This window comes from Variovorax sp. 10N412, assembly GCF_056394985.1.
In genome coordinates this window covers 56,657-112,622 of record NZ_JBFTIO010000011.1, presented here as the reverse complement: position 1 = coordinate 112,622, position 55,966 = coordinate 56,657, and the positions used below count along the sequence as shown (strand labels likewise).

The window sequence follows — 55,966 nt, the reverse complement described above, 5'->3', positions numbered from 1 at the left end:
AAGGCCATGGCGTCGATGGGTTGGTTGGCCTTGTCGGGCGCCATGGCCGCGGTGCGGTCGGCCAGCGCCTTCAGCGGGCGCAGGCCGCGCCGCACCAGCCACATGCCCGTGAGCGAGACCAGCGCGGTGCCCAGCACCACGGCGCCCAGCAGCGTCCACGCCAGGCGCCGCAGCAGCCGCGCCTCCTGCTCCATGTTCACGCCGAGCTGCACGGACAGCTGAAGGGTGTTGCCGCCCTGCGTCCAGGGCACCTCCAGGTCGCGCCGCATCCAGTGGGCGCCCGGCGCGGGGGCGGACTGGAAGAGCTCGCGGCCTGCGTGCGAGATGCGCAGCGACACGTCGTCCTGCATCGAGAAGAAGTCGTCCAGCTTGTGCCGCAGGAACACCAGGTCGCCGCCTTTTTCGGCCTCCTGCAGCAGGTGCTGTACCAGCACTGCCTTCTGGCCGATCTCGTCTTCCTGCTTCTGCCCGAAGCTCCAGGCCGTGACCATGTACACCGCCAGGCAGACCACGCTCAGGCCGAACAGGGTCTGCGCGGCGAACCAGAGCGACAGCCGGCGCTGCAGCGAGAGCCGTTGCGGCCGCGGGCTCATGCCCAGGAGCGGTCTTCCAGCACGTAGCCCATGCCGCGCACCGTGTGCAGCAGCTTCACGTCGAACGGGTCGTCCAGCTTGCTGCGCAGGCGGCGGATGGCGACCTCCACCACGTTGGTGTCGCTGTCGAAGTTCATGTCCCACACCTGCTCGGCGAGCGTGGTGCGCGACAGGATCTGGCCGCGCCGGCGCAACAGCACGACGAGCAGCGTGAACTCCTTGGCCGTGAGCTCCAGGCGTGTGCGGTTGCGTGCGCACTTGCGGCTGATGAGGTCGACCTCGAGGTCGGCCAGCCGGAGATGGGTCGATTCCTGCGGCTTGCCGCGCCGCAACAGCGCCTGCACGCGGGCCAGCAGCTCTGAAAAAGAGAAGGGCTTGACGAGATAGTCGTCCGCGCCTTGCTGCAGCCCCTGCACGCGGTCTTCGACCTTGTCGCGCGCGGTGAGGACCAGCACGGGAACGTTCTTCGTGCGGCGTATGGCCTGCAGCACGCCGAAGCCGTCGATGCCGGGAAGCATCACGTCGAGCAGGACGAGGGCGTAGTCCCCCTCTGTCGCAAGGTACTTTCCTTCGATGCCATCGCGGGCGATATCCACCACGTAGCCGTTCTCTTCGAGTCCCTTCTTGAGGTAGTCGCCGAGTTTGGGCTCATCTTCAATGACCAGAATTCGCATCGATAGATGGTAACGAAGCGCTTTCGCTACGCCAGTTACGATTTAGTAATCCTATTGACGGACAAACGCTCCCCCTGCCGTCATACATTGCGCCGGGCCTGCGGATTGCAGGGGCATTGGCGCAAGACGCGCCGAAGGCCGCCGATATACTTTTTGCCTCCATGCGCCGCTGGCTCCTCATCTTCCTGCTTGCTCTCTTGCCGCTGCAGCTCAGCTGGGCCGCGGCATCGGCGTACTGCCAGCACGAGCGCGACAAGCAGCCCGAGCACTGGGGCCACCACGACAGCGAAGGCCGCGACACCGACCGCAGCCACAGCGGCGAGGGTGCGCAGAAAAATTCGAGCACGCAGCCCAATGCCGTGGTCGGCGACTGCGCGGTCTGCCATGCAGGCTGGGCACAGCATGCCGACGCCTCCACCGAGCCGGCGCTGGCCGCGGCCCGCATCGCGCAGACGCCCCGCATGACGCCCGCCGAGCGCTTCGCCTCGCACATCCCCGACGTTCCCGTGCGGCCCGACTGGTCTCTCGCCCTCTGATTCGGCGAGAGAACCCACCCACCTTCTGATCTTCATCATCAGCTGAGCCTTTCTCGCCGAATTCGTCCGTCCGTTGTTTTGCAACCCAGGAGAATTCGATGCGCACGCTCTTCGTGCCGCTGGCCGTCTTGGCCATGGCGGCGCCCCCGGTTTTTTCGCAGGTCGTGCAGACCTCGGCCGGCTCCCCTTACTCGTCCTCCCGTGCGGCCACGCGCACGCTGGAGCCCTCCGGCCCGCTGAATCTGCAGGCCGCGCTCGCGATGGCGCTGCACGCCAACCCGGGCCTGTACGCCGCATCGCGCGAGCAGGACGCGACCGAGGCCGCCATCGTGCAGGCCGGCGCCTGGCCCAACCCCACGCTCGACGCGCAGGTGGAAGACCTGCGCCGCGACAACCGCACCACCACGCTGATGCTGAACCAGCCCCTCGAACTGGGCGGCAAGCGCGCGGCGCGGGTGACGGCGGCCGAGCGCGCGCGCGACCAGGCCGCGTCGGCGCTGGACGCGCGCCGCGCCGAGATTCGCGCGGCCACCGTCACTGCCTTCTTCGAGGTGCTGACCGCGCAGGAGCGGCTGCGCCTTGCGCAGGATTCGGTGGGCCTTGCGCAGTCGGGCACCCGCGCGGCCGCCAACCGCGTGGCCGCCGGCAAGGTCTCGCCGCTGGAAGAAACCAGGGCGCGCGTGGCCGAGGCGGGCATTCGCGTCGAGCTGCTGCAGGCCGAAGGCACGCTGCGCTCGGCGCGCCAGCAGCTGGCCGCGCTGTGGGGCAACGCGGCCCCGCGCTTCACGCAGGTGGACGGCGCGGTCGACCAGCTGCCGGCCATGGCGCCGGCACAGGACATGCAAAGCCTGCTGGCCGCCGCACCCGTGGTGCGGCAGGCGCGGCTCGAGGTCGAACGGCGCCGGGCGCTGTCCGAGCTGGAGCAGGCCAAACGCATGCCCGACGTGACCGTGTCGCTCGGTGCCAAGCGCGTGCCGTCTTCCGAAGGCGAGACGGGCGGCGGGCGGCGCAACCAGGTGGTGGTGGGGCTGTCGATTCCGCTGCCGATCTTCGACACCAACCGCGGCAACGTGGCCGAGGCGCTGAGCCGCGAGGAGAAGGCGCGCGACGAACTGGCCGCTGCCGAGCTGCAGCTGGGCACCGACGTGGCCCAGGCCACCGAGCGCCTGAACTCCGCGCGCGCCACCGCCCAGACGCTGCAGCGCGACGCGCTGCCCGGCGCCGAGACCGCCTACAAGGCCGCGACCAAGGGCTTCGAACTCGGCAAGTTCAGCTTCCTGGAGGCGCTGGACGCGCAACGCACGCTGTTCCAGGTGCGCGCGCAGTACCTGCTGGCGCTGGCCGACGCGCACCGCGCGGCCGGCGACCTCGACCGGCTGCTGGGCCGCCACGGCGACGACACCGCCCTTGCACTCCCTCTCGCGACGCCCGCCGCGCGCTGAACCCCACATTCCACACACCATGAACGCACAAGAACGCAAACCAGTGGCCGAGCGCATCGGCAAGAAGCAGTGGATCGCCATCGCAGTGGTCCTCGCCGTGGGGCTCGGCGCCGGCGCGATGATTCTGCGCACCTCGCCCGCCAAGCCCGAGGCGGCCGGCCACGCCGAAGCGGCCGGGCACGGCGACGGCGAGCACCACGAAGAGGGCGAGGCCCACGGCAAGGAGGCCGGCAAGCAAACGACCAAGGAGGCGGACAAGGACCACGACCACGGTCACGGTCACGGCGAGGCCGCAGGCCATGCCGACAAGGAGCACCACGCCGAGGGCAAGAAACCCGAGGGCGGCGCACCCGGCAAGGCTGCCGCCGCGCCTGGCAAGGAGGGCGGCGAGGACAAGGAACACAAGGAACACAAGGCACACGAGGAAGGCGAAGAAAAGATCGCCTTCACCGATGCGCAGGTCAAGGCCGCCGACATCGCCATCGCAAGCGCCGGCCCCGCGCGCATCAAGCTCGCGCTGCAGCTGCCCGGCGAGATCAAGTTCAACGAAGACCGCACGGCCCACGTGGTGCCGCGCGTGGCGGGCGTGGTCGAGGGCGTATCGGCCGACCTGGGGCAGGAGGTCAAGCGCGGCCAGGTGCTGGCCGTGCTGTCGAGCCCTTCGCTGTCGGAGCAGCGCAGCGCGCTGCAGACGGCGCAGCGCCGGCTGGCGCTGGCCCGCACCACCTACGAGCGCGAGAAGAAGCTGTGGGAAGAAAAGATATCCCCGCAGCAGGACTACCTGCAGGCCGAGCAGGCCATGCAGGAGGCCCGGATCGAGGTGGCCAACGCCAACCAGAAGCTGCTGGCGCTGGGCGCCACCCCGGGCTCGGCCGCGCTCGGTCGCTACGAGCTGCGCGCGCCCTTCGACGGCATGGTGGTCGAGAAGCACATTGCGCTGGGCGAGTCGGTGAAGGAAGACGTCAACGTGTTCACCATTTCCGACCTGTCGAGCGTGTGGGCCGAGATCAGCGTGGCCGCCGGCAACCTGAACCTGGTGCGCATCGGCGAGCCGGTGATCATTCGCGCCAGTGCCTTCGACCAGACGGCCGCCGGCAAGGTGTCCTACGTGGGCTCGCTCATCGGCGCGCAGACGCGCACCGCCACCGCGCGCGTCACGCTGACCAACCCGCAGCGCATCTGGCGCCCGGGCCTGTTCGTGAACGTCGAGCTCGTGGCCTCGGAGACCGACGCGCCCGTGACCGTGTCGGCCGAAGCGATTCAAACGGTGGAAGACAAGCCCACGGTGTTCCTGCGCGTGCCCGGCGGCTTCGTGCCGCAGCACGTGCAGACGGGCCGCAGCGACGGCAAGCGCGTCGAGATCGTCGGCGGCCTGACGCCCGGCGCTGCGTATGCCGCGAGCGGCAGCTTCGTCGTGAAGTCGCAGCAGGGCAAGAGCTCGGCCACGCACACGCACTGAGGACGCCGCATGTTCGAACGCATCATCGGTTTTTCCATTGCGCAGCGCTGGCTCGTGCTGCTCGCCGTGCTGGGCATGGCGGCGCTCGGCGTCTTCAGCTACCAGAAGCTGCCCATCGACGCGGTGCCCGACATCACCAACGTGCAGGTGCAGATCAACACTGCCACGCCCGGCTACTCTCCCCTGGAGACCGAGCAGCGCGTGACCTACCCGATCGAGACCGTCATGGCCGGGCTGCCCGGCCTGCAGCAGACGCGCTCGCTGTCGCGCTACGGCCTGTCGCAGGTGACGGTGATCTTCAAGGACGGCACCGACATCTACTTTGCGCGCCAGCTCGTGAACGAACGCATCCAGTCGGCGCGCGAGAGCATGCCCAGCGGCATCTCGCCGGTGATCGGGCCCATCTCGACCGGGCTGGGCGAGATCTACCTCTGGACCGTGGAGGCGGAAGAGGGCGCGAAGAAGGCCGACGGCCAGCCGTATTCGCCAACCGACCTGCGCGAGATCCAGGACTGGATCATCAAGCCGCAGCTGCGCAACGTGGCCGGCGTGACCGAGATCAACTCCATCGGCGGCTACGCCAAGGAGTTCCAGATCGCGCCCGACCCGGCCAAGCTGCTGGCCCACGGCCTGAGCATGACCGACCTGGTCACCGCGCTGGAGCGCAACAACGCCAACGTGGGCGCGGGCTACATCGAGAAGCGCGGCGAGCAGTACCTCATTCGCGCGCCGGGGCAGGTGAAGTCGGCCCAAGACATCGGCAACGTCATCCTGGGCAACGCGGGCGGCATTCCCCTGCGCGTGCAGGACGTGGCCGAGGTCGGCATCGGGCAGGAGCTGCGCACGGGCGCGGCCACCGACAACGGCCGCGAGGTGGTGCTGGGCACGGTGTTCATGCTCATCGGCGAGAACAGCCGCACGGTGTCGCAGGCGGTCGACAGGAAGATGCAGGAGGTCAACCGCACGCTGCCCGCGGGCGTGAAGGCGGTCACCGTGTACGACCGCACGGTGCTGGTCGACAAGGCCATCGCCACCGTGAAGAAGAACCTGTTCGAGGGCGCGGTGCTGGTCATTGCCGTGCTGTTCCTGTTCCTGGGCAACATCCGCGCGGCGCTGATCACCGCGCTGGTGATCCCGCTGTCGATGCTGTTCACCTTCACCGGCATGGTGAACCAGAAGGTCAGCGCCAACCTCATGAGCCTGGGGGCACTGGACTTCGGCATCATCGTCGACGGGGCGGTGGTGATCGTGGAAAACTGCGTGCGCAGGCTGGCCCATGCGCAGGCGAAGCACGGCCGGCCGCTCACGCGCAGCGAGCGCTTCCACGAGGTGTTCGCGGCCTCGCAGGAGGCGCGGCGCCCGCTGCTGTTCGGCCAGCTGATCATCATGATCGTGTACCTGCCGATCTTTGCGCTCACGGGCGTGGAGGGCAAGCTGTTCCACCCGATGGCCTTCACCGTGGTGATTGCGCTGCTGGGCGCGATGATCCTGTCGATCACCTTCATTCCCGCGGCCGTGGCGCTGTTCATCGGCAACAAGGTCGGCGAGAAGGAAAACCGCTTGATGGCGTGGGCCAAGCGCGGCTACGAGCCGCTGCTGGCGCGCGTGATGCAAGCCAAGGCGCTGGTCATCACCGTGGCCGCGGTGGCCGTGGTGCTGTCGGGCCTGCTGGCCACGCGCCTGGGCACGGAGTTCGTGCCCAGCCTCAGCGAGGGCGACTTCGCCATCCAGGCGCTGCGCATTCCGGGCACCAGCCTCACGCAGTCGGTCCAGATGCAGAAGCAGCTGGAAAGCACGCTGAAGGCGAAGTTTCCGGAAATCGAGCGCGTGTTCGCGCGCACCGGCACGGCCGAGATCGCATCCGACCCCATGCCGCCGAACATCTCCGACGGCTACATCATGCTCAAGCCCGAGATCGAGTGGCCCGCGGTCCACGGCGCGTCACGGCGCACGCGCGCCGAGCTTCTCGCCGCCGTGCAGGAAGAAGTGGAGAAGCTGCCGGGCAACAACTACGAGTTCTCGCAGCCCATCCAGCTGCGCTTCAACGAGCTGATCTCGGGCGTACGCAGCGACGTGGCCGTGAAGATCTTCGGCGACGACATGGACGTGCTGAACCAGACGGCGGCCGAGGTGTCGCAGGCGCTCGGCAAGATCCCCGGCGCGGCCGAGGTGAAGGTCGAGCAGACCACCGGCCTGCCGATGCTCACCGTGAACATCGACCGCCAGAAGACCGCACGCTACGGCCTGAACGTGGGTGACGTGCAGGACGCGATTTCCATCGCGGTGGGCGGGCGCGAGGCCGGCACGCTGTTCGACGGCGACCGGCGCTTCGACATCATCGTGCGGCTGCCCGAGCACCTGCGCACCGACCTCGAGGCCATCAAGCGGCTGCCCGTGGCCTTGCCCAAGGGCGCGGGGGCCGATGGCGCGCGCACCAGCTTCATTCCGCTGGGCGAGGTGGCCACGCTCGACATCGCGCCCGGCCCCAACCAGGTCAGCCGCGAGGACGGCAAGCGCCGCATCGTGGTGAGCGCCAATGTGCGCGGGCGCGACCTGGGCTCCTTCGTGGCCGAGGCCGAGGAAGCCATGCGCAACGTGAAGATCCCCGCCGGCTACTGGACGGTGTGGGGCGGCCAGTACGAGAACCTGGCGTCGGCCACCGAGCGGCTGCAGGTGGTGGTGCCGGTGTCGCTGCTGCTGGTGCTCACGCTGCTGTTCGCGATGTTCGGCAACCTCAAGGACGGCCTGCTGGTGTTCACGGGCATCCCGTTCGCGCTCACGGGCGGCATCGTGGCGCTGTGGCTGCGCGACATTCCGCTGTCCATTTCGGCGGCCGTGGGCTTCATCGCGCTGTCGGGCGTGGCGGTGCTCAACGGGCTGGTGATGATCTCGTTCATCCGCAACCTGCGCGACAACGGCCTGCCGCTGGACGCGGCCATCCGAGAAGGCGCGCTCACGCGGCTGCGCCCGGTGCTGATGACGGCGCTGGTCGCCTCGCTGGGCTTCGTGCCGATGGCCATCGCCACCGGCACGGGCGCCGAGGTGCAGCGGCCGCTCGCCACGGTGGTGATCGGCGGTATCCTTTCCTCGACCGCCCTCACGCTGCTGGTGCTGCCGCTGCTCTACCGCCTGGCGCACCGGCGCGACGAGGACGAGGTGCGGCAGGAGGCGGGAGAAACGCAGCACGGCACGCCGCTGGCACCCGCTACACCCCCAACACCCACCACGCAAGGTTCTCATGGCCCATGACCATTCCCAGGCCCACGGCCATTCGCATGGCGCGGGCGGCAACGAGAAGGCGCTGCGCTGGGCGCTGTTGCTGACCACCACCTACCTCGTGATCGAGGTGGCGGGCGGGTTGTGGTCCGGCAGCCTGGCGTTGCTCTCCGACGCGGCCCATATGTTCACCGACACGGCGGCGCTGGCCATTTCGCTGGCGGCCATCCGCATCGGCCGCCGGCCTGCCGACCGGCGGCGCACCTTCGGGTACTACCGCTTCGAGATCCTGGCGGCGATGCTCAATGCCGTGCTGCTGTTCGGGGTGGCGATGTATGTGCTGTACGAGGCCTGGCGACGGCTCTCGTCGCCGGCCGAGATCGCGTCGGGCACCATGCTCTGGGTGGCCGTGGGCGGGCTGGCCGTCAACTTCGCGGGCATGCGCATCCTGGCGGCGGGCAAGGACGACAGCCTCAACGTGAAGGGCGCTTACCTGGAGGTGTGGGCCGACATGCTGGGCTCGGTCGGCGTGATCGTGGGTGCGCTGGTGATCCGCTTCACGGGCTGGGCGTGGGTCGACTCGGTGGTCGCGGTGGCCATCGGGCTGTGGGTGCTGCCGCGCACCTGGCGGCTGCTGCGCGAGAGCCTGAACGTGCTGCTGGAAGGGGTGCCCGACGACGTGGACCTGCCCGCCGTCGAGCGCGCGCTGCTCGGCGGCGAGGGCGTGGCCAGCGTGCACGACCTGCACGTGTGGGCCCTGTCGAGCGGCAAGGTGAGCCTGAGCGTGCACGTGGTGTGCACGCCGGGCACGGCCGACCTGGCGCCGCTGACCTTGCGATTGCGCGCGCTGCTGGCGGAGCGCTTCGACATCCACCACTCCACCGTGCAGGTCGAGCGCGTTCCCTGCGAGCAGGCCGCCGAAAGCCACGGGTTCGGGCCGGCGCAGGCCTGAGCCCGCGGCAAGCCGCGTTCAGACGTCAGACCTGCCCGCGCGCCTTGAGCAGGGCCCAGCGCTCGGGCGCGATGGCGGCCTTCATGGCTTTGAGCGGATCGATCTCGCCGGTGTTGTCCGCGTGGGCGACGACGAAATCGTCGGTCGTGTTCAGCATGGCGTGCGCGGCGGGCGCATTGAAATGCGCCGCGAGGTTTTTCAGCACGCGCATTGCCGAGGCCGTGCTTTGCCGCAGCGCCATGAACTGGCCGTGCAGCAGGCAGGCTTCCTTCAGCGCCGCGTCGTCGAGCCAGCGCTCGTGCGCGTCGCCTTGCACCGCGCGAATTTCGTCGGGCGCCCAGAGGTGGTAGCTGACCTCTTCGCCGGTCTCCAGCACGCGGCGCCGGGTCGACTCTAGGCCCCACACCAGGAACGGAGGCCACGCGGCCTCGAAGTCTTCCTGCGTGTAGCAGATGAGCAGGCAGTAGATCTTTTCGTCCGAGGGGATCTGCGCGAGCGCGCGCGCAATCTCGTCCCGCAGCAAGGCCTCGACCTTGGCGGCCACGCTCGCGAGCGTCTCGCCCTTGCGCGGGCGGCGGTAGCTCAGGCGGCTTTCGCCGCTGGGGGTGCCGTCGTCGCCGAGGTACTCGAGCGTGATGGTGTCGAGTTGCGCGGCCTCGGTGTAGCGGTAGACGTCCTGGCAGAGCCAGGCCTTGCGGGTCTCGGCCCAGTTGGAGGTGACGGCGCGTTCGAGCCGGCCGTTCTTCCACACGTAGCGCGTGTCGAAGCCCTCGTGGCCGCGGCTGATGTGCTGCGAGTCCAGCAGGCCGTCGGCGGGGCGGTAGCGGTACTGGGTGACCGTGGCGAGCCGGGGCGCGCCTTCTTCGTACACGTCCAGGTCCAGGGCGGTGCGCCGGTCGGCTTCGTGCAGCCATGCGGTGACGCGGCCACGGCTTTGGCGCTGCAGCACCAGGCGGCCCTCGGCGTCGAAGCCGTAGTGCATGTGGCGCTCGGGGTCGGCCTGGTCGTCGGCCAGCCATCGGGGCGCGGGGCCGCCATATTTCTCGCGCATGAACGGGGTGGCCTCGCCCATCGACTCGGTGGCCCAGCGCCACGACACGGCCTGCGCCGCGCAATCCGCCAGCAGCCGGCTGGCGTTGGCAATGTCCGAATAGGTGCGGTAGACCCCCGCCAGCATCGTTCGATGCGCTTTCAGCGGTTTTGGCGGATGGCCGATTTGGGCCGGAAGGCCTTGCAGACCGTGTCGTCCGTCTCGAGGTATGGCCCGCCGATCAGGTCGATGCAGTAGGGCACCGCCGCGAAGATGCCGGGCACGAGCTGGGTGCCGTCGGCATCCTTCAGCCCCTCGAGCGTTTCCGCGATCGCCTTGGGCTGGCCGGGGAGGTTGAGGATCAGGCTCTGGCCGCGGATCACCGCCACCTGGCGCGAGAGGATCGCGGTCGGCACGAAGCGCAGGCTGATCTGGCGCATCTGCTCGCCGAAGCCGGGCATTTCCTTGTCGCCCACGGCCAGCGTGGCCTCGGGCGTCACGTCGCGCAGGGCCGGGCCGGTGCCGCCGGTGGTGAGCACCAGCGAGCAGCCGGCGTCGACCAGCTCGACCAGCGTGGCGCTGATGCGCGCGGCCTCGTCGGGAATCAGCCGGGGCTCGAATTCGATCGGGTTCTTCAGTGCGCGGCCTAGCCATTCCTTCAGCGCAGGCAGGCCCTTGTCCTCGTAGGTGCCGCTCGATGCGCGGTCGCTGACCGAGACGATGCCGATGCGGACGGCGTCGGGTGCGCTCATGGTGTTGCTCCTTCCGCCTCTGGGGGAAGGTGGGGATGGGGGCGGGCAGAGCGCCCGATGGTGGCGCCGCGTGCCCCCACTCCAACCCTCCCGCGGGAGGGGAGGGAGAAAGACAGCGAATTCATGCGTCCTCTTCCCGGTCCTGCGCGGCCGCCGCGGCGGCGTGATCGTCGCCGCCGTGCACGGCCAGTTGCTGGCGGACCAGCTGGAAGATCTCGCGGTAGGCCTTGCCCTGCCGGGGCGCTTCTCCGGCCGGGCCGGTCTTCATGTCCTTGCGGGCCTGGCGCACCAGGGCGCGCAGTTGCTGGGAGTCAGTGGCGGGATGGGTTTCGATCCAGCCGCCGAGGGCGTCGTCGTCGCCGATCAGGCGGTCGCGCCAGCGTTCGGCCTCGTGCAGCGCGGCGGCCTCGGCGGCCGGCACGGTGTTCTGCTCGGTCAGGGCGAGCTTGACGGCCTCCAGCGTGGGCTCGTCGAGCTTGCGCATGAGCTTGCCGATGAACTGCATCTGCCGGCGCTTGCCCTCGAAATTGGTGATGCGCTTGGCTTCGATGACGGCATCGACGAGCTTCTCGCCGAGCGGCAGCGCATCGAACAGGGCCGCGCGCAGGCCGAGCAGTTCCTCGCCGAGCTTTTGCAGTTCGTCGCTTTCGCGCTTGAGATCGGTGCGGCTGGATTCGTCGGTGCCCTTGAGCTCGCGCTTGAGCTCCAGGTCGAGTTCGCTGCCTTCGGCGACGAACTGGCCACGGACGAAATAGCCTTTTTTGGGTTTGCGGGACATGGGATGGATTCTGGGCCGCACCGTGCGGCGTTGCAACGCATGCAATGCGTGCAATGGGCAGTGGGAAGCTGGGGGGTAAACGTGAAACAGGGGGCGCAAGTATCATAGCCACCACATGACGACACCATCTTCGCGCGCCGATTCCGGCTTCGCCTACAGCCGCTCCTTCTTCGAAAACCTGGTCGACACAGCCTTGGCGCATGCCAAGAAGCTCGGTGCCACCGACGCCGGGGCCGAGGCCTCCGAGGGCTGCGGCCTGAGCGTGTCGGTTCGCAAGGGCGAGCTGGAAAACGTCGAGCGCAACCGCGACAAGTCGCTGGGCGTCACGGTCTATGTGGGTCACCGACGCGGCAACGCCAGCACCTCCGACTTCTCCGAAGCCGCCATCCAGCAGACCGTGCAGGCGGCCTACGACATTGCCCGGTTCACCGCCGAAGACCCGGTGAGCGGCCTGCCCGACGAGGCCGACATCGCCAAGGAACACCCCGAGCTCGACCTGTTCCACCCCTGGGACGTGACCAGCGAGCAGGCCGCCAAGCTGGCGCTGGAGTGCGAAGAAGCGGCGCTGTCGACCGACAAGCGCATCACCAACAGCGAAGGCGCGGGTGTGTCGGCCCAGCAGAGCCATTTCTTCAGCGCCCACACGCACGGCTTTCGTGGCGGCTATGCCAGCTCGCGGCACTCCATCTCGGTGGCGCCCATCGCCGGCAAGGGCGACGGCATGCAGCGCGACGCCTGGTACAGCTCCATGCGCGCGGCCGACGAGCTTGCCAGCCCGCAGGCGGTGGGCCGCTACGCCGCCGAGCGGGCGCTCAGCCGCCTGAAGTCGCGCAAGATCAAGACCACCGAATGCCCGGTGCTGTTCGAGTCGCCGCTGGCTGTGGGCCTTTTGGGCGGGCTGGTGCAGGCCGTGAGCGGCGGGGCGCTGTACCGCAAGAGCACCTTCCTGCTCGACTCGCTGGGCAAGCCGGTGCTGCCCAAGCACATCGACATCGCAGAAGACCCGCATGTGATGCGCGGCAAGGGCAGCTCGCCCTTCGACGACGAAGGCGTGATCACCCGGGCGCGCAAGGTGGTCGATGCAGGCCGCCTCGAAGGCTACTTTCTCTCGACCTATTCGGCCCGCAAGCTGGGCATGAAGACCACCGGCAACGCCGGCGGCTCGCACAACCTGACGCTGAGCTCGCGCCTGACGAAGCACGGCGACGACCTCGACGCCATGCTTGCCAAGCTGGGCACCGGCCTGTTCGTGATCGAGCTGATGGGCCAGGGCGTGAACTACGTGACCGGCGACTACTCGCGCGGCGCGAGCGGTTTCTGGGTCGAGAAGGGCCGCATCGCCTTCCCGGTGGAAGAAATCACCATCGCCGGCAACCTGAAGGACATGCTCATGGGCATCGAAGCCATCGGGGCGGACGCCTACACCTTCGGCGCCAAGACCACGGGCTCGATCCTGGTCAACCGGATGAAGATCGCCGGCAGCTGAGCCGGCCGATCTGACAAGGTTGCCGGGCTCGCGCTAAGGGGCTTCCGGCGCGCCCAGCAAGTGCTGCAGCATGCGCTGCGCATTGAGCGGCAGCTCTTGCGACGTGCGCACGCACGCCAGCAAGGTGCGCTCTGCCCAGGCGTCGGCCAGCGAGGCGCGTGCGATCTTCATCGTGCGGGCGCAACGCGCGGCCGCGGTTTGCGGCACGATGCCCACGCCGATGCCTTGCTCGACCATGCGGCACACCGCTTCGAAGTTGCGCACGCGCACGCGGTAGGACAGGTGCCGCCCCAGCGAGCGCGCATGCGTGGTGACCAGCTGCTGCAGCGCGCTGTCGGCGGGCAGACCGATGAATTCGCTGTCGACCACGTCGGCCAGCTTCACGCGCCGTCGCCCGGCCAGCGCATGGCCGCGCGGCATCACGAGCACGAGGTCGTCGCGCCGGAACGCATGGCATTCGAGGCCCTGCGTGTCGATGGCGTCCGAGACGATGCCGATGTCGCACAGCCCCGCGCGCAGGGCCTCGACGGTGTCGGGGCTGGGGCGTTCCTCGAGGTCGATCGACACGCGCGGATGCTGCGCCAGGAAGCGCGCGAGCACCTCGGGCAGGTGCTCGGTCAGCGCCGAGGTGCCGCACATGAAGCGCACATGGCCCTTGAGGCCCTGGCCGTACTCGCCGAGCTCGCCGCGCAGGCGCTCCATCTGCTGCAGCACGACGCGCGCGTGGTGCAGCAGCGTGCGGCCGGCCTCGGTGGGGCGCACGCCTTGTGCGTGGCGGGTGAGCAGCGGGGTGCCCAGCGCGTCTTCCATGCCGCGCACGCGCTGGCTGGCGGAGGCCAGCGTCATGTGCGAACGCCCGGCGCCGCCGGTGAGGCTGCCGGCGTCGGCGACGTTCAGGAAGAGCCGCAGGTCGGTGAGGTCGAATCGCATGGTTCGCCGCAGTGTGCACCAGCAGCCTCAGCCGCAGCCTGAGGCCGGCTCTGCGAACCCCGCATTTCCAGGCACGCCATTGCCCGGCAGACTCCACCGCGATGACGCATTCGAACGACCTGACGAGTTTCTGGGCCGCCGCCACGGCGGTGTTCCTGCTGGCGGGGGTGATCAAGGGCGTGATCGGACTGGGTCTGCCCACGGTGTCGATGGCGGTACTGGCGCTGTGGATGCCGCCGGTGCAGGCCGCGGCGCTGCTGATCGTGCCTTCGCTGGTCACCAACATCTGGCAGACCGGGCCGCGCGCCACCTTCATGCCGGTGCTGCGGCGCATCGGTGGCATGCAGGTGGGCGTCGTCATCGGCACGCTGGGCGGGGCGCTGTGGCTGGGGGCGCCGGCGGGCGCGTGGGCTTCGGTGGCGCTCGGCGTGGCGCTGGTCGTCTATGCGGGGTGGAGCCTGACCGGGCGCCAGCTCCACGTGAGCGACGCACAGGCGCGCTGGCTCGGGCCGCTGGTGGGCATGGCCACGGGTTTGGTGACGGCAGTGACCGGGGTGTTCGCGGTGCCGGCGGTGCCGTACCTGCAGGCGCTGGGGTTCCAGCGCGATGCGCTGATCCAGGCGATGGGCATCTCGTTCACCACCTCGACGGTGGTGCTGGCCATCGGGCTGGCGGGGAACGGCGGTTATCCGATGTCGGCGCTGGGTGCGTCGTTCGCGATGCTGGTGCCGGCCGTCGGCGGCATGGTGCTCGGAACGTGGCTGCGCAAACGGCTGCCGGTGGCCGTGTTCCGGCGCTGCTTCTTGATCGGGCTGGCGCTGCTGGGGCTGTACATGGCCGCGCGCGCCCTGGCGTGAGGGCGAAGCCTGCTCAGGCGCCGAGCAGCAGGGCGGCGCGCACGCGCTCGATGGTCTGGCGGTAGGGCAGGGCGAAGTCGCCGATGGCGTCGCCGGCTTCGAGCCAGCTGAACGTGAACACCAGGCCTTCTTCTTCGGGGCTGCCCGTGGCCGTGTGCACGAAGGTTTCGGGCACGTCGGCAAGATGGCCCTCGGTGCGCATCAGGAACAGGTGCCACAGCTGGGGGTGGCGGTGGGTGTTGCCCTCGACGCCGGCCTCGCATTCGCGCTCGAGCGTGCCCAGCGCTTGCAGCGGGCCGGCGTAGTCGAGGCCCGACTCCTCGAGCAGCTCGCGCCGCACGGCCACCTCGGGCGATTCGCCGGGCTCGATGGTGCCCTTGGGGAGCTGCATGTTGCCGTCCTCCGGATGGCGGAACACCAGCAGCCGGCCCCGCGCGTCGACCAGGCAGGCGCAGGCCTTGAGGATCGGGGCGGTGGGGCTGGCGGCAGTCATCAGGCGCCCGACAAGGCGGCCTTGACCGCTGCGCTGACCTGGCCCATGTCGGCCTTGCCGGCCAGGCGGGTCTTGACGACGCCCATCACCTTGCCCATGTCGCCGGGGCCGCTGGCGCCCAGCTCGGCCACGATGGCCTTCACCGCGGCCACCGTCTCATCGGCGCTCATGCGCTGGGGCAGGTAGACCTCGAGCACCTTGATCTCGGAGGCTTCCTTGTCTGCCAGGTCGGCGCGGCCGCCGGTGGTGAAGGCGGCGATCGAGTCCTTGCGCTGCTTGACCATCTTGTCGACGATGGCCACGACCATGGCGTCGTCGAGCTCCACGCGCTCGTCGACTTCCTTCTGCTTCAGGGCGGCCAGCAGCAGGCGGATGGTGCCCAGGCGCTCGGCGTCCTTGGCGCGCATGGCCGTCTTCATGTCTTCGGTGATCTGTTCTTTGAGTGTCATTCGCAACCTTTCGGAAAAAACAAAAGCCGCGGCAGGTTTCCCTGGCGCGGCTTGGGCAACGGGGCGCTGGCGGTGACTTTCGTCGGCGGCCAGCTGCCCTGGGCGTTGCTTAGTACAGCTTCTTGGGGAGCTGCATGCTGCGCACGCGCTTGTAGTGGCGCTTGACTGCAGCGGCCTTCTTGCGCTTGCGCTCGGCGGTCGGCTTTTCGTAGAACTCGCGGGCGCGCAGGTCGGTCAGCAGGCCGAGCTTTTCGATGGTGCGCTTGAAACGGCGAAGTGCGACGTCGAAGGGCTCGTTTTCTTTAACGCGGATGGTGGTCATTGATGAATCGTTGAACTGAAGTTGGCTCGGGGAGATCGAGGCCCAAAGCCGGGGTTCCTCAACTGAAAAATTTTGTGGCCGTTGAGGGAAGGCCAAAAGTTAGCCCGCGATTATAGCGCGGTTGCGCACGCATGGGCGCTCGCCCAGGCCCATTGAAAGTTGTATCCGCCCAACCAACCCGTGACATCCACTACTTCGCCGATGAAATACAGGCCCGGCTGCTTCGATTCCATCGTCTGGGACGACAAATCGCGGGTATCAACGCCGCCGGCCGTGACTTCGGCCTTTTTGTAGCCCTCGGTGCCGCTGGGCGTGATCTGCCAGCGGGCGATGCGCTCCGACAGCGCCGCCAGCGCCTTGTCGGCCGCTTCGTTGACGGGACGCTGCAGGGCCGGGTCCTGCCCGACCCAGGCGTCCGCCAGCCGGGAGGGCACCAGCGCTGCCAGTTCATTGGCAATGCGTTTCTTCGAGCGGAGCTTGGCCTCGCCCAGCGAAGCGGCCACGTCCACGCCCGGCGCAAAGTCCAGCGTCAGCGGCGTGCCGGGCTTCCAGTAGCTTGAAATCTGCAGCACCGCCGGACCCGACAGGCCGCGGTGGGTGAACAGCAGGTCTTCGAGGAAACCCATCTTCTCTTTCTTGGCGCCCGTCTCGATGCGCACCGGCAGCGCCAGTCCGGCCAGCTCTGCATACGGCGCCCAGGCGTCGCCGCCGAAGGTCAGCGGCACCAGCGCCGGCCGCGGCGTGACCAGCCGCAGGCCGAACTGCTCGGCGATGCGGTAGCCGAAGTCGCTCGCGCCGATCTGCGGGATCGACAGCCCGCCGGTGGCGACCACGATCTTCGATGCCTCGATGACCCCGCGATCGCTCTCGATCTGATAGCGCCCTGCGCCCGCTGAATCAGCGTGAGCGGCAGAAAACGTGATCTTCCCGACCTTGCACGGCTGCCAGCGCTCGACCCCGCCCGCCGCGCATTCGGCCAGCAGCATGTCGACGATCTGCTGCGAGGAGCCGTCGCAGAACAGCTGCCCCTTGTGCTTCTCGTGGAAGGCGATGCCGTGCTTTTGCACCAGTTCGATGAACTGCGCCGGCGCATAGCGCGACAGCGCCGAGCGGCAGAAATTCGGGTTGTCGCCGATGAAGTGGCGCTGCGGCGCGCGCACGTCGAGGTCGCGGTTGGTGAAGTTGGCCCGTCCGCCGCCGGAGATGCGGATCTTCTCGCCCACCTTCTCGCTGTGGTCCACCACCAGCACCTTCAGCCCGCGCTGGCCCGCCACGCCGGCGCAGAACAGCCCGGCGGCGCCGGCGCCGATCACGACGACGTCGAAGCGCGCGGCTGGAGAAGGCGCGGCGCTCAAGGCCCGTCGGCCGCCAGCAGCGGCGGCGGGTTGTATTTCAGGTGGCCCACGTAGCGCAGCGGCTGCGTGGCGGCAATCGAGGGCACGTCGCCCTCGCGCATGTGCAGCAGGTCGGCCGGGCTCACCCAGCGCGGGTCGGCGCTGGTGATCGGCAGGCCGGCCTGCTTGTAGGCTTCGAGCACGAACTGCGAGCAGAAGAACTGGTCGTTGCGGCTCGCGCCCAGTTGCACCATGGCCATGCCGCTCATGCAGTAGTTGCTGATTGCGCTCGGCACCAGCGGCAGCTCGCACAGGCGGCGGTTCAGCACGAAGGGGGCGTTCAGCAGCACGCCCACGGTGTTGTAGCGCACGCCCACCTTCGACATCGCCCAGGCACGCATGCGCGCGGCACCGGCTTCGTCGACGCCGGGTACGCGAAACGCCACCACCATCTGTTCTTCATCGACCACCTCGGCCAGCGACCGCGAACGCACGCCCGTGCCCACGGCTTCGACGATCTGGCCGTCGCCGAGGTACAGCACGGCGTGGCTCACCGGCGAGAAGGTGCCCAGGCGGATGCCGAAGGAGTTCACCGTGGCGATCGAGGTCAGCAGGATGTCGCCGGGCTCCAGCACGTCGGCGGCAATGAGTTCGCCGCCGTTGCCCGGCGCGATGACCGAGCTCTGCACCCGCAGGCGCAGGCCGTTGTCCTTGCCCGGCAGGTCGAGCCGGGTGGCGCAGGCCGAGAGCAGCAGGGCGGCGCCCGCCGCGGCGATGACCGCGGCGGTCTTGAGAACGGCGCGCATCAGCCCTTCCAGACGAACGGAAACTTCAGCTGCTTGAAGAAGCCGTTGGGCACGTAGTCGCCCAGCACGCCGTACTTCTCGGGCCAGAGCTTGGTGGTCTTCACGGCCGTGCCGAAGAGGTAGTCGAGGAAGGCGTAGTGCGCCGCATAGTTCTTGTCGAGCGCCTCGATGTCCTGGCTGTGGTGCCAGTGGTGGAAGTTGGGCGTCACGATCAGGTAGCGCAGCGGGCCCAGCCGCACGCTCACGTTGCAGTGGTTGAACACCGCCTGGAAGCCGACCACCACGATGTACGCGTCGATCACTTCCTTGCTGAAGCCCAGCACGTAGATGGGTGCCAGCACCAGCGTGCGCGTGATCAGTAGCTCCAGGATGTGCTGGCGCGAGCCGGCCATCCAGTCCATGCTCTTCACGCTGTGGTGCACCGCGTGCAGGCGCCACAGCACGGGCACCTCGTGGTACGCGCGGTGGGTCCAGTACTGCACCAGGTCGGCCACCAGGATGATCAGCAGAATGCCGGCCCAGAAAGGCAGGTTGCCCACCCAGCCGCGGATGCCGTCGTTGGCGGCCCAGCCGAAGAGCTTGTGCACCATCAGGTTGGTGGCCAGCAGCACGAAGCCCACGATCATGTGGTTCACCACGAAGTGGTGGAAGTCGGTTTGCCACTCCTCGCGGAACACCGGCTGGTCCTTGCGCAGGGCAAAGAGCTTCTCGATGAAGATGAAGATCAGCGACGAGCCCAGCAGGTCGAGGATGAACCAGTCCAGCCCGATGTACGGCGTGTTGTCCGCGAAGTCGTGCACCGGCACCTTGTGGCCGCCCAGCAGCGCCGAGGCCGCCACCAGCAGGAACGCGGCCGAAGACAGCCAGCGCGAGCGGTTGAAGATGATGTTCACCAGCGACAGTCCGCCGGAGATGACCAGCGCCGCCAGCAGGATGTAGCGCATCAGGTCGACGTTGTAGCTCTTGCGCAGCTCGGGCGTGGTGAGGTACTGAGGAAAGTGGAAGGCCAGCACGCCGAGGAAGCACAGGATGGCCAGGCTCAGCGCAATGGTGCCGGTGACCAGGCCCTGGCCGCGGCGCAGTTCGCCGTGGTTCTGGGTGAAATCGTTGAGTTTGTCGATGTCGAGCATGGAGCCCCCTCGGGGTTGCGTTGTGTTTGTTGTGCGGCGGATTTTAGGTCGCGCAGGTCCTTCCCGGGTGCTCCCGGACGCTTCCCCGGCGCAACGGACGCCGTGCGCACCTTGGGACACAATCGTCGAGCTTTGTATATTGGCAAACTAATTGCTTGGAGTGGTCGTGACCATCAAACGAAATTTCATTCGCGCCCTCGTGGCTGCCGTTGCCGCCTGCACCCTCGGGTCGGCCTTTGCCCAAACCCAGGAAAGCTCGCTCGCGCGGGTTCAGCGCACGCATGTGCTGCGCGTTGGCGCCATTGCCGGCGCCATTCCGTATTTCGCCAAGGACCCCGGCACCGGCAAGTGGGAAGGCTTCGGCCCCGACTTCAGCGAGAGCCTGGCCAAGAACCTGGGCGCCAAGGTCGAATACGTCGAGACCACCTGGGGCAATGCGGTGCTCGACCTCCAGTCCAACAAGATCGACGCCATGTTCGGCCTGGCCCCGTCGCCGCAGCGCGCCGCCATGGTCAACTTTGCCGACACGCTGTTCGAGAATACCTACACGGTGGTCTGCAAGAAGGGCGTGCCGCAAAAGAGCTGGGAGCAGCTGAACACGCCCGACACCAAGATCGTGGTGGACATCGGCTCCAGCCACGACCAGCTGGCCCAGCGCGTGCTGCCGAAGGCCGAGGTCACCCGCCTGGAGAACTCCGGCGCCGCCACCATGTCCCTGCAGGCCGGCCGCGCCGACTGCCAGGTGCTCGTGATCCTGCTGGCCGAGCCGCTGCTGGCCAAGCGTCCGGGCCTGGGCACGATGTACGTCCCGCAGCCGGTCTACACCGCGCCCGTGAGCATCGGCCTGCGCAAGGACACCGACCCCGGCCTGCAGAAGGCAGTGAACGCCTGGCTGGCCGAAGAGCGCACCAAGGGCGAAGTCCGCAGCGTCATCCTGAAGAACATGGAAAAGCTCGCGGGCGTGCCGGCCAGCGCCTTCCCGCCCGAAATCAAGTTCTGAAGGGGGCGTCATGGACCTCCAGGATCCCGCGAGCGAGCCCAGGGGCCGCTCCCGGCTCGGCACGGCCGTGCTGCTGGCGTGCGTGCTGGCCGGCATCTGGGCCGCGGTGCGCCATTTTTCCGGCGGCGCGTCGGGCACGGCCTACGACTGGGATTTCGGCGTGCTCTGGACCTACCGCAGGCTGTTGCTCATCGGCCTGGCCTACACGCTGGTCTTCACCGTCGTGTGCATCGTGCTGGGGCTCATCGTCGGCCTGGCGACGGGGCTCGGGCGCCTGTCGCGCAACCCCTGGGTGTCGGCGCCGATCCGCGCCTACATCGAGGTGTTCCGCTGCACGCCGGTGCTGGTGCAGCTCGTGTGGTTCTACTACGCGCTGCCGGTGCTCACCGGGCTGGAGATATCTGCGGTGGTCGCCGCCACGCTGTGCCTGTCGCTGTACGGCGGCGCCTTCTACTCCGAGATCGTGCGCGGCGGCATCATTTCCATCGACAGCGGCCAGGTCGAGGCGGCCCGCGCGCTCGGCATGACGCGCATGCAGCTCATGCGCCGCGTGGTGCTGCCGCAGGCGTTCAAGCGCATGGTGCCGCCGCTCATGAGCCAGTCGATCATGCAGCTGAAGAACACCTCGCTGCTGTCGGTGCTGGCCGTGCCCGACCTGCTCTATCAGGGCCAGGTGATCGCGCACGAAACCTACCGCCCGCTGGAGCTCTACACCTTCATCGCGGTCGCCTACTTTGCGGTGCTGCTGCCCGTCACCATCTGGGCCAAGCGCATGGAATTCGGCGCCGGGCCGAAGGAAGAAGTCTGAGATGCCCCAGCCCCTGATCGAGATCAGCAAGCTCAGGAAGGCGTTCGGGCAGAACGTCGTCCTGAAGGACATTTCGCTGCAGGTCGAGCGCGGCCAGGTGGTCGCGATCATCGGGCCCTCGGGCTCGGGCAAGTCGACGCTGCTGCGCTGCATCAACCTGCTGTCGGTGCCCCAGGGCGGGCGCATCACCGTGGGCGAGCAGACCATCGAGTTCAACGGCGTGCACACCACGCTGCCCAACGAGCGCGCGCTCGCACGCTTCCGGGCGTCGACGGGCATGGTGTTCCAGCATTTCAATCTCTTCCCGCACATGACGGTGCTGCGCAACGTGATGGAAGGTCCCGTCACCGTGCTGAAGACGCCCAAGGCGCAGGCCGAGGCCGAGGCGCGCGCGCTGCTCGCCAAGGTGGGCCTGCTCGATCGCGCGGACTACTTTCCCGACAAGCTCTCGGGCGGCCAGAAGCAGCGCGTGGCCATTGCGCGCGCGCTGGCCATGAAGCCCGCCGTGATGTTGTTCGACGAGGCGACGTCCGCCCTCGACCCGGAGCTGGTCGGCGAGGTGCTCGGCGTCATCAAGGGCCTGGCGAAGGACGGCATGACCATGATCCTGGTGACGCACGAGATCGGCTTCGCGCGCGAGGTGGCCGACCAGGTCGTCTTCATGCGCGACGGTGTGGTCGCGGAAAGCGGGCCTCCGGATGTGGTGATCGACAACCCGCGGCAAGCGGCCACGCAGGCTTTCCTGGGCCGCTTCAAGGGCGCGGCGGCATAGTGGCGCGTGTTGTGCGCGACGCAGCGCCCTTCCTCGGCGTGCTGATGCTCGACACGCGGTTCCCGCGGCCGCCGGCGACGTGGGCAACCCGGCGACTTTCGAGCGGCACGGCATGGCCGTGCGCTTGCTCACGATCGAGGGCGCGTCGCCCGAGCGCATCGTGAAAGAGGCAGACCCTTCACTGCTGCAACCCTTCATCGACGGCGCGCTGCGGCTGGCCGGGGAGGGCGCGGCGATGCTCACGACCAGCTGCGGTTTTCTCGCGGCGTACCAGCAGGCGCTGGCCCGTGCGGTGCACGTGCCTGTGGTCACGTCGAGCCTGCTGCAATGCCGGGAGTTCGCGCGGCCGGGCATCCTGACCTTCGACGCGGCGTCGATGAGCCGGGCCATCCTCGATGCGGCCGACGTGCCGCGGCACACGCCGGTGCAAGGCGTGCAGCCGGGCTGCGAGTTCCATCGGCGCATCCTGAACAACGAGACGCGGCTCGACCTCGCGCAAGCCGAACGCGACGTGGTCGATGCCGCGCGCCGTCTGGTGGCGCTTCATCCGACGGTCGAAGACATCGTGCTGGAGTGCACCAACATGCCGCCTTACCGCGACGCCATCGTGCGCGCCACGGGCCGCTGTGTGCACGACATCGAGACGCTGCTGGTGGCCCGGTGGGCTGGCAGCGTCGCCCGCCCTTGACCCCGGGCCCCTTGGCCCCCTGGGACGGATGTGCCGCTGCGTCAGTTCATCAGCTTGTCCAACGTGATGGGCAGCGTTCGAACCCGCTTTCCGCACGCGTTGAAAACAGCATTGGCGACCGCCGCCCCCACGCCGGTGATGCCGATCTCGCCTACGCCGTGGGCGCCCATGGGCGAGTGCGGGTCGGGTATGTCGGTCCACATCACGTCGATCTCGGGCACGTCCATATGCACTGGCACGTGGTAATCGGAAAGGCTGGCATTCATGATGCGGCCGTTGCGCTCGTCGAATTGCGTTTCCTCCATCAACGCCAGGCCCAGTCCCATGACGATGCCGCCACGGAACTGGCTGGCGGCCGTCTTGGCGTTGAGGATGCGTCCGCAGTCGAACGACCCTAGAAAGCGGCTGACCCGCGTCTCGCCGGTCACCTCGTTCACCCGCACCTCGCAGAACATGGCGCCGTGCGAGTGCATCGACCAATGCATGGTCTCGAGCGGCGGCGGGGCGGTGGCCTCCACGACCAGCTCGTCGCGCCCGGCGCGCGCCAGGATGGCCGCATAGCTTTCGAAACGAGCGGGATCGTCGACGTTGCAGATGCCGCCGTCGCGGCCGACCACGTCGTCGGGCTTCAGGCCGTGCAAGGGCGAGTCCTTGTCACAAAGCTTCAACAGCGCTGCGAAGAGTTCATGCTGCGCCGCCATGACCGCGCTGCCGATCGAGGCAGTCTGCTGCGAACCCCCTGCAAGCACGACCCCGGGAAAGCGCGAATCGCCGTGGCAGAACTTCACCTGGTCCATCGTCAGGCCGAGCCGCTCGGCGGTGACCTGCGTTTGCGCGGTGGCGGTGCCCATGCCCATTTCATGCGCCGCAACCTCGACCGACACCCGGCCGTCTTTCGCAAGCGTGATGCGCGCCGCGCCGCCCGGCATGCGGTAGTAAGGGTAGGTGGCGGTGGCGCAACCCATGCCGATCAGCCATTCCCCTTCGCGGCGTGTGCCCGGCGTCGCGTTTCGACGGGTCCAGCCGAAGCGCTCGGCGCCGGAGCGGTAGGCCTCGACGATGTGGCGCGACGAGAAGGGGGCGCCCGTGGTCGGGTCCTTCTGCGGCTCGTTGCGGATGCGAAGCTCGATCGGGTCCATCTGCATGGCATCGGCCAGTTCGTCGATGGCACTCTCCAGCGCGAAGGTGCCGACCGCTTCTCCGGGCGCGCGCATGAACGTGTTGGCCAGCATGTCGAGGGTCGCCACCTCGACGTCGAGCTTGAAGCTGCCGGCCGCGTAGGCGGAGCGCGCCGGCAGGATGAACGGCTCGGGCATGTTGTTGTGCTCGGTCATGGTCACCACGCCGGTGTGGATCAGCGCGTCGAAGCGCCCGTCCGCCTGCGCACCGATCGCGACACGCTGTTCGGTGTTCGTTCGCCCGCCGACCACGCGGTAGACGCCTTCACGCGTGAGCATGATGCGCACCGGACGCCCGGCGAGCTTCGACGCCGCCGCTGCAAGAACCTGGTGGCGCCACAGTGTCTTGCCGCCGAAGCCGCCGCCCACAAAGGGCGAAGTCACGTGCACCTGTTTCGCGTCGATCCCGAAGATTTCCGCCATGGACCAGGCCATGTGCGTGACCGCTTGCGAGGCGTCGTGGATGATGAGTTCATCTCCCTTCCAGGCCACGGTCGCCGCATGCAGCTCGATCGCGTTGTGGTTGTGGCGCGGCGTGGCGTACCTGACGTCGACACGGTGCGGGGCGGCTGCCAGCGCTGCTTCGGCGTCGCCGATCTCCAGCTTGAGCGGCTCGCCCTGGAACGTGCCGGGCTTCGTTCCCTTGGCCTTGGCAGCCGCGAGCGAGGTCGTGGCCGGCGCGGTTTCGTAGACGACGCGAATCAGCGACTTCGCGTGGTCGGCCTGCTCCTGCGTCTGCGCCAGCACCACGGCGATCGGCTGGCCGTTCCAGTGAATCTGGTCGTCCTGCAGGACGGGCAGGTCGTCGCCCCCGGCCGCCTTGTCCTTGGACATGAAGAGCGGCATGGGTTTCATGCGCGGTGCATTCTCGTGGCTCATCACCAGCACCACGCCGGGCGCTGCTTGCGCTGCCCCCGTGTCCAGCGTCGCGATCCGGCCCCGTGGCACCGTGCTGTAGACGAGCGCGGCGTAGACCATTCCCTCCATCGGAAACTCGGCCGCGAACCTGGCCTGCCCCTGCACCTTGAGCGGCCCGTCGAGGCGTGAGACCGGCGCGCCGATCAGGCCCTCCTTGCGCGCGATCAGCGGATCGGGCTTGCCCCCGGGCACCCATGCGTCGGGCGCGAGGGCGATGGCCTTTTTCATGACCGCCTGAGCGGCCTCTTGAATGACGCTCATGCTTGCATCTCCTTCAGTTCGCCGAGCACCGCGGCGATTGTCCGCCTTGCCAGCTCGATCTTGAATCCGTTGTCGCGCAGCGGCTGCGCAGCCGCCAGTTCCGCCTCTGCGGCGGCACGGAAGGCTTGCGCGGTGGCTGGTTTCCCCCGCAGCGCGTCTTCCGCCTTCCAGGCGCGCCAAGGCTTGTGCGCGACGCCACCGAGTGCTATGCGCACGTCCTTGACGGTGTCGCCGTCGAGCTCCAGCGCTGCCGCCACGGAAATCAGCGCGAAGGCATAGCTCGAGCGGTCGCGCACCTTCCGGTAGGTCGATCGCGCCCCGAAAGGCAGCGCAGGCAACTCGACAGCAGTGATGAGTTCGCCCGGCTCGAGCAGCGTCTCGATGTCGGGGCGGTCTTCGGGCAGGCGGTGGAGGTCCGTGAACGGCAGCGTGCGCTCGCCACGCGAGTTCCGCAGATGCACCACCGCGCCCAGCGAGGCGAGCGCCACGCACATGTCGGACGGATGCGTGGCGACACAGCTGGGCGAAGCACCCAGGATGGCGTGGAAGCGGTTGATGCCTTCGGCTGCGTCGCACCCCTGGCCGGGGTTGCGTTTGTTGCAGCGCGACCCGTCGTCGTCGTAGAAATACGCGCAGCGGGTGCGCTGCAGCATGTTGCCGCCGACGGTCGCCATGTTGCGGATCTGCGCTGACGCGCCGGCGGTGACGGCCCGTGCGAGCACCGGGTAACGCGCTCGCACGGCGCGGTGCGAGGCGAGTGCCGTGTTGCGGGTCGCGGCGCCGATCAGCAGGCTTCCGTCGGGCCGTTCTTCGATGTCGCAGGACAGGTCCGTCACATCCACCAGGGCGATCGGACGCTCGATGGTTTCGCGCATCAGGTCGACCAGGTTCGTGCCGCCGCCGAGGTACTTGGCGCCGGGTTGGCTGCCGAGCCGGAGTGCGTCGCCTGCGTCTTGCGCGCGGGCGTAGGTGAAGGGGTTCATGAGGGCACCCCCTCGAATGTCTCGGCGATGGCCGCGACGATGCCGTTGTAGGCGCCGCAGCGGCACACATTGCCGCTCATGCGTTCACGCAGCTCGTCGTGGCTGAGTGCGATCGTCTGCGTACAGAGGTCGGCGGTGACGTGGCTGGGAACGCCCTGCCTGAGTTCCTGCGCCATTCCCACGGCGGAACAGACCTGGCCAGGCGTGCAGTAGCCGCACTGGAAGCCGTCGTGCGCGATGAAGGCCTTTTGCAACGGGTGCAGGTCGCCTTGCGGGGCAAGACCTTCGATGGTGGTGACCGAACGGCCCTGGTATTGCACAGCCAGCGCCAGGCACGAGAGCACGCGTTCGCCGTCGACGAGCACGGTGCACGCGCCGCATGCGCCCTGGTTGCAGCCTTTCTTGGCACCGAACAGCTGGCGATGCTCGCGCAGGAAATCGAGCAACGAAACCCTGGGGTCGTCGGGCAACTCGGCCGGCGACCCGTTGATGGTGATTGTCATGAGCGCTCTCGTGGGGTGGGTTGTGTAATCAGGTGTCACTGCGCTGCATGGCGGCGCTACGACTTTCCCGAACCCTTTTCTTAGCACGGTGAAGTGCCCCGCGGCGTCAGCTTTTTTCTTCAACGCGTCCGGCTCGGCGCTGGCAGGGCCGGGCCGTGCTGGCGCGCTCCAGGGGCACCGCCCGCAACCCGCAACCCGCGGCCTCAGGCCCTCGGTGGCTCAGCGCTTGGGGGTGGAGCGCCGGCCGAGCAGCGCGGCGGCGCCCAATGCCACGGCCATCACGAGCAGCGACACCACGGTGGTCACCGTGCCCAGCGCATAGATCGAAGGCGTGGTCACGGTCGAGGTCAGGCCCTGCAGCTCCAGCGGGAGCGTGTTGACGTCGCCGATGGCCTGCGAGGTGCGGGCAATCTCGTCCCACGACAGGGTGAAGCCGAACATGCCGATGCCCACGATCGAGGGGCCGATCAGCGGCAGCACCACGAAGCGGAAGGTTTGCCACGGCGTGGCACCCAGGTCGCGCGCGGCTTCTTCGTAGGCCGGGTTGAAGCGGTTGAACACCGCGAACATGATGAGCAGCCCGAAGGGCAGCGTCCACGTGAGGTGGGCCCCCAGCGCGGAGCTGAACAGGCCGAGCGCGGTGCCGTAGCCTTCGAGCAGCGTGGTGGCGTCCATGGCGCTCAGCAGGGCCTTCACGCCGGTGTCGAGCAGCCGGAACTGCAGGCCGATGCCCAGCGAAATGATGATCGACGGCATGATCAGGCTCGCCACCGTCACGAAGAAGAGGGCGTTGCTGCCCGCCATCTTCTTGCGGAACGCCAGCCCTGCAAGCACCGACAGTACCACGGTGAAGGCCATCACCACCGCGCCCAGCGCCAGCGAGCGCCGGAAGGCCGCGCCGATGTCGACGGTGCCCAGGCCTTCGGCCAGCTTGTAGAACCAGTGCAACGACACGCCCCGCAGCGGGAACGTCAGGCCGCCCTCGGGGCCCTGGAAGCTGAGCACGAAGATGGTGATCATCGGGCCGTAGAGAAACAGCACGAAGAGTGCGAAGACCGTCGCGAGGGGCCAGAAGCCGGGGCTGCGTTGTTCGCCGATTTTCACCCTAGAGCTCCTTGCGAATGTCGACCAGCCGGGTCAGCCCCCAGATGATCATCAGCACCACTGCCAGCAGGATCATCGCGTTGGCCGCTGCCAGCGGAAACTGCAGGTAGGAGGTCTGCACCTGGATGATCTTGCCGATCGAGGCGATCTGCTGCCCCCCCATCACGCCGATGGTGACGAAGTCGCCCATGACGATGGTGATGACGAAGATGGAGCCGATCAGGATGCCGGTGCGCGACAGCGGCACCACCACGTTCCACAGCGTCTGCCAGCCCGACGCACCCGCGTCGCTGGCCGCCTCGAGCAGCGAACGGTCGATGCGCATCATGCTGTTGAAGATCGGCACGATCATGAACATCGTGTACAGGTGCACGAAAGCCAGCACCACCGAAAAATCGGAGAACAGCAGCCACTCCACCGGCTGGTCGACGAGGCCCACGCCCATCAGCGCCTGGTTGACAAGCCCGTTGCGGCCCAGCAGCGGCACCCACGAGATCATGCGGATCACGTTCGACGTCCAGAACGGCACCGTGCACAGCACGAACAGCACCGTCTGCATGGTCGACGAGCGCACATGGAACGCCAGGAAGTAGGCGACCGAAAACCCGATCAGCAGCGTGATGCCCCACACGAGCACGCAGAACTTGAACGTGCTCAGGTAGGTGTTGAGCGTGACGCACAGGTCGCCGTTGTCGGTGAGGTGCGAGCAGCCTTCGAACAGGCTCAGGTAGTTGCGCAGCGTGACCGCGGGAATCAACTCGTATTCGTTGAAATTCCACAGGCTGACCATCGCGACCAGCGCCAGCGGAATCAGGAAGAACAGCAGGAAGACCAGCGCGAACGGCGCCGCCTGCCACCACGCCTTGACAGTCAAAGCTCGCCCCCAGTCTTCGCGCACTTCGTGTCGCTACGCCAACGCCCTGCCGGGGCCGACACCTGCGGCCCGGCAAAGCCGCATCCGTGGTGTTTCGCTAACAGGCCCAGCCTCCTCACGCGGCGACGAACTCGTTCCACTTGCGCACCATGTACTCGTTCTCGTCCATGACCGCGTTCCAGCAGGCGATGCCGCCCATGCGCTGCTCGTAGCTGCCGCCGTCGCGCACCGAACCGGCCTTGGCGATCACGTCGCCCTGCGGGCTCTTGATGTCCTGCGCGGCGGCCTTGCCTTCCATCCAGTAGGCCCACTCGTAGGCTTCCATCTTGGTCTTGGCGGTGTCGAGCACGGCGCTGTAGTAGCCCTGGCGGTTGAGGTACGCGCCGGCCCAGCCGTCGAGGAACCAGTTGATGAACTCGTAGGCGCCGTCCAGCTTCTTGCCCGAGAGCGTGGCCGGCAGGCCGAAGCCCGAGGCCCAGGCGCGATAGCCTTCCTTGAGCGGCTGGAACGTGCAGTCGATGCCCTTGCTGCGCACGGCCGTGACGGCGGGCGACCACATCGACTGGATCACGACCTCGCCCGAGGCCATCAGGTTCACCGACTCGTTGAAGTCCTTCCACAGCGCGCGGAACTGGCCGGCCTTCTTGGCTTCGATCAGGGTCTTGATCGTCAGGTCGATCTCGGCCTTGGTCATGTTGCCCTTGTCGGCGTACTTGTGGATGCCCTTGGCCTCCACCACCATCGCGGCGTCCATGATGCCGATGGACGGAATGTTCAGGATCGCCGTCTTGCCCTTGAACTCGGGGTTCAGCAGCTCGGCCCACGAGGAGATCGGGCGCTTGATCAGGTCGGGGCGAATGCCCAGCGTGTCGGCGTTGTAGGTGGTCGGAATCAGCGACATGAACTGCGTGGCCGACTTGGCGAAGACCTTGCTCTTCTCGCCCTCCAGATAAATCACCTTGACCGGCGCCGTGCCCTGGCTGCCGACCTTCTTGCCGGCGACTTCGCCCTTGGTGAACAGCGAGGTGATCTTGTCGGCGTTCTTCACGCGCTTGGTGTCGATGCCCTTCAGGTTGCCGGTGGGCACGATCTTCTTGAGCGAGAAGAACTCGGTGTCGATCAGGTCGAAGCTGTTGGGCGCGGTCACGGCGCGCTTGGTCACGTCGTCGGTGGTCACGGCCACGTACTGGATCTCGATGCCGGTGTCGGCCTTGAATTTTTCGGCAATGGCCTTGTCCTGGTTCACCGCGGTGCCCAGGTAGCGCAGCACGACTTTTTCCTGCGCGTGCACGAAGGGCGCGATGCCCGTGGCCAGGATGCCGGCGGTGCCTTGCAGCAGCGTGCGGCGCTTGACGCCGGTGGACGAGTCGATGGGTTCGGTCATGGCTGAGTCTCCGTGAATGACAAGTGGAAAGGGACGCGGAAAAAAGGGGGGCTGGGTGGGGCAGCGGCCTGCCTACAGGGTCATGGCGATCGCGGCGTTGTCGTCGCGCAGGGCGCCGGTGGGGGTTGGCGCCGGCGCACGCTCGCCCGGCGGCTTGACGCCGGGGCCGAGCGTGCGGGCATCGACGTCGGCCCATGACAGGCGCACCGTCTCGCCCTGTGCGATCGGGCTCGCCAGGAAGGCGGCTTCGCCCAGCAGGACCGACACGTTCTGGCGTCCCGGCGCGGCCGCCTGCAGCGCCAGGCCGAGCAGCACATAGGTGCCCTGGTACTCGACGTCGGTCACCGTGGCGGCCAGGCCGCCGGTGGCGCCGCTGTCCGACGCGGCAATCCGCATGTGGTCGTTGCGCACGGCGATGGGGCCGGCGGGCGTGTCGAACACGTTGTGCCCGCCCATGAAGCGCGCCACGAACTCGCTGGCCGGGTGGTTGTAGATGGCGTGCGGCGCGCCGACCTGCTCGATCACCCCGTGGTTCATGACCACCATGGTGTCGGCCAGCGCCATCGCTTCTTCCTGCGAGTGCGTGACGTGCACGAAGGTCAGGCCCAGTTCCTTCTGCCAGCGCCGCAGTTCGGCGCGCATCTGGATGCGCAGGAAGGGGTCGAGCGCGGACAGCGGTTCGTCCAGCAGCAGCACGCGCGGCTCGGTGATGAGCGCCCGCGCCAGCGCCACGCGCTGTTGCTGGCCGCCCGAGAGCTCGCCGGGCTTGCGCTCGGCCAGGTGGCCCATGGCCACGCGTTCGAGCAGGTCGTGCGCACGCTTCTGGCGCTCGGCCTTGCCGACGCCTTTCATCTTGAGGCTGAAGGCCACGTTGTCGGTGGCCGACAGGTGGGGAAACAGGGCGAAGCTCTGGAACATCATGGCCGTGCCGCGCGCGGCGGCGGGCAGGTTGGTGATGTTCCGGTTGTCCAGAAGGATGTCGCCGCTGGTGACCGACTCGTGCCCCGCGATCATGCGAAGCGTGGTGCTCTTGCCGCAGCCCGAGGGGCCCAGCAGGCAGCAGTAGCTGCCGCTGGCGATGCGCAGGTCGATCTGGTCGACGGCGGCCGGCGTGCCGGCGGCATAGCGCTTGGTGAGCGCGACGATTTCGACGGCGGCGGGGACTGGCGTGGCGACGGCATTCATTGCCGAGGACCGAGCAGGATCCATGCCACGCCGCACCAAACCGGGGTGCAGGCCGGGGCCGCCAGGGGGCCGAACGGCGTACAGACCGGCGCGTGCAGGCTGCGCTAGTCCGGCCCGGCGGGCTGCCGCCGCGGGATCAGGTGCCGAACTTGTCCGCGTCCACCGGCAACTGCGCCGCGGCCAGGCCGCGCAGCACGTCGCCCACCACGATCACGGCGGGGCTCGCGAGGCCGGCTTCGGCGATGCCGCTCTGCAGCTTGTCCAGCGTGGTCGCGATGTGCCGCTGGTGCGGCAGGCTCGCGTGCTGGATGACGGCCACCGGCGTGTCGCCCGGCAGGCCTTGCAGCAGTTCGCGCTCGATGTGCCCGGCACCCGCCACGCCCATGTAGATCACCAGCGTCAGGCGCGCGTTGTACGCCGTGGCGGCCAGTGCGCGCCAGTCGGTCGGGTCTTCGGCCGCGCCCGCACCGGTCTTGGCGTGGCCGGTGACGAACACCACGCCCTGCGCATGGTCGCGGTGCGTGAGCGGCACCCCCAGCGAGGTCACGGCGGCCAGGCCCGCGGTGATGCCGTTGACCACGGCGCATTCGATCCCGGCTTCGCGCAGGTGCGCCACCTCTTCGCCGCCGCGCCCGAAGATGAAGGGGTCACCGCCCTTGAGCCGCACCACGGTCTCGCCTTCGTGCACCGCGGTGATCATCAGCCGCTCGATGAAGGCCTGCGGCGTGCTCTTGCAGCCGCCGCGCTTGCCCACGTGCACGATGCGCGCGCCGGGGCGGGCACAGGCCAGGATCTCGTCGTTCACGAGGTCGTCCACCAGCAGCACCGTGGCGGCCTGGATCGCCTTCACCGCCTTGACCGTCAGCAGCTCCGGGTCGCCCGGGCCGGCGCCCACCAGCGTGCAGCGCCCGGCGATGAGGGAAGAAGGGGTGGGGGTGGCGTTGTTGTTCATGCGTGGGATGCCAGTTGCGTGATGTGCCTGACCTGCGTCGCGATCGCCGCCGGCACGGGAAGCTCGCCGGCCAGCACGCGTCGCGTGTATTCGGCCGTGGTGGACACGTCGATTTCCGTCGGCAGGCCCGGCACTTCGCTGGTGGTGCCCGGCTGCTGGGCCTGCAGCTCGGTGCGCACGCCGCGCACGAAGCCGTCGATCTGCGCGGTGCGGCGGGGGTCGGACACCACCTCGCCTTCGAGGCCGCGCGAGAGCAGGGCGGTCTGGCCCGTGAGCTCGAAGGTCTCGCCCATGGTGCGCGCGTATTCGGGGTGCGTGTAGCTGGCGACCACCACGCAGGGGCCGGCGCCGGGCTGCATGAGCTTGACCACGCTGTGGCCCGGGTTGCGCAGGCCGACCACGCGGCGCACGTCGAGCAGGCGCTTGAGCGCGGGGTTGAGCAGTTCGGTGGGGGCGAAGGCGGCCTCGCCGTTGGCGATGGGGCGAACGGCCGTCAGCGGTGCAATGTCCATCGCCGCGAGCACGTTCGACGCCAGCACGCGCGAGGTTTCGCTCGCGCTGCCGTGCACCAGCACCGGCAGGCCTTCGCGGGCCAGCAGCAGCGCCAGCAGGGGCGTGAGCACGGGCAGCTTGCGCGCGCCGTTGTAGCTGGGCAGCACGACCAGCGGACGGTCGCCGGCCGGAATGCGGTGGAGCCTGGCGTGCGTTGCGTCCAGAAAGCCGGCCATTTCTTCGGGCGTTTCGCCCTTGATGCGCATGGCCAGGCAGAAGCCGCCGATTTCGAGGTCGGTGACGCTGCCGTCCAGCACCTGGCCGAACAGGTCGGTGGCCTGTTCGCGCGTGAGCGGCCTGGCGCCTCGCGCGCCGCGGCCGATTTCCTTGATGTATTGACTGATTCCCATGGGTGGGGCGATTGTCCTGCAAGGCTTATGCCGGAATGTGAGTTGGCTTATGCACCGGTCTTTCTCCTTCCCCCGCTGGGGGAAGGCCGGGATGGGGGCTCGCGGCTTTCGAGGCTGCGCGGCGTTGAATGCCGCTTGCCCCCACCCCAGCCCGCCCCCAGAGGGGGAGGGAGCCAGGCGCGGAGTCATGGCGCCACCGCCACCGCCTCGACCGCCGTCGCCCGCACCATCCGCTTGAGCTCCGGAATGCACGACCCGCAGTTCGTGCCGCACTTCAGCGCCCCCTGCAGCTTGGCCAGCCGTTCGTCCGCCGTGCCGCTGCAACGCCCCAGTTCGGTCTGGATCGCCACGTCCGCCACGTTGAAACAGGTGCACACCGTCTTGCCGCGCGACTGCACCGCCACCGGCGCGCGTGCGCCCGGCGACAGCAGCAGGCGGCCGTAGGTCTGCGCCGGCAGCTCCTCGCGCAGCAGCGTGGCGATCCAGGCCTCGGCGCTGGTGTCGCCGCCCAGCAGGAAGGCGTCGAGGCCCGCGCTGCCGTCAGGGCGGCGCACCAGCCGCGCCGAGCGGCGCTGGCCGCGGCGGCGGTCGGCGTAGCGCAGGGTGTCGGCGGTCAGCAGGCCGAGCAGGGCTTCGATCTGCTCGACCAGCGCCTCGTCGGGCGCGTCGTGCGCTGCGGCGCGAAACAGCAGGCCGCTGCGTTCCTGGCCCTGTGTGCTCCCCGCGAACGGCACGCAGGTCGCGAACGGAAACATCGCCATCAAGGGCTGCAGCGCGCGGTGCGCGGTCAGCGCTTCGTCGGCGGGCAGCCAGGCCATGGCCAGCAGCGACCAGGGCAGCTCGGCCTTCAGGATCTTCACCGGCGTGTGCTTCAGCTCGGGCTGCTTCGAAGTGGGGCAGAAGGCCGGCGTGGTCAGCGCATTGATCCCCGCGAGCCGCTCGCCGGTCGACGAGCAGCCGCTCAGGTATTCCTCGCCCCAGTGCATCGCGACGAAGGCCTGGCTCATGCCGACCTCGGCGCTGGCGCGCGCCGGCAGGACGATCGCGCCGCGCTTCGACGCGAGGTGCACCAGGTCGCCTTCCTGGATCTGCCGGCGCGCCATGTCCTGCGCATGCATCTGCACCATCGGTTCCGACACGTGCCCGAACAGCCGGCCGGCCGTGCCGGTGCGGCTCATGCCGTGCCACTGGTCGCGCAGGCGGCCGGTGTTCAGCGAGAAGGGGTAGCACGCCTCGCGGGCCTCGGCCACCGGCTTGTAGACGGTGTCGACGAAGCGCGCGCGCCCGTCGGGCGTGGGGAACACGCCGTCTTCGTACAGGCGCACGCGGCCGGTGCTTTCGCCTTCCTTCAGCGGCCATTGCTGCGGGCCGGCTGTTTCCAGCATCGCGTAGCTCAGGCCGGTGATGTCCAGGTCGCGCCCACGCGTCGATTCGCGGTGCTCGTTCCACACCGATTCGGCCGTGTCGTAGGGAAACAGCGTGAAGCTCCGGCCCAGTTGCCGTTCGAGCCGGTGCGCGAAGGCCACCGCGATCGACCAGTCGTTGCGCGCCTCGCCCGGCGCCGGCACCGCGGCCCGCACGCGCGAGATGCGGCGCTCGCTGTTGGTCACGGTGCCTTCCTTTTCGCCCCAGGTGGTGGCGGGCAGCAGCAGGTCGGCGAAGGCGCAGGTGGCGGTGGTGGCGAAGGCCTCCTGCACCACGACGAATTCGGCGCGCTCCAGCGCACGGCGCACCGTGGCCTGGTCGGGCATCGACTGGGCGGGGTTGGTGCAGGCGATCCACAGGGCGCGGATCTCGCCGTCGGCCGCGGCCTGGAACATCTCGATGGCGGTCTTGCCCGGCTTCCCGGGCACCGAAGGCACGCCCCACAGCGCGGCCACTTCCGCACGGTGTTCGGGGTTTGCCAGGTCGCGGTGCGCGCTCAGCAGGTTGGCGAGGCCGCCCACTTCGCGACCGCCCATCGCATTGGGCTGGCCGGTCAGCGAGAACGGTCCGGCGCCGGGCTTGCCGATCTGCGCGGTGGCCAGGTGCAGGTTGATGAGCGCCGCGTTCTTCGCCGTGCCGCTCGAAGATTGGTTCAGGCCCTGGCAGTACAGGCTCAGCGTGGCTGGCGAGGTCGCGAAGAGGCGCGCGGCCTCGAACAGGTCTTCCTTCGGGATGCCGCACACCTGCGCCACCTTGTCCGGCGTGCATTCGCGCACCGTGGCCTTCAGCGCGTCGAAGCCGCCGGTGTGGGCCGCGATGTACGCCGCGTCGGTCCAGCCTTCCCACAGCATCAGGTGCAGCATGCCGTTGAACAGCATGACGTCGGTGCCGGGCTGGATCGGAAGGAACAGGTCGGCAATCTCGACCGTGTCGGTGCGGCGCGGGTCGGCCACCACGATCTTCAGCGCCGGGTTCGCGGCCTTCGCGTCCTCGATGCGGCGAAACAGGATGGGATGCGCCCACGCCGTGTTGCTGCCCACGATGAACAGGCAGTCGGCGTGCTTCAGGTCGTCGTAGCAGGCCGGCGGCGCGTCGGCGCCCAGCGTCTGCTTGTAGCCGGCCACCGCGCTGCTCATGCACAGGCGCGAGTTGGTGTCGATGTTGTTGGTGCCCACCAGGCCCTTGGCGAGCTTGTTGAAGACGTAGTAGTCCTCGGTGAGCAGTTGGCCCGACACGTAGAACCCGACCGCGTCGGGGCCATGGTCGCGGATCACCTGCGCGAACTTGCCCGCGGCGTTGTCCAGCGCGGTTTGCCACGGCACCGCCGTGGGCGCTTCGTCGCGCGCCAGGCGCTGCAGCGGCTGCAGCAGCCGCGTCTGGCGCGTGACCGTGGCGCTGGCCGTGAGGTGCAGCGTCGAGCCTTTGGTGCACAGGCGGCCGAAGTTGGCCGGGTGGTCGGGGTCGCCGCGCACGCCGGTGATCTCGGCACCGTGCGATTCGATGATGACGCCGCAGCCGACGCCGCAGTAGGGGCAGGTGGAGCGGGTCTTCTTTCTTGCTCCCTCGCCTTCCGGGGGAGGGTTGGGGACGGGGCTCGCGGCTTGTTCCATGGACATGCTGTTGTTCGTGTTCACGCCGCGGCCCTCACCCTAGCCCTCTCCACCGCTGGCGTGGAGGAGAGGGGATAGGACCGCGGAAGGCTTCGGGCCGGCGACCGGGCGCGGCAGGTCGGTGGCATGCGTCGCCAGCTCGCTTGCATCCAGATGCACCACGCCGTCTTCGAGCTTCACCGCGAACCTCGGCGTGCAGCCTTCGTCGGGCGACTTGGCGCAGCCGTCCTCCAGCCCGATGGCCCAGTTGTGCAGCGGGCAGGCCACGCTGGTGCCGAACACAATGCCCTGGCTCAGCGGGCCGCCCTTGTGCGGGCAGCGGTCGAGCAGCGCGAACACCTGGTTGTCCGCGTTGCGGAACACCGCGACGTCCACGCCCGCGGGCCGCGTCACGCGGCGCGCGCCGAGCACGGGGATGTCGTCGATGCGGCAGATGACTTTCCAATCGCTCATGGTGTTTCCCTTCACGCCGGCTGCGCGGCGTTGTCGGCGACAGCCAGCGGCGCGAACTGCCGCACGTCCACCGAGGCCTGCGCCGATTCGAACCACGGGTCGGGCTCGCCGTCGAGCGCGAACTGCAACCGCTCCCACAGCGCCTTACGGCCTGCGGCGTCGTCCAGGATCTTCTTCTTCACGTAGTCCAGGCCCACGCGGGCGATGTAGTGCACCGTGCGCTCCAGGTACCAGCCTTCCTCGCGGTACAGCTGCAGGAAGGAGCCTGCGTACTCCATCACTTCCTCGCTGGTCTTCACCTTGACGAGGAACTGCGCCACCTCGGTCTTGATGCCGCCGTTGCCGCCCACGTACAGCTCCCAGCCCGAGTCGACACCGATCACGCCCACGTCCTTGATGCCCGATTCCGCGCAGTTGCGCGGGCACCCCGACACGGCCAGCTTGACCTTGTGCGGCGCGTACATGGCCCACAGCGCGCGCTCCAGGTCCTTGCCCATCTGGGTGGAGTCCTGCGTGCCGAAGCGGCACCACTCGCTGCCCACGCAGGTCTTCACCGTGCGCAGCGACTTGGCGTAGGCGAAGCCGCTGGGCATGCCGATGTCCTTCCACACGCCCTCCAGGTCTTCCTTCTTCACGCCCAGCAGGTCGATGCGCTGTCCGCCCGTGACCTTGACGGTCGGAATCTTGTACTTGTCGGCCGCGTCGGCGATGCGCCGCAGTTCGTCGGGCGTGGTGTGGCCGCCCCACATGCGCGGAATGACCGAGTAGCTGCCGTCCTTCTGGATGTTGGCGTGGCTCCGCTCGTTGACGAAGCGGCTCTGCGGGTCGTCCTTCGCCTCTTTCGGCCAGGTGCTGATCAGGTAGTAGTTGACCGCAGGGCGGCAGGTGGCGCAGCCGTTGGGCGTGCGCCAGCCGAGGTTGCGGTACACCTCGTCGTGCGTGAGGTAGTGCTCCTTGCGGATGGCGTCGCGCACGTCCTGGTGGCTCGCATCGGTGCAGCCGCACACGGCCTTTTTCTTCGGCGTGGCCGAGTAGTCGCCGCCGGCGGTGAACATCAGGATCTGCTCGACCAGCCCGGTGCAGGAGCCGCAACTGGCGCTGGCCTTGGTGTGCTTCTTCACCTCGTCGAGCGTGAACAGGCCCTTGTCCTTGATGGCCTTGCAGATCGTGCCCTTGCTCACGCCGTTGCAGCCGCACACTTCGGCGTCGTCGGGCATGCTCGCGGCCTTGCTGTGGCCTTCGTGGCCGGTGTCGCCGATGTTCGATTCCCCGAACATCAGCTTGTCGCGGATGTCGTGCACGCTGCGCCCGTCGCGCAACAGCTTGAAGTACCAGCTGCCGTCCACCGTGTCGCCGTACAGGCAGGCGCCCACGAGCTTGTCGTCCTTGATCACCAGCTTCTTGTACACGCCGCCGAAGGGGTCGCTCATGACGATTTCCTCGGTGCCTTCGCCGCCCTGGAAGTCGCCCGCGCTGAACAGGTCGATGCCCGTGACCTTGAGCTTGGTGGAGGTGAGCGAGCCCATGTAGCGGCCGATGCCGAACATCGCAAGGTGGTTGGCCGCCACCTTGGCCTGTTCGAACAGCGGTGCCACCAGCCCATAGGCAATGCCGCGGTGCGCCGCGCATTCGCCCACCGAGTAGATGCGCGCGTCGGTCACCGTCTGCATGGTGTCCGTCACCACGATGCCGCGGTTGACGTGCAGGCGCATGCTCTCGGCCAGTGCGGTGTTGGGGCGGATGCCCACGGCCATGACCACGAGGTCGGTCGGCACTTCGAGGCCGTCCTTGAAGCGGATGGATTTGACCCGGCCGGCCTTGCCGTCGTCGGCGTCACCGACCAGCGCCTGCGTCTGCGCGCCGATCAGGAACTTCATGCCGCGGTCTTCCAGCGACTTCTGCAGCAGCTTGCCCGCCACCTCGTCGAGCTGGCGCTCCATGAGCCAGGGCATGACGTGAACCACCGTGACCTGCATGCCGCGCTTCATGAGTCCGTTGGCGGCTTCGAGCCCGAGCAGCCCGCCGCCGATGACGACCGCGTGCTTGTGCGTCTTCGCGGTCTCGATCATGAGGTTGGTGTCGGCGATGTCCCGGTAGGCAATGACGCCTTCGAGCCTGGCGCCCGGCACGGGCAGCATGAAGGGGTTGGAGCCGGTGCACAGCAGCAGGCGGTCGTAGGCGGCCTCGGTGCCGTCCTCGGCGCGCACGACGCGCTTCACGCGGTCGACGCTCGCCACCTTCTTGCCGGCGTGCAGCGTGATGCCGTTCTCTTCGTACCAGGCCCAGGGGTTGAGGATGATCTCTTCCACCGTCTGTTCGCCCGCCAGCACGGGCGACAGCAGGATGCGGTTGTAGTTGGGGTGCGGCTCCGCGCCGAACACCGTGATGTCGTACAGGTCGGGCTCTACCTTGAGCAGTTCCTCGATGGTGCGCACGCCGGCCATGCCGTTGCCGACCATCACGAGCTTCTGTTTTTTCACACGCATGTCCATGGTGTTGTGCTCCTGCGAAAGCTGCCTCAGGCGGCCGTTTTTTCCACATGCGCCTGGCGCGTGTAGAGGAAATCGATGACGGCCTTGCGGGCATGCACATAGGCCGGGTCTTCGGCCAGCGCCACGCGGTTGCGCGGGCGCGCAATGTCCACCGCCAGCACATCGCCGATGGTGGCGGCCGGGCCGTTGGTGAGCATCACGATGCGGTCGCTCAGCAGCACGGCCTCGTCGACGTCGTGCGTCACCATGACCACGGTGCTGTGCGTCTTCTGCACGATGGCGAGCAGCTCGTCCTGCAGCTTGGCGCGGGTGAGCGCGTCGAGCGCGCCGAAGGGCTCGTCCATCAACAGCACCTTGGGCTCCATCGACAGTGCGCGCGCAATGCCCACGCGCTGCTTCATGCCGCCGGAAATCTCGCCGGGCCGCTTCTGCGCGGCGGGCGTGAGGCCCACCAGCGCCAGCGCCGCATCGGTGCGTTCGCGCAGCTGCGCCTTGCCTTCGGTGGCCGCGAACACGCGTTCGACGGCGAGGTACACGTTCTCGAAGCAGGTGAGCCAGGGCAGCAGCGAATGGTTCTGGAACACCACCGCGCGCTCGGGGCCGGGGCCCTTGATTTCCCTGTTGGCGCACAGCAGCACGCCCTGGGTGGGCGTGGTGAGCCCGGCAATCAGGTTCAGCAGCGTCGACTTGCCGCAGCCCGAGTGGCCGATGAGCGTGATGAACTCGCCCTTGGCCACGTTCAGGTTCACGTCGCGCAGCGCCACGAAGCGGCCCTTGGGCGTCTTGAACGCCTGCTCGACGTCGTGGATCTCGATGTACTTGCTGTCGTCGTTCATTGGAAACCTCCGCGCAGCAGCGCTGCGGTATTCGCCTTTGGAGCGGCCGTGCGGCTCATGATTTCACCTCTTCGAACGTGAAGGCCGTGGCGAGCTTGATGAGCGCGAACTCCAGCACCAGGCCGACGATGCCGATCACGAAGATCGCGATGATGATGTTGGCGACGTTGAGGTTGTTCCACTCGTCCCACACCCAGAAGCCGATGCCCACGCCGCCCGTGAGCATCTCGGCCGCCACGATCACCAGCCAGGCGGTGCCCACGGCCAGCCGCACGCCGGTCAGCATGTACGGCAGCACGGCGGGGAACAAAATCTTGGTGAGGATCTTCCATTCGCTCAGGTTCAGCACCTTGGCCACGTTCATGTAGTCGCTGGGCACGCGCTGCACGCCCACGGCGGTGTTGATGACCATCGGCCAGATCGAGCAGATGAAGATGGTCCAGATGGCCGCCGGGTTGGCGCCCTTGAACACCAGCAGGCCGATCGGCAGCCAGGCCAGCGGGGACACCGGGCGCAGCAGGCTGATGAGCGGGTTGAACATGCGCGCGAGGAACTCGAAGCGCCCGATGGCGAAGCCCGCCGGAATGCCCACCAGCGCCGCCAGGCCGAAGCCCAGCGCCACGCGCTGGAGCGACGAGAGCACGTTCCAGCCCACCCCCTGGTCGTTGGGGCCCTTGCTGTAGAACGGGTCGCTGAACACGGTCACGGCCTGGTGCCACACCGCGAGCGGCGTGGGAAAGCCGGTGGTGCTGTTCACGGCAATGAGTTCCCACACCAGCAGCAGCAGGCCGAAGCCCGCGAGCGGCGGCAGCACGCGCATCCAGAAGGCGCGCAGGTCCAGGGGCGTGCGTTGCCTTGGCTCTCCCTGCACCGCGGGGGCGGCCGCAGGTTGAGGGGCCTCAGCCGCACGCGCTGGCGCGGGCGGCAGGGGGAGAGACGCATCGAGGGGCGAATGAAAGACAGCGCTGACCATGGTGTTCTCCTCAGGCATGCAGCTTGAAAGACTCGGCGTACTTCTTCGGATCCTTGCCGTCCCACACCGTGCCGTCGAACAGCTTGCTGGTGCGCATCGCGTCCTTGGGCACCGGCGTCTGCGTGGCGGCGGCGGCCTGCTTGTAGATGTCGATGCGGTTGATCTCAGTGGCCACCTTCAGGTAGTCGGGGTGTTCCTTCAGCAGGCCCCAGCGCTTGTGCTGCGTGAGGAACCACATGCCGTCCGACAGGTAGGGGAAGTTCACGGCGCCGTCGTTGTAGAACTTCATGTGGTTGGGGTCGTCCCAGCTCTTGCCCAGGCCGTTGGTGTAGCGGCCCAGGATGCGCTGGTTGATGGCGTCCACGCTGGTGTTGACGTAGCTCTTGTCGGCGATGGTCTCGGCCATCTTGTTCTTGTTCTGCAGGCCGGCGTCGATCCACTTGCCGGCCTCCAGGATGGCCGCGGTCACGGCGCGCGCGGTGTTGGGGTACTTCTTGACGAAGTCGCCGGTGGTGCCCAGCACCTTCTCGGGGTGGTCTTTCCAGATGTCCTGCGTGGTGATGGCCGTGATGCCGATGCCGTCCATGATCGCGCGCTGGCCCCAGGGCTCGCCCACGCAGTAGCCGTCCATGTTGCCGATGCGCATGTTGGCCACCATCTGCGGCGGCGGCACGGTGATGTTCTTCACGTCCTTGAAGGGATCGATGCCGGCCGAGGCGAGCCAGTAGTACAGCCACATGGCGTGGGTGCCGGTGGGGAAGGTCTGGGCGAAGGTGTATTCGCGCTTCTCGGTGGCGATGAGCTTGGCCAGCGAGGCGGCATCGACGGCCCCCTTGTCTGCCAGCTTCTTCGACAGCGTGATGGCCTGGCCGTTGTTGTTCAGGGTCATAAGCACGGCCATGTCCTTCTTCGGGCCGCCGGCGCCCACGTGCACGCCGTAGACGAGGCCGTAGAGCACATGGGCGAAGTCGAGCTCGCCGTTGACGAGCTTGTCGCGCACGCCGGCCCAGCTGGCTTCCTTGCTGGGGACGATCTTCACGCCGTATTTCTTGTCGATGCCCAGCACCGAGGCCATGACCACGCTGGCGCAGTCGGTCAGCGGAATGAAGCCGATCTTCACTTCTTCCTTCTCGGGCTTGTCCGAGCCCGCGGCCCAGACGGCCGAGCGCAGGGCGGGGTCGATGCCCACGGCGCCGATCGCGGCGGCTTGCAATACGCGGCGTCGGCTGAGGCGGGTTTTGAGCAGATCGGTCATGGGGCGGGGCTCCGGTGGAAGACGAACAAACAGAAAAGACGAAACCAAAACGGAAACGAAAAAAGGCGTCCGCACCGCGCAGGGGCTGCTCGAGAACGAGCCCTTGCGGGATGGGGACGCCTTTGTCCGGTCAGTGGGAAGCACCCGCCGTTGGGTGCCGCCTGCCTGAAGACCCATTGGGGGGTCTGTAGGCATGCTTACACGCAAACACTGTGCCAGCTGGTCAGGCCACCGGTTTGCTATCAATAAAGAAGCGTGACGCGGCCTGTCGACGCGGCCAAGCGCCGCATTGGCCTATGAAACCGGCGCGGGCACGTTTGTTGTGCGCTGCACCAAGTTGAAACCTTTGCCCTTTGCGTTTCAGCGCGGTGGCGCGCGGTCGACCACGGGCAGGTAGTCGGCCATGGCCAGCATCGACTCGGCCACGTCCACGAGCCGCCGGTTCTGGTTCATGGCGGTCTGGCGCAGCATCTTGTGCGCGTCTTCTTCGCTGAGGCGGCGGTGCGCCATCAGCAGGCCCTTGGCACGCTCGACGACCTTGCGTTCGTTGAGCGAGGCGCGCACGGTCTCGAGCTCGTCGCTCATGGCCTGCAGGCGCAGCGACTGCTCGCGGACCATGTCGACCACCGAGCGCTCCAGGTGCCGGCCGAACTGCGCGGGCGCGGCGGCCTGGGCGTCGGCGTCGTCGAAGAACAGCGCGCCGGCCTGCGGGACCAGCGTGTCGAGCACTTGCTGGTACTCCTGCAGCTCGTGGCGCGCCTGCGCGGTCTTGTGCTCGCACAGGGCGCGCAGGTCGGCGGCCAGGCGGTCTTCCACCGTCTTCATGGCGTCGATGCGGCGGGTGCAGCAGTCGAACCAGGCCTGGCTCAGCGGGGCGTCGGCCTGTGCGGGGGAAGCGCCGCGCCGCCGCATGCGCTCCAGCTCGGCCAGCATGGCGTCGGGCTGGCTGTCGCGCCACAGCGCGAGCACGGTGTCGCCCGAAAAGTCGGTGAAGACCTGGAAGCAACGCTCCTGCGACTCGATCAGGTGCAGCCATTGCAGGCGCTGCGCCTCGTCGCTTCGGCCCAGCGCGAGCGCGGCGGCCCCGAAAGCGCGCTCCTGGCCGGCGAACTCCTTGCCCTGCATGAAGTTGAACATTGCGACAAGCAGGCGCGAGATTTCGGGGTCGGCGGCGCCGTCGGCCGCTTCGAACACCACCGACAACAGGCCGGCGATCAGCTTGGCGAAGGCCGCGACCGCCTGTGCCGGCTTGAGTTCCAGTGCGTCGATGCGGCGGCGCAAGGCGGGCAGTGCGTCCAGCCCCGGCAGCACGAAGGCGATGCGGCTGAACAGTCGCGCGCCGTTGCCCGCGCCCACGCCGCGGTGGTCCTCGGTTGCCAGTTGGTCGAAACCGGCGCGCACCTCTTGCTCGAGCGCCAGGCATTCGGCGATCTGCGGGCCGCGCTGTTCCGCGAAGCGGGCGCCGCGGGTGGCGAGGAAGATGTTCGACATGCCGCGCTCGCGCTGCAGCGCGTGCACCAGGCGGCCGATCACGCTCACCAGCTCGCTGGTGCGGGCGAGCTGGTCCAGTTCGTCGATTTCGCAGCGGCGTGCGGCGATGAGGAAGCTCAGTCCGGATTTCATGGTGGGGCGCGGGGAATGCGCAGGGTCGTTTCAAGTATTGCAACATCCGTGCCTCCGGCGCGCGCTTGTCCCTTCGCGGGACGGGCGCGGCAGGCGCCACCTACACTCGGCGGCATGCTCTTGTTGGGAATCGAATCATCCTGCGATGAAACCGGCGTGGCGCTGGTCGAGTCGCACGGCGACGCGCTGCCGGTGCTGCTTTCGCACGCGCTGCACAGCCAGATCGCCATGCACCAGGCCTACGGCGGCGTGGTGCCCGAACTGGCCAGCCGCGACCACATCCGCCGCGTGTTGCCGCTGACCGAAGCCGTCATGGCCGAGGCCGGCCGTTCGCTCGCCGACATCGACGTGGTGGCGTACACGCGCGGCCCGGGCCTGGCGGGCGCGCTGCTCGTGGGCGCCGGCGTGGCCTGCGCGCTGGGCGTGGCGCTGGGCAAGCCGGTGTTGGGCGTGCATCACCTCGAAGGGCACCTGCTGTCGCCGTTCCTGAGCACCGATCCGCCGGAGTTCCCGTTCGTCGCGCTGCTGGTGTCGGGCGGCCACACGCAGCTGATGCGGGTGGACGGCGTAGGCCGCTACGCGTTGCTCGGCGAGACCATCGACGACGCGGCCGGCGAGGCCTTCGACAAGAGCGCCAAGCTCATGGGCCTGCCGTACCCCGGCGGCCCGTGGCTCGCGAAGCTGGCCGAGGGCGGCAATGCCACGGCCTTCAAGCTGCCGCGCCCGCTGCTGCACAGCGGCGACCTCGACTTCTCGTTCGCCGGACTGAAGACCGCCGTGCTCACGCAGGCCAAGAAGCTCGGCGACACGCTGGAGGCGAACAAGGCCGACCTGGCGGCGTCCACGCAGGCGGCCATCGTCGAGGTGCTGCTGAAGAAATCGCTCGCCGCGCTCGACCAGACCGGGTTGAAACGCCTGGTGGTGGCGGGTGGGGTGGGGGCCAACGCGAATCTGCGCGAGCAACTGAATGCCGCCTGCGCCAAGCGCCGGGTGCGCGTGCACTACCCCGAGCTGCACCTGTGCACCGACAACGGCGCCATGATCGCCATGGCTGCCGCGATGCGCCTGCAATCCGGCCTGTCGCAGGCCAGCGAGCGCTACGCGTTCGACGTCAAGCCGCGATGGCCCATGGCGTCGCTGTCGCCCGAGGCAACGCTGTCAGAGACTGCGTAACCGGTTGGCGTGCTCGGCCGATCGACGGCAGCGGCAGCACGTCGAGCATGTTGCGCCAGAGCTGGCGCCATTGCGGCCAGTCGTGGCCGCCTTCGGTGGTGAATACCTGTCCCGACGGCAGGGCGTCGGCCAGCAGCCTGTGGTTGTTGACGAAGCGGTCCTCGAGACCGAACCCCAGGTAGAGCGGCGGCAGGTCCTTCGAGGTCTGGTCCTGCAGGTACTGCTGGAAGAAGGGCCACAGCTTGCGGTCGGGTTCCTCGTCGGGCTGCGGGCCGGTCGGGGCCTGCCATGTGCGCAGGCCGCCGGCCTTCTTGATCTCCGCGCCGAGCACGCGCCGCCCGAGGTAGGGCGCCAGGGCCACGATGCCGTCCACCGAGCCCGGGCGCGCCAGCTCGTGGATCAAGGCGCCGAAGCCGCCGATGGAAATGCCCACGAGCCAGATCGACTTGTAGCCCTTGGCGCGCTGCGGCTCGATGACATCGGCGTGCAGGCGGTCGCTCAGGGTCTGCTCGTAGTAGTAGGAGACGTCCGCATCGACCAGCAACGCATCGGCTGCCAGGTGGCGTTCGCGCACTGCGGCGATGAATCCCTCTCGCTCGAACTCGTCGGGCTTGAGGTACGCACCCGGCAGGAAGATCAGGAGCGTGTCTGACTGTTCGTCGGGACTGGCGGGTTGGAGATGTGTTTGCATGGTGCCGTGAGGGGGCACCCGACCCGCACCGTCATGGAACTCGATGCGTTTACGAGACGCCCACGAAGAAGAAAGTACTAAGAAAACGTCACATGATGTGACGTTATGCGGCCCTATTGTGGATAGGGAGCATGTTCAAAGTCAAAGTGAACCTTTGGTGACACTTTCTTCTTGTGGGCTTGGGCCGAACTAGTTGATTTGCAACTGCGCGGCCGTGCTCACCGGAACGCGCTTGCCGAGCTTGAGCGTGAGCACGCCGTTCTCGAGCTTGGCGTCGCTCGCGGTCACGTCGATGTCCAGCGGCAGCTCGTAGGCGGCCTTGAACTGGCGCTTGGCTTCGGCCTTGCTGTCGATGCGCACCACGGGGCCTTCGATGTTGATGACGAGGTCTTCGCGAGCGAGGCCAGGCACGTCGAGCGACAGGGTCCAGCTGGTGTCGTCCTGTTCCACGAGCGGCGAACGGCCGGTGCCGGCGAAGGCTTCGCTGGCGAAGCGTTCGAAGGCGCGGTCATAGGCGCGGGGAGCGAAGCGGGCGGTGCGGATGGTGGGTGCGAAAAACATGATGAAGAACTCCTGAATCAACACAATGGGGACAAGGAATGTGTGTCCCTTACACTGCGCGGCCGTTCAATCGTGAGTGCCGCTTGACACCTCATCTAGGCGCAGCCGCACGCGTTTCAAGACAATGAATCCCCCCTTTATTTGGCGCCGCGAGGCCTTGAAATTCGCGGCGCTGGCGCTATGCGCGAGGCCCTTCGCCGCGCTGGCGCAAGCAGCGCCGTCGTCGCCTCCCGCACCCATCCGCCTGGCCCTGATCGAAAGCATGAGCGGCCCGTTCGCCAACACCGGCGAGGCGGTGTTTCGCAACCTGCTGTGGGCGGTGGAGCGGGTGAACGCACGCGGCGGCGTCAAGCTGCCCGGCGGTGCGCGGCCCCTGCAACTCGACCGCTACGACAGCAAGGGTCAGAACGAGGAAGCGCTTTCCGCGCTGCGCGCCGCGATGGACGACGGCGCGCGCATCGTGCTGCAGGGCAACTCGTCGGCCACTGCGTCGGCGCTGGTCGATGCCATCGACAAGAACAACGAGCGCGATCCGTCGCGGCGCGTGATCTTTCTCAACTACGCGGCGGTCGATCCGGTGCTCACCAACGAGCGCTGCAGCTTCTGGCACTTCCGCTTCGATGCGCATGCCGACATGCGCGTGGCCGCGCTGATGGCCGCGGTGAAGGACGACGCCGCGCTCCAGCGCGTGTACCTGATCGGGCAGGACTACAGCTTCGGGCAGGCGGTGCTGCGCGAGGCGCGCAGGCAACTCGGCGCGCAGCGTCCCGACGTGGAGATCGTCGGCGACGAACTGCATTCCATGGGCAAGGTGAAGGACTTCGCGCCCTATGCCACCAAGATCATCGCCAGCGGCGCGCAGGCCGTGGTCACGGGCAACTGGGGCAACGACCTCACGCTGCTGGTGAAGGCCGCGCGCGAGGCGGGTTTCAACGGCACCTTCTATACCTTCTACGGCAATGCGCTGGGTGCGCCGGCCGCCATCGGCGACGCGGGCATCGGCCGCGTGATCGCGGTGGCCGACTGGCTGCCGAACGTGCAGACCCCGCAGTCGGAAGCCTTCTATCGCGCCTTTCGCGCACGTTTTCCGAAGCCGGCCGACGACTATGTGCACATGCGGCTGCAGTTGATGGTCGAGGCGCTTGCGCAGGCCGTCGAACGCGCGGGCAGCGTCGATGCGGTGCCGCTCGCGCGCGCACTGGAACAGGCCGACGTGAGCCTCTACGGCCAGCGCGGCCGCATGCGCGCCACCGATCACCAGTTCCAGCAGCAGCTCGTGGTGGGCGTGATGGACCGGCAGGGCAGGCCGGGCGTGCAGTTCGATGTCGAGGGCTCCGGGTACGGCTTTCGCGTGGTGAAGACCATCGCGCCCGAGCGCGCCGAGCTGCCGACGTCGTGCAAGATGAAGAGACCTTCGTAACCCAACCCCCGAACACCAGGAACACAGGACATGCGTGAAGCCATCCACAACCTCGAAGCATCGAAGATCCGCGAAGTCGCCAACGCCGGCATGGGGCGCGGCGACGTGCTGGCGTTCTGGTTCGGCGAAAGCGACGAAGTCACGCCCGAGGTGATCCGCCAGTCGGCCATCGAGTCGCTGCAGCGCGGCGAGACCTTCTATTCGCACAACCTCGGACTGCCCGAGTTGCGCCAGGCCATCGCGCGCTACACCAGCGCGCTGCACCCGGCGGTCGACGCCTCGCGCATCGCCGTGACCTCGGGCGGCGTGAGCGCGCTGATGCTCGCGGTGCAGGCGCTGGTCGATGCGGGCGACGAGGTGGTCGCCGTCACGCCGGTGTGGCCCAACCTCACGGCGCAGCCCGCGATCATGGGCGCGCAGGTCCGCACGCTGCCGCTGGTGCCGGTGGACGGGCAGTGGACGCTCGACCTGCCGGCGCTGCGCGCAGCCGTCACGCCGACGACGAAGCTGCTGATCGTCAACGCGCCCAACAATCCCACGGGCTGGACCATGACGCGCGACGAGCAGCAGGCCGTGCTCGACCACTGCCGCCGGACCGGCACCTGGGTCCTGGCCGACGAGGTGTACGAGCGGCTGTACTACGAGCCGACGGCCAATGGCTGCGCGCCGAGCTTCCTCGACATCTCGAAAGCGGACGATCGCCTCGTCGTGACGCACAGCTTCTCGAAGAGCTTCCTGATGACCGGCTGGCGCCTGGGCTGGCTGGTGCTTCCGCCCTCGATGGTGGACGGCATCGGCAAGCTGATCGAGTTCAACACCTCGTGCGCCAGTGTGTTCACGCAGCGTGCCGCCGTCACTGCCATCGAGCACACGGGCGAGATCACGCCCCGCGTGGTGGCGCACCTGAAGCTGTGCCGCGACACGCTGGTGCCGTTGCTGGCGGCCGTGCCGGGCGTGCAGGTGGCGTCGGCCAAGGGCGGCATGTACGCCTTCTTCCGGCTCGAAGGCTTCGGCGACTCGCTCGAGGTGGCAAAGCGGCTGGTGGCCGAAGCCGGCCTGGGGCTTGCGCCGGGCAACGCCTTTGCACCCGAGGCGCAGGGCTGGCTGCGCTGGTGCTTCGCGTCGAAGGACCCGCAGCGGCTGGTGGCGGGGGTGGAGCGCCTGCGCAACTGGCTGGCACAGCAGCCGCAGCGCCAGGGCTGAGCCCGCGAATGGCCTGCGGCCCGGGGGGAGTCGGGCCCGGGCTATAATCCCGAGGCTTTGCATGCCGCAAGGCGCACGGTGAGGGCAGTTCCAGCGCTCACCGCAAGTCAAACATCCCGGAACAAGGAAATCATCATGATCGCAGCCTCCATCAAGGCCGAAGTCGTCAAAGACAACGCCCGCGCCGCCAACGACACGGGCAGCCCGGAAGTGCAAGTCGCACTGCTGACCGCCCGCATCAACGAGCTCACCCCCCACTTCAAGACCCACGCCAAGGACCACCACGGCCGTCGCGGTCTGCTGCGCATGGTGAGCCGCCGCCGCAAGCTCCTCGACTACCTCAAGTCGAAGAACGCTGAACGTTACACCGCGCTGATCGCCAAGCTGGGTCTGCGCAAGTAAACCGAATCGCATGAAAAAACGCCTGGGTTAGTCCGCTAGCTCAGGCGTTTTTTACTTCGCGATCCACTTTTCGGAGCGCCCAAACAGAGCGAAGCTGTGTCATTCCAATGAAGTTCAATCGATCTTCACTGGAATGGCATCGTGTTCTGAGAAGCCTCCGGCCCTTGCAGATCCTGTGTGGTCTGCTATCAAAACAGGAGCAAACATGAGCCTCTTCAACAAAGTCACCAAGTCGTTCCAATGGGGCGACAAGACCGTCGTCATGGAAACGGGCGAAGTCGCCCGTCAGGCCAATGGCGCCGTGCTCGTCGACATCGACGGCACCGTGATCCTGGCGACCGTGGTCGCCTCCAAGTCGGCCAAGCCGGGTCAGGATTTCTTCCCGCTGACCGTCGACTACATCGAGAAGACCTACGCCGCAGGCAAGATTCCCGGCAGCTTCTTCAAGCGCGAAGCCAAGCCCAGCGAACACGAAACGCTGACCAGCCGCCTGATCGACCGTCCGATCCGCCCGCTGTTCCCCGAAGGCTTCCTGAACGAAGTGCACGTGGTCATCCACACCGTGTCGCTCAACCCCGAAGTCGACGCTGACATCGCCGCCATGATCGGGGTGAGCGCCGCGCTGTCGATTTCCGGCATTCCGTTCAGCGGCCCGATCGGTGCGGCCCGCGTGGGCTACATCAACGGCCAGTACGTGCTGAATCCGGGTCAGACGGCCCGCAAGGATTCGCAGATGGACCTCGTCGTCGCCGGCACGCAAGCCGCCGTGCTGATGGTCGAGTCCGAAGCCCAGCAGCTGAGCGAAGAAATCATGCTGGGCGGCGTGGTGTTCGGTCACGAACAGGCCGGCATCGCCATCAACGCGATCCATGACCTCGTGCGCGACGCCGGCAAGCCGGTGTGGGACTGGCAGGCGCCTGCCGAAGACGAAGCCTTCGTCGCCAAGGTCAAGGGCCTGGCCGAAGAAAAGCTGCGCGCCGTGTACCAGATCCGCAGCAAGCAAGCTCGCACCCAAGCCCTGCGCGAAGCCAACGCCAGCGTCATGAGCGCGCTGAAGGAAAGCGGCGAGCCCTTCGATTCGGGCAAGGTCAACGACCTGCTGTTCTCCATCGAATCGAAGATCGTTCGCAGCCAGATCCTGTCGGGCGAACCCCGCATCGACGGGCGCGACACGCGCACCGTGCGCCCCATCGAGATCCGCAACTCCGTGCTGCCCCGTACCCACGGTTCGGCCCTGTTCACGCGCGGTGAAACGCAAGCGCTGGTCATCACCACGCTGGGCACCGAGCGCGACGCACAGCGCATCGACGCGCTGGCCGGCGAGTACGAAGACCGCTTCCTGTTCCACTACAACATGCCTCCCTTCGCCACCGGCGAAGTGGGCCGCATGGGCTCGACCAAGCGCCGCGAAATCGGCCACGGCCGCCTGGCCAAGCGCGCGCTCGTCGCCGTGCTGCCGACCAAGGAAGAGTTCCCGTACACCGTGCGCGTGGTCTCGGAAATCACCGAGTCGAACGGCTCCTCGTCGATGGCTTCGGTCTGCGGCGGCTGCCTGTCGATGATGGACGCCGGCGTGCCCATGAAGGCGCACGTGGCGGGCATCGCCATGGGCCTGATCAAGGAAGACAACCGCTTTGCCGTGCTGACCGACATCCTGGGCGATGAAGATCACCTGGGCGACATGGACTTCAAGGTTGCGGGCACCACGAACGGCATCACCGCGCTGCAGATGGACATCAAGATCCAGGGCATCACCAAGGAAATCATGCAGGTCGCGTTGGCGCAAGCCAAGGAAGCGCGCATGCACATCCTGGGCAAGATGCAGGAAGCCATGGGCGAGGCCAAGGCCGAAGTCTCCAACTTCGCACCGCGCCTGACCACGATGCGCATCAACCCCGAGAAGATCCGCGACGTGATCGGCAAGGGCGGCGCGGTCATCCGCGGTCTGCAGGAAGAGACCGGCACGACGATCAACATTTCCGACGAAGATCCGGGCCTCATCACCATCGCGTCCACCGATCCCGAAAAGGCCGAGCTGGCCAGGAAGCGCATCGAGCAGATCACGGCCGAAGTCGAAATCGGCAAGGTCTACGAGGGCCCGGTCACCAAGATCCTGGACTTCGGCGCCCTCATCAACCTGCTGCCCGGCAAGGACGGCCTGTTGCACATCAGCCAGATCGCGCACGAACGCGTCGAGAAGGTGACCGACTATCTGAGCGAAGGCCAGATCGTCAAGGTCAAGGTTCTCGAGACGGACGAAAAGGGCCGCGTCAAGCTGTCCATGAAGGCGCTGACCGAGCGTCCGGCCGGCATGGAATACAGCGAGCGCCCGCCGCGCGAAGACCGTGGCGGTGATCGCGGCGACCGTGGCGGCGAGCGCCGCGAGCGTTCGGACCGTGGCGATCGCGGCGGCGACCGTGGTGGTGATCGTGGCGAGCGCGCACCGCGCTTCAACGACCAGCAACAGCAGCCGCGCAACGAGCAGCCGCAGGCCCCGGCCGGCGAGCAGCAACAGGCCCCGCGCGAGCCTCAGGAGTAAGAAGGGCGCAGCGGCGGCGCCAGGCCGCCGCTGCTATCTTTTGAACAGCAAGCTTCGCCCCATCTGCGGGCGTTGGAGGCCGAAAGACCATGAAAGCCATTGAAATCACTTCGTACGGCGCCCCTGAGGTGCTGCGCGTCGCGGAGCGTCCCGACCCGGTGGCCGGCGCGGGCGAGCTGCTGATCCGCGTTGCGGCAAGTGGCGTCAATCGTCCGGACGTGCTGCAGCGCATGGGGCACTACCCCGTGCCGCCCGGTGCGTCCGACCTGCCGGGCCTCGAAGTGGCCGGCGAGATCGTGTCGGGCGACGCTGCGGCGCTGGCCGAGGCGGGCTTCAAGATCGGCGATCACGTCTGCGCGCTCGTCGCGGGCGGCGGCTATGCCGAGCTGTGCGTGGCGCCTGTGGCGCAATGCCTGCCGGTGCCCAAGGGCTGGAGCGATGCCGATGCGGCTTCGCTGCCCGAGACCTTCTTCACCGTCTGGAGCAATGTGTTCGAGCGCGGCCGCCTGCAAAAGGGCGAGACGCTGCTGATCCAGGGCGGCTCCAGCGGCATTGGCGTCACGGCAATCCAGGTGGCCAAGGCGCTCGGTGCCACCGTGATCGTCACGGCCGGCAGCGACGACAAGTGCGAAGCCTGCAAGAAGCTGGGCGCCGACCACGCCATCAATTACCGCACGAGCGATTTCGTCGAAGAGGCGAAGAAGCTCACGGGCGGCAAGGGCGTGGACGTGGTGCTCGACATGGTCGCCGGCGACTACGTGGCGCGCGAGATCGAGTGCCTGGCCGAAGACGGCCGGCTCGTGATCATCGCGGTGCAGGGTGGCGTGAAGAGCGAGATCAATGCCGGCCTCGTGCTGCGCAGGCGTCTCACGATCACCGGCTCGACGCTGCGTCCGCGGCCCGTGGCGTTCAAGGGTGCCATTGCCAGGGCGCTGCGCGAGAAGGTGTGGCCGCTGCTCGAAAACGGTGCGATCAAGCCCGTGATCCACAGCACCTTTGCGGCAGCGGGCGAGCCCAGCGGCGCAGCCCAGGCTCACACGCTGATGGAGTCGAACCAGCACATCGGCAAGATCGTGCTGACATGGTGAAGAAGAAAACGCGATGACGACCAAGAAGAAACTGATCGCCGGCAACTGGAAGATGAATGGCGGCCTGGCCGCCAACGAGGCGCTGGTGAAGGCCTTGCAGCAAGGCCTGGCCCAGAGCCCTGCGGCCTGCGATGTCGCGCTGTGCGCGCCCGCGCCGTACTTCGCGCAACTGCAGTCGCTGCTGGCGGGTTCGCCGGCGCTGGCGCTGGGTGCGCAGGACATCTCGGCGCATCCGCAAGGTGCGTTCACCGGCGAGCAGTCGGCTGCGATGCTGAAGGATTTCGGCGTGCGCTATGCGATCGTCGGTCACTCCGAGCGTCGTCAGTACCATGGCGAAACCGATGACGCGGTGGCGGCCAAGGCCGCTGCTGCGCTGGCGAACGGCATCACGCCGATCGTCTGCGTGGGTGAGACGCTGGCGCAGCGCGAAGCAGGGCAGACCGAAGAGGTCGTCAAGCGCCAGCTGGCCGCGGTGATCCATGTGAACGGCCATTGCATCAGCGAGATCGTCGTGGCGTACGAGCCCGTCTGGGCCATCGGCACGGGCAAGACGGCCTCGCCGGCGCAGGCGCAGGCGGTGCATGCAGTGCTGCGTGCGCAGTTGCATCACGCAGCCAGCGAGCATGCGGCGGGCATCCAGATTCTTTATGGCGGCAGCATGAATGCGGCCAACGCCGCGGAGTTGCTGGCGCAGGCCGACATCGACGGCGGCCTCATCGGCGGCGCGTCGCTCAAGGCCCCCGACTTTCTGCAGATCATTTCCGCCGCTGCGCGCTGAAGCGCAACGGCTGTATCACTTAGGAGTAAGAACGAATGAACGTGGTCCTCAACCTTCTCGTCGGCGTGCAGATGCTGTCCGCCCTCGTGATGATCGGCCTGATCCTGATCCAGCACGGCAAGGGTGCCGACATGGGTGCTGCCTTCGGCAGCGGCAGCGCCGGCAGCCTCTTCGGTGCCAGCGGCAGTGCGAACTTCCTGTCGCGCACCACCGCAGTGCTTGCCGCTGTCTTCTTTGCATGCACGCTGTTGCTGGCCTACTTCAGCCACGCGCGGCCTGCGAGCGGCGGCAGCCTGCTGGAGCGCGCGGCCATCGGTGCACCTGCTGCGCCGGCCTCCGGTGCGGCGAACGAAATCCCTGGTGCAGGGGCTCCCAGCGCGCCTGCTTCGGCACCTGCTGCCCCGGTTTCGGGTGCGGGCCAGATCCCAGGCAAGTAATCAAGTCGTTTTCATGAGTCACCTGTGAGAAAAGGCTTCTTTTCAGGGTAAACTCTAAATCTGTTCGGAAAGCCAAATGCCTGTTTCAGGTACCTCATGCCATCCGAACAGTAAAAACCGCGGTCGTGGTGAAATTGGTAGACACGCTATCTTGAGGGGGTAGTGGCGAAAGCTGTGCGAGTTCGAGTCTCGCCGACCGCACCAAATCTCATCGGCAGAAAACCTCATCCAGGGGTTCTTCTTGCCGGTGGCAAGCGGTGAAAAACCTCGATGAATCTCGACTCCTACCTCCCCGTCCTTTTGTTCATTCTGGTCGGAGTCGGCGTAGGCGTCGCACCCCAGGTCATCGGATACATTCTCGGACCCAACCGGCCCGACGCCGCGAAGAACGCTCCCTACGAATGCGGCTTTGAAGCCTTCGAGGACGCGCGCATGAAGTTCGACGTGCGTTACTACCTCGTCGCGATTCTCTTCATCCTGTTCGATCTCGAAATTGCCTTTCTCTTTCCGTGGGCCATTGCGCTCAAGGAGATCGGTGCCGTCGGCTTCTGGGCCATGATGATCTTTCTCGCCATCCTCGTCGTGGGCTTCGCCTACGAGTGGAAAAAAGGCGCGCTCGACTGGGAATAAGGAAGCTACACCATGGCCATTGAAGGCGTTCTCAAAGAAGGCTTCGTCACCACGACCTACGACTCGGTCGTGAACTGGGCGAAGACCGGATCTCTCTGGCCGATGACATTCGGCCTCGCATGCTGTGCAGTGGAAATGATGCACGCGGGCGCAGCCCGTTACGACATCGACCGTTTCGGCATGCTGTTCCGTCCCAGCCCGCGCCAGTCCGATCTGATGATCGTGGCCGGCACGCTGTGCAACAAGATGGCGCCGGCGCTGCGCAAGGTCTACGACCAGATGCCCGAGCCGCGCTGGGTGCTGTCGATGGGTTCGTGCGCGAACGGCGGTGGCTACTACCACTACAGCTATTCGGTCGTGCGCGGCTGCGACCGCATCGTGCCCGTCGACGTCTACGTGCCGGGTTGCCCGCCCACCGCCGAAGCCTTGCTTTACGGCGTGATTCAGTTGCAGCAGAAGATTCGCCGCACCAACACCATTGCCCGCGCCTGAGAGATTGCCGACGATGACTGATTTTGCAATTGCGCCAGAGGTGCTGCGCGCCACCATCGCCGAAACGCTTGGCGCCAAGGCCAGGAGCGTGACGCTCGCACTCGGCGAGGTGACTGTGGTGGTGAGTGCGGCTGACTACCTCGAAGCCGCCACGCTGCTGCGCGATGCGCCCGGCTGCCGATTCGAGCAGCTGGTCGACCTCTGCGGCATGGACTATTCCGACTACCGCGAAGGCGAGTGGCAGGGCGAGCGCTTCTGCGTGGTTTCGCACCTGCTGTCCGTGAGCCTCAACCAGCGCGTGCGCCTGAAGGTGTTCGCGCCCAGCGAAGACCTTCCCATGGTCGATTCGCTGCAGCCGGTGTGGAGCGCGTGCACCTGGTTCGAGCGCGAAGCCTTCGACCTCTACGGCATCGTGTTCGACGGCCACGACGACCTGCGCCGCATCCTCACGGACTACGGCTTCATCGGCCACCCGTTCCGCAAGGACTTCCCGGTGTCGGGTCACGTCGAGATGCGTTACGACGAAGAACAAAAGCGCGTGGTCTACCAGCCGGTATCGATCGAGCCGCGCGAAATCACCCCGCGCGTGATCCGCGAAGACAACTACGGCGGCGGTTTGCACTGATATGGCCGAAATCAAGAACTACACACTCAACTTCGGTCCGCAGCATCCGGCGGCCCACGGCGTGTTGCGCCTGGTGCTGGAGCTGGACGGCGAAGTGATCCAGCGCGCCGATCCCCACATCGGCCTGTTGCACCGCGCGACCGAGAAGCTTGCCGAGTCGCGCACCTTCATCCAGTCGTTGCCGTACATGGACCGTCTCGACTATGTGTCGATGATGTCCAACGAGCACGCGTACTGCCTTGCCATCGAGAAGATGATGGGTCTCGAGGTCCCGATCCGTGCGCAGTACATCCGCGTGATGTTCGCCGAGATCACCCGCCTGCTGAACCATCTGCTGTGGCTCGGCGCGCACGGCCTGGACTGCGGGGCGATGAACATGCTCATCTACTGCTTCCGCGAGCGTGAAGACCTGTTCGACATGTACGAGGCGGTGTCCGGTGCGCGCATGCATGCGGCGTACTTCCGTCCGGGCGGCGTCTACCGCGACCTGCCGGATGCCATGCCGCAGT

The 55,966-nt window shown here is 67.7% G+C and carries 53 protein-coding genes and 1 tRNA gene (2 of these 54 cut by a window edge); 24 read left to right on the top strand and 30 right to left on the bottom strand.

Annotated elements, in window-relative coordinates:
- Positions 1-593: the 5' end (the start) of a heavy metal sensor histidine kinase gene (locus tag AC1DJH_RS23180; protein ID WP_478187314.1), read on the bottom strand. It extends 739 nt beyond the left edge of the window; the window shows 593 of its 1,332 coding nt (coding positions 1-593); its start codon is at positions 591-593; its stop codon lies beyond the left edge, outside the window.
- Positions 590-1,267: a heavy metal response regulator transcription factor gene (locus AC1DJH_RS23175; protein ID WP_435436568.1), complete on the bottom strand. Its 678-nt coding sequence runs from the start codon at positions 1,265-1,267 to the stop codon at positions 590-592. The genes AC1DJH_RS23180 and AC1DJH_RS23175 overlap by 4 nt, the downstream gene beginning before the upstream one ends.
- Positions 1,268-1,428: 161 nt before the next feature.
- On the opposite strand from AC1DJH_RS23175, the gene czcI reads away from it, so the two are divergent.
- From czcI to AC1DJH_RS23150, 5 genes are all read left to right on the top strand, one after another.
- Entirely contained in the window at positions 1,429-1,803 is a 375-nt protein-coding gene (czcI, locus tag AC1DJH_RS23170; RefSeq protein ID WP_478187313.1) for a cation efflux protein, CzcI family, read from the top strand.
- A 98-nt stretch (positions 1,804-1,901) separates the two neighbouring features.
- Positions 1,902-3,245: a TolC family protein gene (locus AC1DJH_RS23165; RefSeq protein ID WP_478187312.1), complete on the top strand. Its 1,344-nt coding sequence runs from the start codon at positions 1,902-1,904 to the stop codon at positions 3,243-3,245.
- A 19-nt stretch (positions 3,246-3,264) separates the two neighbouring features.
- The gene (locus tag AC1DJH_RS23160; RefSeq protein WP_478187311.1) at positions 3,265-4,704 is read left to right on the top strand and encodes an efflux RND transporter periplasmic adaptor subunit; all 1,440 of its coding nucleotides are present in this window, start codon (positions 3,265-3,267) and stop codon (positions 4,702-4,704) included.
- Between the two features lie 9 nt (positions 4,705-4,713).
- Positions 4,714-7,953: a CusA/CzcA family heavy metal efflux RND transporter gene (locus tag AC1DJH_RS23155; protein WP_478187310.1), complete on the top strand. Its 3,240-nt coding sequence runs from the start codon at positions 4,714-4,716 to the stop codon at positions 7,951-7,953.
- Positions 7,943-8,872, top strand: coding sequence for a cation diffusion facilitator family transporter (locus tag AC1DJH_RS23150; protein ID WP_478187309.1), 930 nt, complete (start codon positions 7,943-7,945; stop codon positions 8,870-8,872). The genes AC1DJH_RS23155 and AC1DJH_RS23150 overlap by 11 nt, the downstream gene beginning before the upstream one ends.
- A gap of 25 nt (positions 8,873-8,897) precedes the next feature.
- Here AC1DJH_RS23150 and AC1DJH_RS23145 read toward each other — a convergent pair whose 3' ends face one another.
- The 3 genes from AC1DJH_RS23145 to yjgA form a co-directional block, all read right to left on the bottom strand.
- Positions 8,898-10,049 carry a hypothetical protein gene (locus tag AC1DJH_RS23145; RefSeq protein WP_478187308.1) on the bottom strand — a complete coding sequence of 384 codons (1,152 nt, stop codon included), beginning with the start codon at positions 10,047-10,049 and terminating at the stop codon, positions 8,898-8,900.
- Positions 10,050-10,063: 14 nt separating this feature from the next.
- Entirely contained in the window at positions 10,064-10,654 is a 591-nt protein-coding gene (mog, locus tag AC1DJH_RS23140) for a molybdopterin adenylyltransferase (protein ID WP_435484286.1), read from the bottom strand.
- 121 nt (positions 10,655-10,775) lie between these two features.
- Entirely contained in the window at positions 10,776-11,432 is a 657-nt protein-coding gene (gene yjgA, locus AC1DJH_RS23135) for a ribosome biogenesis factor YjgA (protein ID WP_472120863.1), read from the bottom strand.
- 115 nt (positions 11,433-11,547) lie between these two features.
- Between yjgA and pmbA the strand changes: the two genes are divergently transcribed.
- Complete coding sequence (pmbA, locus tag AC1DJH_RS23130) at positions 11,548-12,918, top strand: metalloprotease PmbA (protein ID WP_435484285.1); 1,371 nt, start codon at positions 11,548-11,550, stop codon at positions 12,916-12,918.
- Positions 12,919-12,951: 33 nt separating this feature from the next.
- Here pmbA and AC1DJH_RS23125 read toward each other — a convergent pair whose 3' ends face one another.
- On the bottom strand, positions 12,952-13,848 hold the full coding sequence (locus tag AC1DJH_RS23125; RefSeq protein WP_478187307.1) for a LysR substrate-binding domain-containing protein: 897 nt from the start codon (positions 13,846-13,848) through the stop codon (positions 12,952-12,954).
- A gap of 101 nt (positions 13,849-13,949) precedes the next feature.
- Here AC1DJH_RS23125 and AC1DJH_RS23120 point away from each other — a divergent pair, with 101 nt between their 5' ends.
- Entirely contained in the window at positions 13,950-14,705 is a 756-nt protein-coding gene (locus AC1DJH_RS23120) for a sulfite exporter TauE/SafE family protein (protein ID WP_478187306.1), read from the top strand.
- A gap of 13 nt (positions 14,706-14,718) precedes the next feature.
- On the opposite strand, the gene AC1DJH_RS23115 is transcribed toward AC1DJH_RS23120, so the two are convergent.
- From AC1DJH_RS23115 to AC1DJH_RS23090, 6 genes are all read right to left on the bottom strand, one after another.
- Positions 14,719-15,198, bottom strand: a complete 480-nt coding sequence (locus AC1DJH_RS23115; protein ID WP_478187305.1) for an NUDIX domain-containing protein — start codon at positions 15,196-15,198, stop codon at positions 14,719-14,721.
- A complete protein-coding gene (locus AC1DJH_RS23110; protein ID WP_435436581.1) occupies positions 15,198-15,647 on the bottom strand; it encodes a GatB/YqeY domain-containing protein in 450 nt (149 codons plus the stop codon). The genes AC1DJH_RS23115 and AC1DJH_RS23110 overlap by 1 nt, the downstream gene beginning before the upstream one ends.
- 109 nt (positions 15,648-15,756) lie before the next feature.
- A complete protein-coding gene (rpsU, locus tag AC1DJH_RS23105) occupies positions 15,757-15,969 on the bottom strand; it encodes a 30S ribosomal protein S21 (RefSeq protein ID WP_007833691.1) in 213 nt (70 codons plus the stop codon).
- Positions 15,970-16,079: 110 nt separating this feature from the next.
- Entirely contained in the window at positions 16,080-17,324 is a 1,245-nt protein-coding gene (locus AC1DJH_RS23100; protein ID WP_478187304.1) for a BaiN/RdsA family NAD(P)/FAD-dependent oxidoreductase, read from the bottom strand.
- A complete protein-coding gene (locus tag AC1DJH_RS23095) occupies positions 17,321-18,109 on the bottom strand; it encodes a YaeF family permuted papain-like enzyme (RefSeq protein WP_478187303.1) in 789 nt (262 codons plus the stop codon). The genes AC1DJH_RS23100 and AC1DJH_RS23095 overlap by 4 nt, the downstream gene beginning before the upstream one ends.
- On the bottom strand, positions 18,109-19,239 hold the full coding sequence (locus AC1DJH_RS23090; protein WP_472120842.1) for a sterol desaturase family protein: 1,131 nt from the start codon (positions 19,237-19,239) through the stop codon (positions 18,109-18,111). The genes AC1DJH_RS23095 and AC1DJH_RS23090 overlap by 1 nt, the downstream gene beginning before the upstream one ends.
- A gap of 166 nt (positions 19,240-19,405) precedes the next feature.
- Between AC1DJH_RS23090 and AC1DJH_RS23085 the strand changes: the two genes are divergently transcribed.
- The 4 genes from AC1DJH_RS23085 (at position 19,406) to AC1DJH_RS23070 (ending at position 22,507) form a co-directional block, all read left to right on the top strand.
- Positions 19,406-20,239, top strand: a complete 834-nt coding sequence (locus AC1DJH_RS23085; RefSeq protein ID WP_472120839.1) for a transporter substrate-binding domain-containing protein — start codon at positions 19,406-19,408, stop codon at positions 20,237-20,239.
- A gap of 10 nt (positions 20,240-20,249) precedes the next feature.
- Positions 20,250-21,047 carry an amino acid ABC transporter permease gene (locus AC1DJH_RS23080; RefSeq protein WP_472120836.1) on the top strand — a complete coding sequence of 266 codons (798 nt, stop codon included), beginning with the start codon at positions 20,250-20,252 and terminating at the stop codon, positions 21,045-21,047.
- A gap of 1 nt (position 21,048) precedes the next feature.
- On the top strand, positions 21,049-21,819 hold the full coding sequence (locus AC1DJH_RS23075; RefSeq protein WP_478187302.1) for an amino acid ABC transporter ATP-binding protein: 771 nt from the start codon (positions 21,049-21,051) through the stop codon (positions 21,817-21,819).
- Between the two features lie 112 nt (positions 21,820-21,931).
- Positions 21,932-22,507: an aspartate/glutamate racemase family protein gene (locus tag AC1DJH_RS23070; protein WP_478187301.1), complete on the top strand. Its 576-nt coding sequence runs from the start codon at positions 21,932-21,934 to the stop codon at positions 22,505-22,507.
- Positions 22,508-22,548: 41 nt separating this feature from the next.
- On the opposite strand, the gene AC1DJH_RS23065 is transcribed toward AC1DJH_RS23070, so the two are convergent.
- From AC1DJH_RS23065 to AC1DJH_RS22990, 16 genes are all read right to left on the bottom strand, one after another.
- Positions 22,549-24,864, bottom strand: coding sequence for a xanthine dehydrogenase family protein molybdopterin-binding subunit (locus AC1DJH_RS23065; RefSeq protein WP_478187300.1), 2,316 nt, complete (start codon positions 24,862-24,864; stop codon positions 22,549-22,551).
- Positions 24,861-25,847: an FAD binding domain-containing protein gene (locus tag AC1DJH_RS23060; protein ID WP_478187299.1), complete on the bottom strand. Its 987-nt coding sequence runs from the start codon at positions 25,845-25,847 to the stop codon at positions 24,861-24,863. Before AC1DJH_RS23060 ends, AC1DJH_RS23065 begins: the two co-directional genes overlap by 4 nt.
- Positions 25,844-26,350, bottom strand: a complete 507-nt coding sequence (locus tag AC1DJH_RS23055; protein ID WP_478187298.1) for a 2Fe-2S iron-sulfur cluster-binding protein — start codon at positions 26,348-26,350, stop codon at positions 25,844-25,846. The genes AC1DJH_RS23060 and AC1DJH_RS23055 overlap by 4 nt, the downstream gene beginning before the upstream one ends.
- A 219-nt stretch (positions 26,351-26,569) precedes the next feature.
- Positions 26,570-27,454, bottom strand: coding sequence for an ABC transporter permease (locus tag AC1DJH_RS23050; protein ID WP_478187297.1), 885 nt, complete (start codon positions 27,452-27,454; stop codon positions 26,570-26,572).
- A 1-nt stretch (position 27,455) separates the two neighbouring features.
- Positions 27,456-28,328 carry an ABC transporter permease gene (locus AC1DJH_RS23045; protein WP_472120818.1) on the bottom strand — a complete coding sequence of 291 codons (873 nt, stop codon included), beginning with the start codon at positions 28,326-28,328 and terminating at the stop codon, positions 27,456-27,458.
- A 115-nt stretch (positions 28,329-28,443) separates the two neighbouring features.
- Complete coding sequence (locus tag AC1DJH_RS23040) at positions 28,444-29,712, bottom strand: ABC transporter substrate-binding protein (protein WP_478187296.1); 1,269 nt, start codon at positions 29,710-29,712, stop codon at positions 28,444-28,446.
- 72 nt (positions 29,713-29,784) lie between these two features.
- Positions 29,785-30,897, bottom strand: a complete 1,113-nt coding sequence (locus AC1DJH_RS23035; protein WP_478187295.1) for an ABC transporter ATP-binding protein — start codon at positions 30,895-30,897, stop codon at positions 29,785-29,787.
- A gap of 136 nt (positions 30,898-31,033) precedes the next feature.
- On the bottom strand, positions 31,034-31,849 hold the full coding sequence (cobA, locus tag AC1DJH_RS23030; RefSeq protein WP_478187294.1) for a uroporphyrinogen-III C-methyltransferase: 816 nt from the start codon (positions 31,847-31,849) through the stop codon (positions 31,034-31,036).
- Positions 31,846-32,751, bottom strand: a complete 906-nt coding sequence (ybiB, locus tag AC1DJH_RS23025) for a DNA-binding protein YbiB (protein WP_478187293.1) — start codon at positions 32,749-32,751, stop codon at positions 31,846-31,848. Before ybiB ends, cobA begins: the two co-directional genes overlap by 4 nt.
- 185 nt (positions 32,752-32,936) lie before the next feature.
- Complete coding sequence (locus tag AC1DJH_RS23020) at positions 32,937-35,792, bottom strand: nitrate reductase (RefSeq protein ID WP_478187292.1); 2,856 nt, start codon at positions 35,790-35,792, stop codon at positions 32,937-32,939.
- A 33-nt stretch (positions 35,793-35,825) separates the two neighbouring features.
- The gene (gene nirD, locus AC1DJH_RS23015; RefSeq protein ID WP_478187291.1) at positions 35,826-36,239 is read right to left on the bottom strand and encodes a nitrite reductase small subunit NirD; all 414 of its coding nucleotides are present in this window, start codon (positions 36,237-36,239) and stop codon (positions 35,826-35,828) included.
- 11 nt (positions 36,240-36,250) lie between these two features.
- On the bottom strand, positions 36,251-38,731 hold the full coding sequence (gene nirB, locus AC1DJH_RS23010; RefSeq protein ID WP_478187290.1) for a nitrite reductase large subunit NirB: 2,481 nt from the start codon (positions 38,729-38,731) through the stop codon (positions 36,251-36,253).
- 26 nt (positions 38,732-38,757) lie between these two features.
- Positions 38,758-39,567 (bottom strand): ABC transporter ATP-binding protein, encoded by an 810-nt coding sequence (locus AC1DJH_RS23005; protein ID WP_478187289.1) that lies wholly within the window; start codon positions 39,565-39,567, stop codon positions 38,758-38,760.
- 55 nt (positions 39,568-39,622) lie between these two features.
- Positions 39,623-40,540, bottom strand: a complete 918-nt coding sequence (gene ntrB, locus AC1DJH_RS23000; RefSeq protein WP_478187288.1) for a nitrate ABC transporter permease — start codon at positions 40,538-40,540, stop codon at positions 39,623-39,625.
- 10 nt (positions 40,541-40,550) lie between these two features.
- On the bottom strand, positions 40,551-41,795 hold the full coding sequence (locus tag AC1DJH_RS22995) for a CmpA/NrtA family ABC transporter substrate-binding protein (RefSeq protein WP_435484266.1): 1,245 nt from the start codon (positions 41,793-41,795) through the stop codon (positions 40,551-40,553).
- Between the two features lie 360 nt (positions 41,796-42,155).
- Positions 42,156-43,418 (bottom strand): nitrate- and nitrite sensing domain-containing protein, encoded by a 1,263-nt coding sequence (locus AC1DJH_RS22990; protein ID WP_478187287.1) that lies wholly within the window; start codon positions 43,416-43,418, stop codon positions 42,156-42,158.
- Between the two features lie 114 nt (positions 43,419-43,532).
- Between AC1DJH_RS22990 and tsaD the strand changes: the two genes are divergently transcribed.
- The gene (tsaD, locus tag AC1DJH_RS22985) at positions 43,533-44,591 is read left to right on the top strand and encodes a tRNA (adenosine(37)-N6)-threonylcarbamoyltransferase complex transferase subunit TsaD (RefSeq protein ID WP_478187286.1); all 1,059 of its coding nucleotides are present in this window, start codon (positions 43,533-43,535) and stop codon (positions 44,589-44,591) included.
- Here tsaD and AC1DJH_RS22980 read toward each other — a convergent pair.
- Positions 44,530-45,282 carry an alpha/beta hydrolase-fold protein gene (locus AC1DJH_RS22980; protein ID WP_478187285.1) on the bottom strand — a complete coding sequence of 251 codons (753 nt, stop codon included), beginning with the start codon at positions 45,280-45,282 and terminating at the stop codon, positions 44,530-44,532. The two genes, tsaD and AC1DJH_RS22980, sit on opposite strands and share 62 nt — an antisense overlap.
- Positions 45,283-45,471: 189 nt before the next feature.
- Positions 45,472-45,843, bottom strand: a complete 372-nt coding sequence (locus AC1DJH_RS22975) for an Hsp20/alpha crystallin family protein (RefSeq protein WP_472120799.1) — start codon at positions 45,841-45,843, stop codon at positions 45,472-45,474.
- A gap of 124 nt (positions 45,844-45,967) precedes the next feature.
- Between AC1DJH_RS22975 and AC1DJH_RS22970 the strand changes: the two genes are divergently transcribed.
- The 12 genes from AC1DJH_RS22970 to AC1DJH_RS22915 form a co-directional block, all read left to right on the top strand.
- Positions 45,968-47,263, top strand: coding sequence for a branched-chain amino acid ABC transporter substrate-binding protein (locus AC1DJH_RS22970; protein ID WP_478187284.1), 1,296 nt, complete (start codon positions 45,968-45,970; stop codon positions 47,261-47,263).
- A gap of 30 nt (positions 47,264-47,293) precedes the next feature.
- Positions 47,294-48,466, top strand: a complete 1,173-nt coding sequence (locus AC1DJH_RS22965; protein WP_478187283.1) for a pyridoxal phosphate-dependent aminotransferase — start codon at positions 47,294-47,296, stop codon at positions 48,464-48,466.
- A gap of 135 nt (positions 48,467-48,601) precedes the next feature.
- Entirely contained in the window at positions 48,602-48,868 is a 267-nt protein-coding gene (gene rpsO, locus AC1DJH_RS22960) for a 30S ribosomal protein S15 (RefSeq protein WP_093128570.1), read from the top strand.
- 205 nt (positions 48,869-49,073) lie between these two features.
- The gene (pnp, locus tag AC1DJH_RS22955; protein ID WP_478187282.1) at positions 49,074-51,407 is read left to right on the top strand and encodes a polyribonucleotide nucleotidyltransferase; all 2,334 of its coding nucleotides are present in this window, start codon (positions 49,074-49,076) and stop codon (positions 51,405-51,407) included.
- A gap of 89 nt (positions 51,408-51,496) precedes the next feature.
- Positions 51,497-52,495, top strand: coding sequence for an NAD(P)H-quinone oxidoreductase (locus AC1DJH_RS22950; RefSeq protein ID WP_478187281.1), 999 nt, complete (start codon positions 51,497-51,499; stop codon positions 52,493-52,495).
- A 13-nt stretch (positions 52,496-52,508) separates the two neighbouring features.
- Positions 52,509-53,273, top strand: a complete 765-nt coding sequence (gene tpiA / locus AC1DJH_RS22945) for a triose-phosphate isomerase (protein WP_435436605.1) — start codon at positions 52,509-52,511, stop codon at positions 53,271-53,273.
- A gap of 35 nt (positions 53,274-53,308) precedes the next feature.
- The gene (gene secG / locus AC1DJH_RS22940) at positions 53,309-53,710 is read left to right on the top strand and encodes a preprotein translocase subunit SecG (protein WP_435484258.1); all 402 of its coding nucleotides are present in this window, start codon (positions 53,309-53,311) and stop codon (positions 53,708-53,710) included.
- Between the two features lie 119 nt (positions 53,711-53,829).
- A tRNA-Leu gene (locus tag AC1DJH_RS22935) sits at positions 53,830-53,914 on the top strand.
- A 66-nt stretch (positions 53,915-53,980) separates the two neighbouring features.
- A complete protein-coding gene (locus tag AC1DJH_RS22930; protein WP_012748607.1) occupies positions 53,981-54,340 on the top strand; it encodes an NADH-quinone oxidoreductase subunit A in 360 nt (119 codons plus the stop codon).
- 12 nt (positions 54,341-54,352) lie between these two features.
- Positions 54,353-54,832 carry a NuoB/complex I 20 kDa subunit family protein gene (locus tag AC1DJH_RS22925; RefSeq protein WP_007837763.1) on the top strand — a complete coding sequence of 160 codons (480 nt, stop codon included), beginning with the start codon at positions 54,353-54,355 and terminating at the stop codon, positions 54,830-54,832.
- Positions 54,833-54,845: 13 nt separating this feature from the next.
- The gene (locus tag AC1DJH_RS22920; RefSeq protein WP_478187280.1) at positions 54,846-55,457 is read left to right on the top strand and encodes an NADH-quinone oxidoreductase subunit C; all 612 of its coding nucleotides are present in this window, start codon (positions 54,846-54,848) and stop codon (positions 55,455-55,457) included.
- A gap of 1 nt (position 55,458) precedes the next feature.
- On the top strand, positions 55,459-55,966 hold the 5' end (the start) of the coding sequence (locus tag AC1DJH_RS22915; RefSeq protein ID WP_478187279.1) for an NADH-quinone oxidoreductase subunit D. The gene runs 746 nt beyond the window's last position; the window shows 508 of its 1,254 coding nt (coding positions 1-508); its start codon is at positions 55,459-55,461; the stop codon falls past the right edge of the window.

Coding starts and splice junctions, on each gene's coding strand:
- AC1DJH_RS23175 (WP_435436568.1), bottom strand. CDS start 1,267: ATGCGAATTCTGGTCATTGAAGATGAGCCCAAACTCGGCGACTACCTC.
- AC1DJH_RS23115 (WP_478187305.1), bottom strand. CDS start 15,198: ATGACTGCCGCCAGCCCCACCGCCCCGATCCTCAAGGCCTGCGCCTGC.
- AC1DJH_RS23005 (WP_478187289.1), bottom strand. CDS start 39,567: ATGAACGACGACAGCAAGTACATCGAGATCCACGACGTCGAGCAGGCG.
- rpsO (WP_093128570.1), top strand. CDS start 48,602: ATGATCGCAGCCTCCATCAAGGCCGAAGTCGTCAAAGACAACGCCCGC.
- AC1DJH_RS23155 (WP_478187310.1), top strand. CDS start 4,714: ATGTTCGAACGCATCATCGGTTTTTCCATTGCGCAGCGCTGGCTCGTG.
- AC1DJH_RS22980 (WP_478187285.1), bottom strand. CDS start 45,282: ATGCAAACACATCTCCAACCCGCCAGTCCCGACGAACAGTCAGACACG.
- pnp (WP_478187282.1), top strand. CDS start 49,074: ATGAGCCTCTTCAACAAAGTCACCAAGTCGTTCCAATGGGGCGACAAG.
- secG (WP_435484258.1), top strand. CDS start 53,309: ATGAACGTGGTCCTCAACCTTCTCGTCGGCGTGCAGATGCTGTCCGCC.
- AC1DJH_RS23165 (WP_478187312.1), top strand. CDS start 1,902: ATGCGCACGCTCTTCGTGCCGCTGGCCGTCTTGGCCATGGCGGCGCCC.
- AC1DJH_RS22950 (WP_478187281.1), top strand. CDS start 51,497: ATGAAAGCCATTGAAATCACTTCGTACGGCGCCCCTGAGGTGCTGCGC.
- AC1DJH_RS22990 (WP_478187287.1), bottom strand. CDS start 43,418: ATGAAATCCGGACTGAGCTTCCTCATCGCCGCACGCCGCTGCGAAATC.
- AC1DJH_RS23145 (WP_478187308.1), bottom strand. CDS start 10,049: ATGCTGGCGGGGGTCTACCGCACCTATTCGGACATTGCCAACGCCAGC.
- AC1DJH_RS23090 (WP_472120842.1), bottom strand. CDS start 19,239: ATGCTCGACATCGACAAACTCAACGATTTCACCCAGAACCACGGCGAA.
- yjgA (WP_472120863.1), bottom strand. CDS start 11,432: ATGTCCCGCAAACCCAAAAAAGGCTATTTCGTCCGTGGCCAGTTCGTC.
- AC1DJH_RS22975 (WP_472120799.1), bottom strand. CDS start 45,843: ATGTTTTTCGCACCCACCATCCGCACCGCCCGCTTCGCTCCCCGCGCC.
- AC1DJH_RS23065 (WP_478187300.1), bottom strand. CDS start 24,864: ATGAGCGTCATTCAAGAGGCCGCTCAGGCGGTCATGAAAAAGGCCATC.
- AC1DJH_RS23055 (WP_478187298.1), bottom strand. CDS start 26,350: ATGACAATCACCATCAACGGGTCGCCGGCCGAGTTGCCCGACGACCCC.
- AC1DJH_RS22995 (WP_435484266.1), bottom strand. CDS start 41,795: ATGACCGATCTGCTCAAAACCCGCCTCAGCCGACGCCGCGTATTGCAA.
- AC1DJH_RS23110 (WP_435436581.1), bottom strand. CDS start 15,647: ATGACACTCAAAGAACAGATCACCGAAGACATGAAGACGGCCATGCGC.
- pmbA (WP_435484285.1), top strand. CDS start 11,548: ATGACGACACCATCTTCGCGCGCCGATTCCGGCTTCGCCTACAGCCGC.
- AC1DJH_RS23095 (WP_478187303.1), bottom strand. CDS start 18,109: ATGCGCGCCGTTCTCAAGACCGCCGCGGTCATCGCCGCGGCGGGCGCC.
- ntrB (WP_478187288.1), bottom strand. CDS start 40,540: ATGGTCAGCGCTGTCTTTCATTCGCCCCTCGATGCGTCTCTCCCCCTG.
- nirD (WP_478187291.1), bottom strand. CDS start 36,239: ATGAGCGATTGGAAAGTCATCTGCCGCATCGACGACATCCCCGTGCTC.
- AC1DJH_RS23160 (WP_478187311.1), top strand. CDS start 3,265: ATGAACGCACAAGAACGCAAACCAGTGGCCGAGCGCATCGGCAAGAAG.
- AC1DJH_RS22930 (WP_012748607.1), top strand. CDS start 53,981: ATGAATCTCGACTCCTACCTCCCCGTCCTTTTGTTCATTCTGGTCGGA.
- AC1DJH_RS23080 (WP_472120836.1), top strand. CDS start 20,250: ATGGACCTCCAGGATCCCGCGAGCGAGCCCAGGGGCCGCTCCCGGCTC.
- mog (WP_435484286.1), bottom strand. CDS start 10,654: ATGAGCGCACCCGACGCCGTCCGCATCGGCATCGTCTCGGTCAGCGAC.
- tpiA (WP_435436605.1), top strand. CDS start 52,509: ATGACGACCAAGAAGAAACTGATCGCCGGCAACTGGAAGATGAATGGC.
- AC1DJH_RS23035 (WP_478187295.1), bottom strand. CDS start 30,897: ATGAATGCCGTCGCCACGCCAGTCCCCGCCGCCGTCGAAATCGTCGCG.
- AC1DJH_RS22965 (WP_478187283.1), top strand. CDS start 47,294: ATGCGTGAAGCCATCCACAACCTCGAAGCATCGAAGATCCGCGAAGTC.
- AC1DJH_RS23060 (WP_478187299.1), bottom strand. CDS start 25,847: ATGAACCCCTTCACCTACGCCCGCGCGCAAGACGCAGGCGACGCACTC.
- AC1DJH_RS23040 (WP_478187296.1), bottom strand. CDS start 29,712: ATGACCGAACCCATCGACTCGTCCACCGGCGTCAAGCGCCGCACGCTG.
- AC1DJH_RS23120 (WP_478187306.1), top strand. CDS start 13,950: ATGACGCATTCGAACGACCTGACGAGTTTCTGGGCCGCCGCCACGGCG.
- AC1DJH_RS23125 (WP_478187307.1), bottom strand. CDS start 13,848: ATGCGATTCGACCTCACCGACCTGCGGCTCTTCCTGAACGTCGCCGAC.
- cobA (WP_478187294.1), bottom strand. CDS start 31,849: ATGAACAACAACGCCACCCCCACCCCTTCTTCCCTCATCGCCGGGCGC.
- czcI (WP_478187313.1), top strand. CDS start 1,429: ATGCGCCGCTGGCTCCTCATCTTCCTGCTTGCTCTCTTGCCGCTGCAG.
- rpsU (WP_007833691.1), bottom strand. CDS start 15,969: ATGACCACCATCCGCGTTAAAGAAAACGAGCCCTTCGACGTCGCACTT.
- AC1DJH_RS22925 (WP_007837763.1), top strand. CDS start 54,353: ATGGCCATTGAAGGCGTTCTCAAAGAAGGCTTCGTCACCACGACCTAC.
- ybiB (WP_478187293.1), bottom strand. CDS start 32,751: ATGGGAATCAGTCAATACATCAAGGAAATCGGCCGCGGCGCGCGAGGC.
- AC1DJH_RS23150 (WP_478187309.1), top strand. CDS start 7,943: ATGGCCCATGACCATTCCCAGGCCCACGGCCATTCGCATGGCGCGGGC.
- nirB (WP_478187290.1), bottom strand. CDS start 38,731: ATGGACATGCGTGTGAAAAAACAGAAGCTCGTGATGGTCGGCAACGGC.
- AC1DJH_RS23020 (WP_478187292.1), bottom strand. CDS start 35,792: ATGTCCATGGAACAAGCCGCGAGCCCCGTCCCCAACCCTCCCCCGGAA.
- AC1DJH_RS22920 (WP_478187280.1), top strand. CDS start 54,846: ATGACTGATTTTGCAATTGCGCCAGAGGTGCTGCGCGCCACCATCGCC.
- AC1DJH_RS23075 (WP_478187302.1), top strand. CDS start 21,049: ATGCCCCAGCCCCTGATCGAGATCAGCAAGCTCAGGAAGGCGTTCGGG.
- AC1DJH_RS23070 (WP_478187301.1), top strand. CDS start 21,932: ATGGCCGTGCGCTTGCTCACGATCGAGGGCGCGTCGCCCGAGCGCATC.
- AC1DJH_RS22970 (WP_478187284.1), top strand. CDS start 45,968: ATGAATCCCCCCTTTATTTGGCGCCGCGAGGCCTTGAAATTCGCGGCG.
- tsaD (WP_478187286.1), top strand. CDS start 43,533: ATGCTCTTGTTGGGAATCGAATCATCCTGCGATGAAACCGGCGTGGCG.